The following is a 55,944-nucleotide window of genomic DNA, read 5'->3' on the forward strand; positions in this document are numbered from 1 at the left end:
CGTCCTCCACGAGGCGCACGCGCACGCGATACTCGGTGAAGGCACCGAAGCCCATCGCTCATACGAGACCGCCCTCACCCTGCTGGGCCGTGCGGACGTCGACGGAGTCTGGGGCTCGTGGCTCGATGAGGCGTACATCAGGACTGCCCGTGCCCGTTCCCTTGCCGCACTGGGGGACTACGAGCGGGCCGCCGTCGGCTTCGACAGCGCGATCGCGGCGCTGCCGGCGATGTATCGGCGCGACCGAGGAGTCTACCTGGCCCGGGCAGCGCGTGCCCACGCGGGCACCGGAAACATGACGCTGGCAGCCAGGATCGGTACGCAGGCTGTTGGGATCGCGGCCGAAACCGGGTCCGCCCGGATCATCGGTCAGCTGGGTCGGCTGGACCTGGCGCTTGCCCCTGCGGCGGGTGACGAAGGCGTTGCCGAGTTCCGGGCCGCGCTCGACCGCATCGTGCTACACCCTGCTTGATCTGTTCACCCTTGGAGTTCTCCGTGTCTCGCCCTTACGTCCTTCTGTCCGCTGCGGTCTCCATCGACGGCTTCCTAGACACCCGCCCCGGTGAAGACCGGCTCATGCTGTCCAACCCGGAGGACTTCGACCGCGTCGACTCCGTCCGCGCCTCCGTTGACGCGATCCTCGTCGGCGCCGGCACCCTCCGCACCGACAACCCCCGCCTCCTCGTGAACTCCGAGGAGCGCCGCGCGGCTCGGGTCGCCGCCGGCCGGCCGGAGTACCCGTTGAAGGTCACGATCACCGGCTCCGGGGACCTGGACCCGAACTGGAAGTTCTGGCATCACGGAGGAGGGAAGCTCGTACTCGCCGTCGGCCAGGAAGCCGGCAGGAAGGCGCGGGCGGCGCTCGGTGACTTGGCCGAGATCGTCGTCGTCCCCACCGAGCACACCTGGCCTGTCGCGTTGGACGTACTCGGTGGGTCCCACGGGATCCACCGCCTCATGGTCGAGGGCGGCGGCACCATCCACACCCAACTCCTCGAGCAAGCACTCGCCGACGAGCTCCATCTCGTCATCGCCCCGCTCCTCGTCGGCCAGTCCGACGCCGTACGGATGCTTGGCCCCGCGCACTACCTCGGCGGCCCCACCGCCCGCCTCCGGCTCCTGGAGACCCGCCAGATCGGCGACGTGGTACTCCTGAGGTACGCACCCAAGGACATCTCGACGGAGCCTCGATGAGCAACACCCCCTTCTCCGCCGGCGCCCCGGGCCCCGGCCGCGAACCCAACGCCGCGGACCGGGCCTGGCTCGCCCTTGCCTGCGAACTAGCCGCTCTCTGCCCGCCCTCGACGACCGCCTTCAGCGTAGGCGCGGTCATCGTCGCCGCCGACGGGGCCGAACTGACCCGCGGCTACTCCCGCGAGAACGACCCCCACGACCACGCCGAGGAAGCCGCCCTCGCCAAGCTCCCCGCCGACGATCCCCGACTCGCCACCGCCACGATCTACAGCTCCCTCGAACCCTGCGCCACACGCGCCTCCCGGCCCCACCCATGCGCCCAGCTCATCCGCGATGCCGGCGTCCGCCGCGTCGTCACAGCCTGGCGCGAGCCCGACACCTTCGTTCCCGGCGCCGACGGCACCGAGCTCCTCGAGGATGCCGGCGTCACTGTCGTCGAGCTTCCGGAGCTAGCCGAATCCGCTCAAGCGCCCAACCGGCACCTGCTCTGAAGAACGGCCATGAACCCGTGGTGTACCGGCGCTGCGAGCGCCGTACACCGAGCAGCGCTGGGCGATGACGCCGCGGCCATCAACGACGAGCAGATCCGCATTCCAAGCTGGTCTGGGACTGCCCGAGCCATTGCCGAACGCCTTCGATGACCACTTCCTCGCGTCAGGGAACTCGTGAGAAGGCCGGTCACGAGGCATCCTCGTCGTACTCCTCTTCAAGACCCAGCTCGGCATCGGTGAACGGCTCGCCCAGGTTGGGCATGGAGAAGAGTCCGCCGCCGGTGCTTTCGACGAATCTGACGATCCGGTCGACGGGCCTGAGCAGCTGCTCCCTTTCGAGAGTGGTGCGGCAGGCGCGGCAGCGCCACGGCCGTCGGAGCGTAGTCCACTGTGCTCGGGCGCATCCGGGGCAGGTCACGAAGTAGGTCGACGGCCCGAAGGACGTTTCCCAATTTGCGTAGCCCCGTCTGGGGCGGTGGCCGGTCTCAGTCCAGGGGGAGGCCAGGGCCTGCCTGCCGATCAGGACGAACTCGCCGCCAGACCACCGGCAAGTGCAGGTGCCCCATCGACAGGCACGCGTCCGAGCCAGCTCCTCCGTTCTCTCGGTGCGCGGTATCCCGGGACCCTTGACCTCGATCCAGGTGCCGAGTTCCGGCAGCCAGAAGTCGGGGAGATACAGCGTGCCGGACTCGAGGGTGATGGTCTCGGGCTCGTACTGCCACGCGATGCCGTTGCCGTCGAGGGTGGCAGCCCAGTCGGCTTCGAGCCGCGATCGGAACGTGGTGTCGCCATAGCGGGTCGGTACCGCGTCGATGGAAGGACCGGGGCTATCTGCTTCGTTGATCACAGCGGCTCCTGTTCAGATATGGGCGACCGGCGCCAATGCTGCGGGCTCCACGAAGAGTCGCGGGGCGGTGGCTTGCCGGGTCCGCCACGTGTCGTCTCAGCGATCGCCGTAGGGGCGCGCGCCTCAAGGTCCGAGATGATGCTGGACCAGTTGTCTGTCGCCTGGCTTGGGATCTTCGCCGTCGCGGTCCTCATGGCTTTGGTGATCTCTGCCTGGTTCTATTGGAGCATCAGCGACCAGGACGCTGCTGCGAGCACGCTGGAGATCTACATGAGGACGCGCTCGGGTGCGGAGTGGTGTTGCAGCAGTTCTGCTGCGCAGTCTGCGCTGACAGGAGCGTAGGAATGTGCCTGGCCGTCCGCGTTGATGAACAACCCCTGCACCACGCCTTCCCCGTATGCGTCCGCCCAGCGGTTCGAGACCACTGTTGTGAACCGGGTGGGCGAAGGAGAGCGGTACGAGACCTGGTCGGCCGTCACCGCGAGTCTGGCGACACCCTCATCCGGGACGTTCCGCTCCGGTCACCGCGCTCCGGAGACGGCATCGCCGTTCCAGCCACCGGCGCGCGTACTGCTTCTCGCTGGCGAGCAACCACAACGGCGCGCGCAGACTACCCGTGGTCTTCTGCGAGGACGGTCACGCGCGCGAGGCGGTCCGCCGCGAGACGTACGCGGACCTGCTCCGCCGCGACACGCGGGAAATCCACCCCCGCGCCCTTCCCTTTCTGCAGTCCCGCCGTTAACGGCGTGCGGTGTTCACAGGAGGAAGCCGGGGCGGCCGTCGGCGGCGGTGAAATTGTAGGTGGTGGCTTCGGAGAGGACCCCGAGCGGGGGATCACCGTTCTCGATGATCACAGCCTGGCCGGGGAAGGCCAGCATGTCCTCGTAGAAGCGCTCCACAACCGTCGATGTGATCCGCGCGTCGGGTACATCGGGATCCTGCGGGGTGTACTTCACCGGCTGGCGGTAGGTGACCACGGGAGAGTCCAGGACGACGAAGCCGAGATGGGGAAGGTCGCGTTCGATACAGAAGCGGGCCAAGGAGGTGGTGAAGGCCGAATGCAATACGGATCGAACGCCCTTGCCGCGACCGGCGCGCGGGCGGCCTCCGGCCCGGATCTCGGCGTTGTACTGGTCGTACCCGGAGTTGTCGACTGCCGGTACCTCCCAGCTGCCCAGCGTGTGCCGCAGGACTGAGTCGAAGTCGTTGACGACCCGGGCGGCGATGTACTCCGTGGGCCGGGCAGCGGGTACCGCTCCCTCCCCGTCGATGCGAGAGCGCTTGTCCTCAAGTTCTGTGATCCGCGCATGCAGTTCCAGCCCTCGCTCGACTGCGGAGCGAGCGTCCAGGAGCTCTTGGAGGCCCTCCCTGAGCGGCACCAGCTGGCCCTCGACTTCGGAGATGCGCGCGTCCAGGGTCTCCAGATCGGCCTTGGCAGCTTGCCACGTTCGGGTGATTTCCTGTTGCTCCTGCGCGAGGTCTGCGATGGTCGGCAGGAGGTCGGTGAGGAGGGCGGTCGTCTTCTCGGCCTCTGCCTGCACCGCGATGTGCAGCTGAGTGGCCTCCTGCTGCCTGTGACCGGGGTGCTGGTGCTCGGGATGTGCTCCGCAGAAGACGCAGGTTCCGACGCGAAAGTAGCCGAGGATGCTGCCAGCCTCATTGACCATGACCAAACGCTCCAGGTCGGAACGATACTGGTCCTCCAGCAGACGGAACCGCCCCAACAGGTCGCTGACCTCGGCCAGCCGTTCGTCCAGCCCAGCGAGTCGGCGGGCGTGTGCCATGCGCTCGCGCACCGCTTCGCGGTGACTCTCGTCGGCCACCCGCAAGGCGGTGGTCTGCGCGCTGATCGCGGTCTTGACGCGCACCAGGCGGTCCTTGAGTTCACGCTCGTTCTCGTCCGACTCGAGTTTCGCGTGCAAGTCGATGACGAGCTGGTCCAGGAGATTGATCTGCCCCCGGTTGACACGCCGCTGTCCCGGGTTGGGGCCCGTGTCGATGTCGGGGTCTCCCTCCCCTGTCAGGAGGAAGCGCATGACCGACGTCTCCGCGGTGCGGGTGGAGGCGGTGCCGGTGCGTAGGACAGGGGAGGACATCGCGATCATGCGGTCCTCTGTCACTACTGACAGGTGCACCAGATCTGTCAGCGTCAGGGAGCGCGTGCCGCCGGCTTCGTTCTTGCGGATGAGGACCTCGTCGAGTCCCATGGCGCGCATCAGGTGGATCGAGAGGCTGTTCTTGCTGCGGGCGTTGTGCACCGAGTTCACGATGGCGTCCGCTGGGCGGTGAACAAGGTCGCGGAGGTCCTCACGATGCAGATGCGTGGAGTTGGTGCCGGGACGGCGGACGAGCGTCAGCGGGCTGCCATCGGGCAGCAGCAGCCCGAGAAGGATCTGGGTATATCCCTCGGCCTCCGGGACCATGGGCAGTTGAGACCCGCCGAGCATGTACTCGACGGACCTGACGATGAAGGTCTTCCCGGTATCCGAGGCACCGTAGATCGTGGTGAGTTCGGGTCCGAAGACGATCTGGGCCGTTGGCTTGCCCGAACCCGCGTAGGTGAGGTGGACCAGCTGGAGGCTACCCACGATGGCCGCCGAACGGGCGGGTGGCCGTGTCGGCGGTGGGCGTCGTCAGTAGGGACCGGGTGGTGGCGCGCACGTCGGTGTCCGGAGCCCACTGATGGACGGCCCACTCCGCGCGCTCGCGAAGGCGACGGACGTACGGGGCCTCCAGGATCTCCACGAAGGCCGGGCCGCGTTCGGTGGCTCGGTAGACCAGGCCGGTCCCCTCAGCTTCGAGTTCGGCCAGGCCTGCGCGGATGAGTACCAGCAGCGCTTGCTCGAGTCGTGTGCGCTTCAGGCCGAGCTCTCCTGACCGGGCCGGCAGGTCCGGGTGCAGGCTGGGAGGACCATCGAACTCCCCGCTGTGCAGGACGGCATGGTCCAACAGGACGAGCTGGGCCAGGTCCAGAGCATCCGGGTGGCTCTCGGAGAGCAGCACCAGGGCCCGTACGCCGATCTCCAGCGGGCTGTTCAGCGGCTTCATGTCCCTTCTCCCTCACACCACGTGAGCTCGTCCTCGTTTGCCAGGTGATGACATACCCCGGTGCGATCCAGGGGTCTCACGTGCTGAGCGAAAATCGTCTGCGTCAGCCCGGCGCTGATCGCCTGCGAGGTGACGGCCTGCAAACGCCTCCACCCCGTGGGGTGGTCATCCCTCGCTACATTGATCACTGCGTCGTATATGTCCTTGACAATGGCCTCGAAATGACCAGGCGGGTAGGCCTCCTCCCCGAAGCGGCGCAGGGACTCGGCGCTGAAGAACGCCTCACGCTGGTGGCGCAAGTGAGGGCCGGCAGTTGGATGCTGAGCAGCCTGGGGAACGGTTGTGGCAGCACTTGGCCAGCGCTCCGTGTAGACCTGGATGAGTTGCTGCACGTAACGCGCCTCGCGCGGCTCCGGTTGCTCAGGCGGCTCCATGACAGCTGGGCGAGGCGGGGACTCAGGGGGGAACCTCTTAACCCAGAAGTCAGTGGTCTTGTGCTGTTCCAGCATCTGTTTCATGTTGACGGTCTGAAAGATCTCGAACGGCGTATCCGCCGCCAACTCCTCGACCTCGCGCCTCAACCGTGGTCCGAGGTCGGTGATCACCTTGTCTGTGGTCTCGCGCAGCGCCTCCATGAAGTTCTTGCGAGTGCTGACCGGGCGTTGCAGTGCCTGATGCAGACTCGGGCCTATGGAGGGGGCGACGAAAACGTACCGCTCTGGCACCGTGAACTCACCGGTGACCACGCCCGCCAGCATCTTTCTGATCTCGCCTGCCGCGGTGCTCCAGGCCAGCGTCCCCTTGTAGCGCTTGCACTGATAGTTGTGCCAGGGGCCTTCCAGGCCCTGGGGGGTGAGGAATGCGGCGACGTCGATGCCGTGGTCGCCGGCCCCTCCCTGACGCACGACCTGTACGTACAGGTCGTCCAGCGCCGGTACCCACTCTTCGACGAACTTCTCGAACTCGTTGGGATCGTAGCCAAAGACGATCTTCTCAGGCGACGGCATGGCCGGAAACTGCATCGCCGTTGGATAGTTGAGGATGAGCGAGGGGGGACCTGCCTGGCCCACGACCGCTTGCAAGCCCTGACTCGGATCCAACGTCTCCCCCTGAACGCCGCTCACCACTGCCCATGGTTGATCCACTAGACGTACCACCGGCAGGTCATTCGCGAAAAGACCACAACTGAGCCAACCAGAGGTCGATGTTGCCCTGCGTTTCCCGGGTGGCTGGTGAGTGAGGCAACGCGGGAAGAGGCGATACACGCTCGCGCCCGTACCGCCTCTTCCCGTACGCCCACAGCAGCTTCGACAGGAACGCCTTCGTCCGGTCGTGCTGCGGGGTCGTCAGGACATCCCGCGGGTTGCCCGACTCGATCACCACGCCGCCGTCCATGAAGACCAGCGAGTCGTCGACCTCCCGGGCGATGCCCCTCTCGTGCGTGACGACGATCACCGTCATGCCCGACTCGGCCAGGTCATCACCACACAAGTCACAGAGCGGTCCCTCGACGTCGAGGGACCCTGCCCCGTTCGCACTCCTCGGACAGCGCGCCAGCCGCGGCCACCGCCACCAAGGCCGGCCCCGCTCTCCGTACGCCCAGGAGCCGACCCTGCACGTCCTCCCCCCCCAGTCACCAGGAAGAGCCAGCCGACGGTTCCCCTGTACTGGGGGAAGGTCTAGGGCAGCAGCCTCCTGCGCCGCACCCACGAGCACTCGTCGCCCTTGACAGGTCCCATCGCGGTCCCCGAGGACCCGCAGCACCACGTCGACGCCGTCTACAGCGACACCTACAGAGCAGCAGACGACACCCGCCGCCAACCGACGAGAACGCCCACCAAGCGCCGACCTCGTCGCCATCCGACAACACCGCACTGGCATCAAACTGCACCCCCTGATGAACTCGACCTGCAGCAGCGAACTCGTCACCACCCGCCTTGGCGATCCCAGCACCCGCGTCCTGCCCGTTTGGACTGACGCCAACGGCCGACACCAGCTCCACCCCACGCAGCACACCCCATGCATCCGGCTCCCTCGCAGGGCCAATCCAGATGACCGAAAGACAATCCGCCGCCCCATGCGCCGAACCACCCCCATCCCCCAGAAATGGATCTCCACAGGCCGACCCGGCGACCTCACCACCGACTGCGCCCCCACACCCCGGGCGGCAACTGGGCAAAGACACCCGCACTCTGCGACTTCGCGTCCTGCCCCATATCTGGGCTACAGGCGGATGCATCAGCGGAGATAGGACCGTCAAACTAGAACTGAGTACTGGACTCTCCAGGAAGTGGCTGGTCCCGACACAGGTGGGGCTCGGCCCCATCAGTACGGCAGAACGGCACACGCCAATACGGGATGGACGCAGCCTCGCCACCGCTGGCCAGAACCTCAATGACGGCACCCAGACCCGCCTTGGTCGACGGCGTCCCGCCGTCCACCGGACGCCCAGCTATCGGTCGCGAACTGTGCGCAAGGTGATCCTCCCGGTCATCTCTCGCAGGGCCGCCCGAAGATCGAGGGGCGGGGCGAGCTCTGTTCCACCAGTTCAAACACCTCTCTGTCCGATGGGAACGCCGCACCGAGCATTCAAAATTCAATTAACGCGCCGTCACCAAATTCCGATCTTGGGATCCAAATTGTGATCCGTCACACTTGGGTGAGTTTCACAACATGACCGTCCTGCATGGATCACGCTTTCCTTCTTGTATGATTAGGTGTAGACGGCGTGTCGGTCGACCACCGCGCACCTCAAGCACAAGCTCCTGGCTACTAGCGCCTCGCGGGCTGGCAGTGAACACCTCAGTGGCATTTCGATGGAGCGATGATGCGTTGGCGTAGAGACCCTTCCCGGCACGCCCTCGTGAAAGAATGTCAGATACTGCTTGCTGATCTCCCTATCCCCGCTCCGTTCAGCGTCGAGGCGCTGGTGTGGAATATGGAGGGTGCGTTGGGGCGCCAGATTCGGCTGGTGCCACTGGATGACACCGCTGGTGGTCTGGGTACGGCGTGTGGCCTGCGGGTCAAAGCGCCGGAGTCCACGATAATTCTCTATCGCCGCCGTTCAAGTCGCAATCAAACCGAGCACATCATTCTCCATGAGCTCGCGCACGAGTGGCTGAACCACGGGACCTCCCTGACCGATGCGGAGATCGAGCGATACGTCCCTGAGCGAATTCGTCAGGAAGTCCTTCGGCGTTTCCCGTCGGCCCTGATCCAAGGGCGCGTTGATTTTGGCAGCACTGAGGAAAAGCAGGCCGAGCTTTCGGCTTCATTGATCAAGCGGCTGGCGCGGCGTCAGTCGTTCACCGGAGATGACATGGTCAGCCTCCTGGAGCATTCACTTGCCCACCCAGTCGCTGCTCCGCCGCGGCGACGACTCTAACCGCGATCTACTGGCGACCACTGAGGCACGGCTCCCGGCCTCACGACTTCCGCCTCATCGCGCAGTCCACATATTCGAAATTAAGGCTGCGTCCGACTGGCCTTCCGGGCTGGCGAAATGTGCAGCCGCCGCAGATACCCACTGGTTCCGTGTTCGACTACATCAAATACCTTACTGCGGCTGTGATGACCCTCATCGCCGTATGGCGGTTCCCTGCAGTTCGGTACGCTGACGCTCACCGCCGGGCACTCTGGGGCGGCTATGCGGGATTCGCAGTAGCGCTCTGGCTCTACACGCCAGCGGCAATGGACGCGGTGGATCGCATTCCAGTAGTGGACCTGAGCGCCCTGCTCAGGCACTTTGCCAGTACTGCGGCGATCATCGCGGCCCTGACCTACGTCGCCACCAGCTACGGGAAGAGCTCGGAGACGGTCGTACCCCGGCACGTAGCGGTCTCCCGCCGGATCGCACGCGCGTCCTACGGGACGGGAGCGATAGGCGTTATTCTGCTCACGGTCCTGTTTTTCACCGTGGTGGACCGCGACAAGCCGAGCCAGAACTTCCTCATCGACCACGCTGGGCAATGGGGGGTCGCGGTCTACATGACCGTGTTCTACTTCTTTCCGCTCATCACGACCGCGGTCTGCGGCTACCAGTGGACGAGGGCGGCGCGACGGGTCGAGAACACGAGCATGCGTGTTGGGCTGGGTTTGATGGGGATCTCAATGTGGATGGGGCTGACCCACACATTGGCGCGTATCGCCATCCTCTGGGCTGCGGTCGCTTTCCCTCTCAGCTCCTCCACGATCCGGCTCCTTGTAGACGCCACGGCGATATGGATGAACCTGCTCTTCCTGATCGTTGCCGTTGGTGCGAGCATTCCCACCACCCGCGCGGCGGCGGCCCGGTGGAGAACCTGGCGCACGCTGTACAGGACTTACCCACTCTGGTTTGACCTGGTGGATCCGTTTCCCGGGACAAGCCTGTATCCACCAGGGCGGCGCCTCGCGGAACTGAGGCACATACGCATCCCCATCGATGTTCGCCTGGACCGATGGACTCAGGACATTGCTGACGCTTGCGAGAAGCTGCGCTATTACGCTCCACGAGACTTGATGTTCGCCGCCGAGGACATCACCACATCGCACCCCGACCCTGAGTCGGCCGCGGAAGCGTACTGGATTTAGGCCGCGCTCCAGGCCGCTGACACCTCGCAAGCCAACCCGTACGCCACTGCCCCTTTGAGAGACAAGCCGTTCGTTGACACCGACAGTGAAGCTGCGTGGCTTGCGCGAGTCAGCACGGCCTACTCGCACATCACCACGGATCGAGCTCGGGAGCTTCTCCTGCACTCTATGGAGGTGGAATCCTAAACGGGTCGCTAGCCCGTAATTAGCTTCACAGTCTGATTTCTTGGTTCAGACCCTATTTCCCGACGAACGAAACCAGGCTGAGTAGTGATCTTGCATGGCGGGCCGGTGAGTGAGATTTGGCACCGTCCGCCACATGAACTGGGCTGGTACCGTGGGTCATGCGGACTGATAGGTCTTGCTCCGCCTCGTAAGTGCACCCCGGCCTGCGACGCACTTCTACTCCCGTCGCCACATGTAGCCGGGCAGTGACGCTATCCGGTCTGGATGGGCGTCCGAAATCTCAGCAATCTGGAGTTCTCGCATGTCCAACCGCCGCACGGGCCTCATCCTCGATTTCGGAGGCGTTCTCACCACTCCGCTGCTGCCCGCAGTGCTCGCGTTCGAGCAGCGCGAGGGCCTCCCGCAGGGCGCCTGCCTCACGGCCCTGTACAAGGACGAGGAGGGTGTCCGGATCACCAGCGACCTCGAGCGCGGAACGGTTTCCCAGGCTGAGTGGAACGAGTTCGCCGGCAAGATGCTGGGCGTGCCGGCTGACAACTTGATGGGCCGCGTCTTCGGCGCACTTCGCCCCGAGCCGCTGATGATCAATGCGGCTGCCGCAGCGAGGCGGGCCGGGATCAAGGTGGGCATCCTGTCCAACAGCGTGGGGCTCGCCCCTTGGGACCTGTACGACGGCTACGAGCTTGAGCGGCTGTACGACGTCGTGGTGATCTCCGAACAGCACCTGCTGCGCAAGCCTGATCCCGAGCTCTTCGAGATCACGCTCAAGCTCATGGATCTGCCGGCCGAGGAGTGCGTCTTCGTCGACGACACCGAAGCGTACGTCCAGGCAGCAGAACAGCTCGGCCTCGCGGGGGTGCACAACCAGGACCCCCGGCAGACGGTGGCCACTCTCTCCGAGATGCTGGGCGTGGACCTCACGGCGTCTTAGCACGCCGCCAGCTTCTCACCCACACCAACAGCGAAGGGACTACGGCGATGCCCCAATAAGGGGCATCGCCGTAGTCCCTTCGCTGTTGTCGACCACTGACGCCTGCCGGAATAGCTCGTACTGGCCCCGGTGCACGCAGGGGCGACGATCCGCGTCAGACGCTAAGCCAGCCGAGCGGAAACGCCTCAGACAACCCCGAGGAGCACTCGCCGACGGTGTCACTGCCCGTCCTGCACCTCTGGCAGCTTGTGCTTCAGCTCTCCGACGAGCTCGTTGATCTTGGCCATCATCTCGGCAGACAGGCCCCCGCCGTTGCCGCGAGCAGCCAAGCCGAGGATCTGCCCCCTGTGAATCGAGCCGAGGAAGCGGAGCGCCTCAAGGAATTCGCGGGCCGCGGGGTCGACCTCGGCATCGTCCTGGAAGAGGGCCGCGTCGACCTGAAGCGCCTCAGCTAGGCCAGCACGCACCTCATCAGAAGCCTCGGTTGCGGCACCCGCGCGAAGGGCAGCGATGCCGTCTGCGGTGACGGCCGCCGCGCCCGCATGCTCGTTGACGATCCGTGCAATTTCCTCATCGGAGGGCGCTTCCTGACCAACGTACCCGTGCTGCAGGAGATAGTTGATCTTCTCTCCCACTGTGCGGGGTGCGGATGCATGCTCGTCACGCGATGCTCTGGGGCGAAGCCCGAACGAGCAGTCCTGGGCATCCAGCAACTCCTCTTCGGTCACCCCGTACGCCTCTGCGAGCGGCTGCAGGTAAGCATCACTTAGCCGGCGTCGGCCGGATTCGGCGTTGCTCACCGGCACGCGGCTCGCGCCGATGATCGCAGCGGCCTGCGCGACGCTGAGGCCAGCGTCACAGCGCAGGAGCTGCAGGTCCGGCGGACCGTCGTGAGGGAAAAGGGCATCAAGCGACTGACCGAGCGCCGCTGCGATTGCGGGGAGCTTCTCACCCTTGGGGAAATCCTGTCCGCTCTCCCATCGCGCGACCGTGGGGGCGCTGACGCCCACCATCTCGGCCAGTTCCTTCTGATGGAGGTCCTTGCCCCGCCGGACAGCCCGCACGCGGCTGCCGTCGAACTGACGTGGCACATGGACTCCTGCGGGGTGGCGATCGGGCCGGTGGTGGCGGCCTCTAGGGCAACTGTAGCCCAGGCTTGATACATTTCTGCAACTGGCGTACGTTTTCGTATCGCACCTGCTGGCCGGGCTCTGGCTCTCTATGGTGCCAGCCCTGGGGACCCCTGTGCATGTGGCGTTGTTGTGACCACTCGCGCAACGCGCTGTCGGATTCGGTGCAGTCGTTGCCGACCGGTGCTGGGGGCGCTTCCCCGACACCGGCCGTCGCGAGCCCTGTGCGACCTGTAGCGAGCCAGGGATGGACTTGCCGCAGGTGTCTACATATGTTCGTCGTCCCCCGCCGGGCGGTGACCCGGGGAGGGACGCAACGAGCAGAAGAAGGGCACGAACCGATCAGGCCGCAAGACGCCGGGACGCGCACCACTGACTGCGGGAGTCGCGCCGTATGCCTGAGGAGAGACGGACGGGAAGGGAGGTGAGGCGAATGCGGACGCATGGTCCGTGAAACGGCTCGGCAACGAAAACCGGCGCCCGGGAGCTACCAACTCCCAAGCGCCGGGTCAGCACCCCGAGAGGTGCCCATACACATCACGCGGGCGGCGGGGCTTTTGCACGAGAACCGCCGCACCGCGTTCCTACGAAAAACGGAGTATCGCATGCTCGCCATGCCGACCGAAACCCTGGCCTGCCCAAACGCTGGCCGCCAGCGCCGCCTCGACGTCCAGCTCGCGGACATGATCGCGGGCGCGGCCACCATGCGGGTCATCCTCAACGACCCGAAGCAGACGTGGCCCCACCTGCACGCCGTCGTCGTCGACGAAGAGGCCGGGCAGACCTTGGGCCGCGCCACCGCCAGGGGCGCGGGCCGCTGGATCCTGAGGGCCTGGCCGGAGGCGGACTCGACGCGACCGGACACCTGCCACCTCGCCGACGCCACCCTCACGCGCAGCGACCTGATCGCCGCCGTTCGGGGCCGCTGACATGGCGCGGATACGAACCATCAAGCCGGAGGCATTCGTCTCCGAGTCGCTCGCCGAAGTGCGCGTCGAGGCGGAGCGGACCTTCTTCGGGCTGCTCACCCAGGCTGACGACCACGGTCGCCACCGCGACAACGCCGCGATCATCGCCGGGCTCCTCTGGCCCCTCCGCGCCGAGCACACCTCGGTCCACGTCGAAGACGATCTCCACCAGCTCGCGACCGCCGGCCTGATCTGCCGGTACACCGGCTGCGACGGCCGCCGGTACCTCCACATCGTGACCTGGTCAAACCACCAGAAGATCGACAAGCCGAGCCAGTCGCGTCTGCCCTCCTGCCCGCAGCACCAGGCTGCCGACCGGTGTGCGCCCTGCAAGGGCTCCTGCACCAAGCGGACCGAGGGTTCGTCCACCGCTCCCCGAGGACTCGCCGAGACCTCGCCGAACGCTTCCCGAGCCCTCGACCTGCCCGCCAAGACCACCTCGACGCTCTCCGGATACGCGGGTGGTGCCTCTGCCGACCGGCAGGAAGCCGCCGACAATGGGGGCGGTGCCCTTGGACCGGCCGGAACGAAGAGCGCAGGTCAGGAGGCATTCTCCGAGCCCTCCCCGAACCTTTCCCGAAGCCTCGGAGAGAGCTCGGCGCCTGGATCTAGGATCTTGGATCCTGGATCTCTTGTCCCTACGGGGCGCACGGCGCCCGCAGACGGCGTCTCGGCCAACCAGCTCGTCGGCGAGTACGTCGCCGCCTGCGACGAGCGCCCGCCCAGCGACGTGATCGGACACCTCGGCCGGATCACCAAGAAGCTGCTGGGTGAGGGCATCGCGCCGGAGCACATCCGCGCCGGGCTGGCGAATTTCGCGGCCAACCCCAAGCACCCGAGCGTGCTGACCAGCATGGTCAACGAGGCCATGAACGCGCGCTCCGGCGGTTTGGCGCGGCTGGGAATCTGGCCTAACGTGCCCGCCCATCAGGCGTGGACCAACCCGTCCAACGCTGCCGCCGCCTACGCCGAGGAGCTGTGATGCGCACCCGTCACCGCGAACCGCAGATCCTCGGCGAAGGCACCCTGGACCGAATGGCCCGGATCCTGGCCGCCCGCAAGATCGCCCCCGCCACCGGCGCCGCACCGGCCCAGGAGCCCGAGCCCTTCTCCCCACTGGAGGCCCTGTCGGCCGGGCTGCCCCCGCGCTACCGGGCCGCCGTCGCCGATCACCCCCAGGTCCTGGACTGGGTCCGGACCGTCGCCGAAGCCGCCGTCTCTCCCAACCAGGGAGCCCGGCGGCAGGTCACCACCGGCCCCAGCCTGCTGATGGCCGGCGTCGTCGGCGCAGGCAAGACGCACCAGGCGTACGGCGCGGTCCGGCGATTGGTGCAGAGCGGAGTCGGCGTGCGCTGGCGCGCGACCACCGCCGCCGACCTGTACGCCGACCTGCGGCCCCGGCCCGGAGCCGACAGCGAGCGGGAGCTGGCCACCGTCAGTCGCTGCCCGCTGCTGATCATCGACGACCTCGGCGCGGCCAAGGCCAGCGAGTGGGTCGAGGAAGTGACGTACCGGCTGATCAACCGCCGGTACAACTACGAGTTTCCGACCCTGATCACCACCAACCTGGCGATTAGGGATCTCCGGGCCTACGTCGGCGACCGGGTCGCCTCCCGGCTCGCACAGATGACCACCCGGGTCGAGTTTGAGCAGGTCGACCGCAGACGCCCCCGTCTCGCTGCCTGACCCGCTCCAGGCCGCCACGCGGGGCCGCGCCTTCTGCGCGCCGCCCGAGCCCTTCCCCGACCCAGCGCACCTCTCCGCCGACGCCCCTGCGCGCGGAGAGCGATCGGAGCACCCGCATGACCAGCACGACGCACAGCCCTGTCCGCCACCGGTCGCTCGGCGACCACACCTGGCGGGACCAGGCCTTCTGCCAGAGCACCGAGTACAACCCGGTGGACCCCGAGATCTTCTTCCCGGACCCCGATGAGACCGACAAGATCACCGCAGCGAAGGCGCTGTGCGGCCAGTGCCCGGTCCGCCGCGTCTGCCTGGACGCCGCCCTGGAAGCCGGCGACACCGACGGCATCCGAGGCGGACTGACCGAGGAGGAGCGCGGACCTCTGCACGAGAAGATCGCCCACCGCCTCGACTACAGCCGCGTCAACGACACCATCGCCGGTCGCGACGTCCACCTCACCAAGGCCGAGCGCCGGGCGGTCATCCGCGCCGCCTACCGCCACGGGGTGACCGAGCAGCGCCTGGCCTGGCTCCTGAAGATCACCGAGGAACACGCCCAGAAGCGGTACCGCGAACTCCGCCGCGCCCTGCGCAACCGAGATCTGAACCAGCCCGAGACGACCACCGCCTCGTCCGAGGCCGGCGGCGAGCGCCTGGGCCGCGACGACTTCGGGACGGCGGCGTGACCGCCATGACCGCGCCGAAGACGGCGCACATATCCGGCTGGGACCGTGCGGTCGTCATCGCCCTCGGCGGCGCGGGATGCGCGCTGTCGTACGACGCGCTGCAGCAGATGGCCGTCGCCATCCACATCCGAGGCTTCCTCACCTACCTCTTCCCCCTGGTGATCGACGGGTTCATCGCCTACGGGATCCGAGCCCTCCTGGTCCTCCGCGACGCACCCCTGCGCGCCCGGCTCTATGTCTGGACGCTCTTCGGCACGGCCACCGCCGCCAGCATCTGGGCCAACGCGCTCCACGCGGTGCGGCTCAACGAGGACGCGGTCGCCGGCACCGGCCTCCGGCTCGGGGACGCGGTGGTCGCGGTGCTGTCCACCATCGCCCCGCTCGCCCTGGCCGGAGCGGTCCACCTCTACATCCTCATCGCCCGGGGGCCGGTCAAGGGCAGTGACCGCGAGGACCCCGGTCACCTCGGTCACTCCGGTCAGGGTGACGGGCGCGACGCCGTGGAGGTCACCCGGACTGACCGGGTCGGTCAGAACCGGTCGGCGGTCGGTCAGGTCAAGGCCGGTCAGCCGGTCACCGCCCTCACCGGCCGGCCGCCGCTGTCCCTGGGAATGCAGGCTCCTGCCTCCCGGTCACTGACCGGGGACCGGGCCCCGGTGGGCAGCAGCAACCCGGTCACCGATGACCGAGGCCAGTCGCACGGGGCTGCTGACCTGCCCGGACAGCCGGTCTCGGCTCGGCCGGTCACTGACCGCCCCGACGACACCGCCCCGGTCACCGGAGACCAGGACAGGCCGGCGGCGGTCACCACCTCGCCGGTCACGCCGCCGCCGGTCACTGACCGAGAGGCCCGGACACCCGGTGACCGGCGGCCTGACCCGGACACCGAGGAACTGCTGAAGATCGCCCGGTCAGCGGTCAGGGCCGAGGACAAGCTGACCCGCAAGGTGGTCGCCCAGGCGATCCGCGGTCAGCAGATCCCGCTCTCCAGCGACACTCTGACCGCCCTGATGGCCCAGCTCCGCGCCCAGCACGGACAGCCGGTCACCTCCACTCGGAACTGACCGGACACCACGGAGCGGGTGACCGAGCCGGTCACCCCAGCCGGTCACCCGCTCCTGACATCCGCCCCGCACCCCTCCAGAGCAACAGCGGAGAACACCCGATGCGCACCCACCCGGCCACTCCTGCCGAAGTCGACTCCTGGCTGACCGTCCTTCACCAGCGTGGCCACCTCCACCGCGCCCAGTCCGGCCCCGACACCACCTGGATCGTGCAACGAGAGCAGCACGATCGCCCCTGGACCCTGCATCACCCGGTCCTGGCCATGGACTGGATCGAGGAACTCGTCCGCGAAATCCAGCAGCAGGACCCGGAAACGAGCCGATGACCACCGACGACTCAGAAATGGCCACCGCCGGACAGCAGCGTGACCCCACGACGGCTCCTGGCGGAGCAAGCTATCGCGTACGACGGTCCTACGGCCCGTCGTACGCACTTGCCCCCGCCCAGGAGGGCGGGGGAAGCCCGGCTGGTTCCCGAGCGAGGGCGCTCGGGGACCAGCCGGGCAACCGGCACCAGGGGGCGCCGGTCACCGGGGGAGAAGCAGACGACCCCGCCGACCGCGAGCAGCCGAGCCCGAGCACGTCCGCCTTCCCCGACCGCAAGCCGCGCCGCCGCAGCCGCAACCCGAGCGAGCGCGCCCGCAAGACGACAACCCGCCTCTCCGACACCGAGAAAGCCGAGATCGTTGCCGCAGCCGCGCAGCGCGGCGTCACCGTCGCCCGATTCCTCGCCGCCGCCGGTCTCGCAGCCGCCCGCGGTTCGACCGCCCTGCACACCAACGAACGACTCGACACGGCCATCGACGAACTCGCCGCCCTGCGTACTGCCCTGGCCCGGATCGGCAACAACATCAACCAGATCGCCTACGTCCACAACGCCGGCGGGCAGCCCCGCCCCGGCGAACTCGAACATGCACTGAGCGTTCTGACCCGGTCCCTCGGCTGCCTCGACAACGCGGCGAACGACCTGGTGACCAGGCGGCTGTGATGGTTCCCGACATCGGACGCGGCTCGCGCACCCACGGACTCCTCGTCTACCTCTACGGCCCCGGTAGGCGTGAGGAGCACACCGACGCGCACCTCGTCGGCTCCTGGGACGGCTTCGCCCCCGACCCCGGCCGCGACACCGACCCGCACGTCACCCTCGCCCGCCTCACCGCAGCCCTCGACCTCAGGGTCAAGCAGGCCGGTGACCGCGCGCCTGCCAAGCACGTGTGGCACTGCTCGGTCCGGACCGCCCCCGGCGACCGGCGGCTCGCCGACGAGGAGTGGAACGCCGTCGCCCAGCGCATCGTCCACGCCACTGGCATCGCCCCGGACGGTGATCCCGACGGTTGCCGGTGGATCGCCGTCCGCCATGCAGAGGACCACATCCACATCGTCGCCACCCTGGTCCGCGGTGACCTGCGCAATCCCCGCCTCAACTACGACTTCAACAAGGCCCAGGCCGTCTGCCGACGCATCGAGGAGGAGATGGGCCTGCGCCGCCTCGACGCTGGCGACGGCACCGCGGCGAAGAACCCCACCAGCGCCGAGAAGTTCAAGGCCGAACGTACAGGCCGCCCCGAGACCTCCCGCGAGACGCTCCGCGAAGCCGTCCGCCAGGCCGTCGCGGGAGCGGACGACGAGAAGGAGTTCTTCACCCGGCTCCGCGAGGCGGGCCTGCGCGTGAAGGTGCGCCACGCCCCGTCCGGCGACGCGCTCGGCTACAACGTGGCCCTGCCCGGCGACCGCAACCGCCACGGTGAACCGGTCTGGTACCCCGGCTCCAAGCTCGCTCCCGACCTGTCCCTACCGAAGATCCGCCTTCGCCTCGCCGACGGTACCGCCGAGCGGGCAGCGGCTGCTGCCGCCGCCGGCCGGGCGGACTGGTCCCCGCCGGCCCGAGAGCGACGGAGTGCCACCGGGATCGCCGAGCGTGCCGCCGTCCTGCTCGACGGCGACGACGATGAAGCTGCCGCCCAGCTCGTCGGCGTCGGAGAGCTCCTGGACGCGGTTGCCCAGACCTCCCCGGTCGCCACCCGCGCCGAGCTGGCTGCTGCTGCCCGAGCCTTCGAGCGGGCGACCCGCAGCCATATTCGAGCAGAGCGCGCCGACACCCGGGCCCTCCGCTCGGCCGCCCGGGGCATCGTCCAGGCCGGCGGCGCGCTCGGCCGGGGCGAGGACGGCGGCACCACCGCCATGCTCGTCTCCACCCTGGTCCTGGTGACTCTCGCCGCCGCCCGGTGGCACTCCGCCCGCGGTCACGCCCAGCAGGCCCATGCCGCCCGACAGGCCGCCGAGCACCTGCGCACCGCGTACCACCAGGCCGCCGCCACCCCGATGCGGGTGCTGCACGACCAAGGCCGTGCTCTCCCCGAGGCCCAACGCCGGACGCATGAGGCCACCCTCCGCGCGGCTTTGCCGGAGCACGGCGTACGAGCAGATTGCGTGCCGACGAAGACCGACGCTCTGGTCGCCACCCTCGCCCAGGCCGAGCAGGCAGGCCACGACCCCGAGGTCCTCCTGCAGCAGGCCATCGACATGCGCGAACTCGACACCGCCGCGGACGTGAACGACGTCCTGGTCTGGCGCCTGCGCCGCCTCGCCCAGCTCCCCGCCCACCCGGGCGAAGCTCTCCGTCGCCCGCAGACCGGCATCCGCCCGACCAAGACCTCGGCCAACCGCACCAGCGAACGGAACGCACCCACAGCGGCGCCGCGCCCTGCCCACTCTGACCCGCGCAGCCGCCCACCGCGCCGCTGATCAGCGCGTCCGGAAGGCCGGCCACCGACCGACCGGACTCCACGAAATGCATGGACAGCCGGTTCCAGCGGCTGTACGGATGGAAACAGGAAGCCCTCGACCGGGAGATGACGCTCGTGCTCAGAACCACCGACCGCACCACGGAGCCGGCACCCGCGCTGCCCGTCCTCCCCACTGGCACCGACCCCCTGCTGCAACTCCGGTACGAGACACAGCCGGCCGACGGCCCGGGCGCGACGCGTTGCGTCAGCCACCCACACGAACTCGCCCTCGGTGGCATCCCTGTGACGTGCTCGGCCTGCCGGGCCCGACGCGACTGGCTGCTCATCAACCACGGCCGCAACGTCTGGATCCGCTGCCGGTGCAACAACCAGTGGCTCGAACCCGAGATCAGCCGCGCCGACTTCGACGCCCTGATCGCCAGCCCGTACGGCACGACCTACCCCACCGTCGAGCAGGGCCTCGCCGCGCTCGGCTTCGACGGCATTTTCGCCGGCACCTACCTGGATTGAGAGTTGCCAGGGGCAGGCCGCAGGACGTGAAACCCGGCCTGGTGTGTCGAAGTCTTCGACACTGAACTACTCCACCAGACGCGAGAGTTCGCCTCGTCTACCTGCACGACGAAGACTCGACTTCCATCGAGCAGGAGCACCGGTGCGCCCTCGTACACCCACGTTGGCCGGGGTACATGACGCTGTCGTCGCTGCGTGGCGCGTGGTCCTAGAGGAGAGTGCGCAGGTATCAGGAGCGCTGTGCGACGAGTTCCCGAGGACGCGGCTTCCGGTCCGGGGGAAGGCTTCCGCCTACGCTGGGCAGGAACGATGGTGGTCGTTCCCTCGCGCTCGTCGGCCACCAGTTCCCACCTTCTGGGGAGGAGAAGGCGCATCGGGAACGGGGAACCCACGCCGAGTGGCATGTCTGCTGGGCCGACAGCCTGCCACGCCCAAGCCCCTTCTTCCCGCTTCCAGCTGCGAGCGAAGGTGTTGACGAGCTGAGTGTTTTGCGGAAGGTCAAGGCCAGCTTTTCTCAGGCGGTCGAGCATCCGCACAGCAGTGAGCGTCGTCACGGATCGTCTTCCCCTATCTGCTGCCTCGCTCCTGGTTGAACGTCATGGTCTCAGCCTATGGGCGGGCATGAGCGCTGGTTAGTCAGACGGAGAGGTCTGTGTGGAAAGAGGCCGCGTAGATCGCTGCGGACTCCTCGGCCGACGGGCTTCCAGTCCGGAACGTGGCCGGCTTCCACCGGGCCGGTCCGGCACGGTGGTGTCGTCGGGAGCGGGCAGGCTGCCCCGGCTCTTGCGGCTGCGGGCGGCCTGGACGCTGATGCCTAGGTGGGCGGCGACCTCCGGGTATCCCCAGAGCGGCTGGTCGTCGGCCAAGGTGTCCTCCTCGTTCGTCGGGGATGAGCGTGCGCACGTGCGGCCTGGCGTACGGCAAAGCCGCCCCTGCCTGATCGGCGAGGGGCGGCCTTCTGAGGTTCTCGGTCAGACCTCGGCGAGGCGGTTCGAGAGGTCTAGGGCGTAGGTCGCGAACGCTAGGGCGGCACACAGGCCGGTCACTTCGTGAGGGTCGGGCGGACCAGGCGCGGCCAGTCGTCCGGGGCGGCGGGCCAGGAGACGAGGTGTACCTCGGTGGTGGCCAGGCTCAGGTGGGCGGTGACGTTCCAGCGGGCGCGAGAGGCGGGCTCCCAGTGGAGGCGAATGCGGCCGAGGGGGAGCTTCGGAGTTCTGGCGGCGAGCCACGTTACGTCGAGTGGGCCGTCGTGCCGGGTGGAGACGCGCTGGACCAGCGCGCCGCGTACGCCGTCCGGCATGGGATGTACGGCGAGGCTGTGCAGCGGAAGGGTGTGCGACGAGATAGAAGCCTCCGGATAAGGGGGAAGGGTCAGGACCAGGTGAGGGCGTCGCGTACCGACGTGGGGAGGTAGTCCTCCTGGCCGTCGTCGGGGATGAACGCCTTGCCGTCCTGGACGACGACCTCGGTTCCCATGTAGTGGGTGAAGGGGAAGTCGGGGTTGATGGCGAGGCGGATCGGCAGGGCGGGGTCGAGGTCCTGGAGCTGGCGGAGCAGGTGACCGACGGTCAGGTACTGGGGCAAGGGAGCCTCCGAAAGCGGTACGGGCGGGCGGGGTCGGAGCGTCAGGGAGCGTCGAGACGGAGCAGGTCCCGGAGGGCGACCTTCGGCCCCTGGGCGTGCCCGGCGAGGTGCCGTTTGCGGCACTCGTTGACGTATCCCTTGCCGCGTTGCTTCATCTCCCAGCTGCCGCACGAGCAGACGGCCTGGGTGTACGAGCGCCCTGGGCAGTCGGCGTGGAGCGGCTTGCCGGAGCTGGTGTGCTTGTGGTCCGCCGGGCAAAGCGTGCCGTCGGCGTGGTGGTTGGTGAGCGGGGCGTGGAAAGGCACGGTGAGTTCCTCGTGTGGGGGAGGAGCCCCTGGACGGTCGGGGCGGTGGACGTCAGGGCGCTCGGTCATTCGGACAGGCCGCGGCTGCCACTGGCGTCGTTCGGCTCGGCGGCGAAGAGGCTTGGCGTGGCGGCCGTACTGACCAGACAGGTAGTAGCAGGTGCAGCGGCGGGCGAGGGCGCACTTACGGCGGTAGCCGGGACGGGTGGCCAGGATCATGCGTGCGATCGGAGCCTCCTGTTGGGCCGGTGAGCGGGGCGGGCCGGTGGTGCAGTCTGCTCACCGATTCAGTTGGGGGAGTGGGCGACGAGGGCGGCGACGAATCCGGCCACGGCCTCGGCGGGGGTGTGGGTACCGAACTCCTGGACCCACGTGTCGCCGTCGGTTGGCTGCACCTGGACCCGCCAGGCGATGTCGCGCGTCCAGGCGGCGGGGTCCTCGGGGAGCCAGCCGACGTAGACGCGGCCGTCTGGGCTCGTCGCGTGGACGTTGGCCTCCGGGGTGTCGACGATCGTCCAGCCGAGGGCGTGGAGGAGGTCGAGCACCGGGCTCGCGCAGTGGTCCGAGGAGAGCCAGTGGCGGTCTTCCACGGCGGGGCGGACGACGGCTGGCAGGAGGGTGGCAGAGGCGTTCACGGTTGGACGATCCCTTCGTTGACCTGCGGTTTCTCCGGACACCTGTACGTTGACATGGGGTGTGCCGAAGCCCGTAGTCGTTTCCGGGGGATGCCCGTCTGCCGTGGGCGAACTGATCACGGGCAGACGTCCAGAACGCTGGCGGCAAGGGAATGGAACGACGGCCGGGGTTGTCGTACAGGGCCCGAAGGGGGAGCAGGGATGACAGAGTCGGGCAGACATTGGGACTGGGCCGGGCTGGAGCGCAAGATCCGCTGTGCCGGGCGGCCGTGGACCGTCGGTGACATCACGATGGTTGCCGAGGGCCAGTGGGGCGTCGGCGTGCAGTCCGACAGATGGCCGGACGAGGACACGGTGGTGGAGCACCGGGTCGCGGAAAGCCGGCACGTCGAGCTGACAGTGGAGGAGTTGGCCCGCGTGGTGGGTGCCCGCACCGAGGACGCCCACCACGACGAAGACCTTGCCTGACCGTTCAGCGGCGCGGCCCCGGTGAGGGCGCCAACGGCCCGACGGCAGCCGCAGGAACAGGCTGGTCGGGCACCTGGCCCGGGGCATGTGAAGCGAGCCCCGAGCGGGCGACAGCGGCCCGGGACAGGTTCGCTGCCGGCCCCCGGTCCGCGGTCGAGGCGGCTTCGCGTGCTTCGACCACACGCCGGACCGCCTGCACGTACGCACCGCTCTCCGCGAGCGCGACGCGAAGGTCGGACGCCGAGCTGACGATCCGGTCCAGCTCGTAGAAGGCCGGCACATACCCGGGCCGGGTCAGGGCGTGCAGACGATCCTGGTGAACGGACACCGCGTCGTCGGTGATGGCCAGGGCCGTACGGATGTGCATGGCCGAGCGCAGGAGCGGGTGGTCGCAGGGGCGACGGACCGCGAGGACTTCCAGGACCTCGATGGGCTGGCCCCAGGCCTTCTCGATCATGGAAGTGGCCTGGTCGAGCGCGGTGGTGTCGGGCATCAAGGGACTCCTGTTGTCCGGAGAGGCGGAGGGGTGTCCGGGATTGTCGGGGCGGGGGTCAGCGGCTGTGTCGGGGAGCCGACGAAGCGGCTGGCGGCCGGGCTGCGGCTGTGGGCGCGAGGATGCTCGACCGCTTCTGCGCCGGGGGCGTGGTGCGGCTCTGGGCCGCCATCACGCGGAGGTCGGCTGCTGTCCGCGGAGCGCGCGCGGCACGGCGTACGGCCTCGGTGACAGCGGTGCGGCGTACGTCGAGCGGAGTCGGAGAGCGAGAGATCCGGGGATCGGCAGCCGGGCCGACCGGCGTCAGCGTGACCAGCGGCTCCATCTCGCGGTGGATCATGTGCCGTTCACGGACCACCGGGGCCGAACTCGCCATGACGGCCGCCGTCGCAGCGATCAGATGGGACGGAGTGCGGGCCGTGAACACCGCCTCCGCCCGCGTACCCCAGCCCCGGGGACCGGCCCACAGCATGACGGCCTCAGCGTCTCGTCCGCCGCGAAGGGTATCGATCTCGGCACCGGCCAGCCCGTCGGGAGCGGTGATCTCGACGGTTCCGTACGTGGCTGCCCGGCGCCAGCCGGCATCGAGCAGCGGCTGGACGGCATCAGCCCAGTACAGCGACGGGTCCGCCAGGAAGCGTCCGTTGTTCTCGTACGGGTCGGATTCGGCGTAGTCGCGGGCCAGGGCGGTGGTGAGGCCAGCGACGATCTCGGCCGGGGTGACGTGGTTGAAGGTCGCCGTCCAGCGGGGCGTGGCGACGGCCTCCTCGGCCGCGGTGATCCTCCACAGCTCGAAGTCGTCGCCGAACCAGCCGATCCGGATCCGCTGGTCTGGAGAGGTGACGAGGAGCTGGCAGGGGCCGTCGTCGAGGTAGTGGTGCGGCCAGTGGGCCACGGGGGCGAAGCCGGCGTCTCCGGTCCCGTTGGAGCCGGCGAGATACAAAGGGCTGACCAGTACCTCTTCGTAGCGGGACGGGTCGGGGAGGGCGGGCATGGTGGAAGCTCCAGGCGCGTGTGGGAGGAGGGGATGCCCGCGTGCGCCGCGCGGTGATGGGTCGGAGCGCACGCGGACGCCGTGGCGGTGGCGGGGTGCCTCTGGTTCTCGGCGGCACCCGGATCACCTGCCCCGTCCCGGGGCCGACTGGGCGGCTACGGCCGTCGGCACCCGCGGTTGTGTCTGGGAGGCATGGCTGAACAGGGTGCTCGGTACGGCAGCGCTCCGGCGCAGTGCCGCTGCGGTCCGGGCGCCGTCCGACCCCAACGGGATACCGGAGTGGGTCCGCTGGCCCGTCGCGACGGGGACAGGGGGCGATGGGGTCCATCGCGTGGCCAAGGGGGCGCTCCAGTGCTCGACGGTCGCGTAGACGGGGCCTAGCTCCCGGCCGGCGTCGGTCAGCACGTAGGGGTCGCCGTGGCGCGGGCCCGTGCGGGTGACCAGGCCGTCGGCCTGAAGCCGGATGAGGCGATGCTGGGTGAGGCTGACGTCCAGGCCGACGCCTTCGGCGATGTGGACGAACCGCATCGGGCCGCCCGCGTCGAGGACTTGGATCATGGCGGTGGAGTGCCGCAGCCGCAGACGCTGTACGGCGTCCTCGACACGTTCGGCTTCGGCCATCGCGCCGGGCGACAGGTAGTTCCGAGACCATTCGGCCAAGGTGCGGTGCACGTGCGTCAGGGACTCGCCGAGGGCGCTGAGCCGGTACGGAGCCCCGTGGCGCTTGTCGGTTCGGTTGACCAGTCCGTCGGCGTGCATGGCGGCCAGCCGCTTGCTGGCCAGCTGCTCGCTGGCGAAGGGGAGCCTGGCGGCGACATCCCGCACCCGCATGGGACGGCCTTCCTGGGCCATGGTCATCACCGACCAGGTGGTCCACTTGGGCCCCATCAGGGAAAACGCGTCCTCGATGCGCTGAGTGTCGAACGAACCGATGGGTAAGAAGGCGGGCCGGTCGGGCGTATCGCGCGGGTTCACTCGGCCGCCTCCATCCGGGCGAGCAGCGAACGGACCAGAGTGGGCAGTCCCCCGGGTTCGCCGCCGGTCCAGATCTGGTCGGCCGCCTCGTCGAGCAGGTAGGCGGCGTCTTCGATCAGGCCGCTGGAGATCTCCATGCAGGCGTCGGTGATCCGGGAGGCCGCGAGCAGCGACTGGGAGAGCACGTCGACGTAGTCGCCCGGCGGGAGCCCGGCGGCCTGGGCGGCGGTGCGGATCGCCGCCAGCTCCAGCGCGCTGAAGGCGAAGTCGAACCCGTCTTCCTCCTCGGCGTCTTCGGTCGCGGCGAGGGCCAGGTCCCCGGGTTCCGTGGGGATGCCGACGCGCGTGCAGATCTGGTCGACGGCGGTGGTCAGCTCGGCGAGGGATTCGGTGAGCCAGCCCAGCGCGGAGGCGTAGGAGGCCAGGGTGAACAGACCCGCTGGCGTGGCGGGACGCGGCTCGGCGGCCATGAACTCTTCGAGCCGGTCAGTCAGTTCGCCAACCACGTGCGGGCCGGCGGACAGCGCGCCCAGTACGGGATGCAGGTAGGAGCGGCTGGCGGCCGTCGGGTATTCGGCGGCGAGGATTCCGGAGACGCTCTGCGCGGCCCCGGTGAGGAGACCGGCCAGGTCGGTACGGGACAGCGGGGCGCGGTCGGTGGTCATCGCTGGGGGACCTTTCGGGAAGTGGCGGCCGTGGAGTGGGCCACTGTGGGAGGAGCTGCCAGGGCGGCGGCCGTAGGGCGGCCTGCGGTGAGGGAGGAACGGGACCGGGCGGCCTGGACGCGGGCCTCGGCGGCGGAGGTCGTCTCGGTGATCTGCTGAGGGGCGGTGCGCAGGTGGGCCGAGCGGTAGACCGCGTAGTCCTTCCGGCTTCCGGCGGCGACGAGGTAGACCTCGCGCTTGTGGTTTGAGGTCGGCGGGGCTGGGCGGAACTGGATGACCAGCCGGTAGGAGACGGAGGGGTCGACGTAGACCTTGTGGAAGCCGGCGAGGCGGCCTTTCAACGGCAGGCAGTCGTCGCTTCCGTGGACAAGGTTCTGAAGTTCCAGCAGTGCCAAGTCGCGGATTTCATCGGGCAGTTCCCGAAGGTCGGCGATGGCGTCAGGGTGTGCGGCGAAGGCGAAGCGGGCGCGGCTCACATCAGCCTTCCCTGTCCCGGACGCTGGGCCGGTGCCGCCGGAGGCGTACTGGGGACGTCGTGGCCCGCCTTCGGTGCCGCGGAGGCACCGGTCGACCGGGCGAGGGCGATGCGGGCGACGCGGGCCCGGACGACGGCGCCGTTGTCATCGCTGTACTCCGGTGGCTCGGGCAACGGGCCGCTGCGGTCGTCCAACCAGGTGCGGGCGGCGCCGACGTCGGCGAAAGCGCCCTCGCGCATCGTGTACGTGCCGGCGTCGTTGTCCCACTCTTCGTGGAAGACCCGAATTGGTGCCTCGGCGGCGCGGGAGTCGCGCGTCAGCGTCCACGTCTTGCACGGGTCGGAGTCCGAGGTGTGGTTGTCGAGGACCTCGTACCGAATGCCCGACTCCCGGATCTGCCGTTCGACCCACACCGTGAGGTCGTCGGCGGGCTTCAAGGAGCCGCCGTGGATCTTGGCGATCTTCTCGGGCGGGCAGCCGCGCTCGACCAGCCACGCCTGGGCGAAGGACACCGTGGCGTGGTGGCTCGTCTCCAGGGTGTACGTGAACCGGGTGAGATCCCGGGCGACGGCGATCGCCATCACCTGAGGAGCGCCGGGTATTCCCCACGTGGCCGACTGGTCGTGGGCGATGACGAAGCTGTGGGAGCCGTTGGGCGTGGTGTGGTGCTGGGACAGCGCCGTCAGGTCACCGGACCAGAACCTCTCCAGCGCCTCCTCGGACGCGGCGTCGGCGGGGGCGAGTTCGTCGAGATCGAAATCGAAGGCGAAGTCGAAGCCGTCGTTCATGCCGCCACCCCCGACTGCACAGGGGCGGGAGTGGTCAGCACCCGGTGGTTGGGGCGGGTCGGGCTCGTCGTGCACGCGGCGAAGGGACCGTCCGGGGCGCGGAGGTGCACCAGCGCCTGGTCCAGGTGGTCGCGGTGCCAGGTCGACGGACCGGCCAGGCCGGCTTCGGTGTCGGTGAGTTGCTGCCACGCGAGCCAGAGGGCGTGCAGCCGGGCGACGGCTTCCGGGTGCTCGTGCCACTGCGCGCACCAGGGGCGCGTTGTGCTGATCTCCCGGCCGTACACCGGCAGGAGGAGGTGGTTCACCCAGTTACTGAGGGCGGCGAGTTCGACGGCGTACGCCTCGCCGCCCAGGGCGAGGATGAACACCGAGGTGGGGCCGTCGGTCTTCTCGGGGCCGGCCGCCCCGGCTTCCGCAGCGCCGTCCGTCTGCTGATCGGCAGGGGGTACGGGATCGGGCTCGGAGCCGAGGCGGTCGAGGATGACGCCGTGGCGCCTGACCTCCGCGATGGTCTTGGCGAGGGCGCTGGCGAGGTCGTCGAGGCTTTCGTCGGAGACCCGGAACGGGTCAGGGCCGGGGGCGGTCGGGCTGGTGTCGGACATGAGAGCGTGCTCCATCTGTGAGACGGCGACATGCCCGTGAGGATGCGGAGAATCCGTGGTTTGGCCTGGCCGGGAAAACCCTGTAGGGAGCCGCTACCCGGCCGCGCAGCGCTGACAGTGCGGGAACGGTGGCGCCAGCAACTGCAGGGCCCGAGCAGCCTGTTGGGGGACGACGCCGTTGCCGAGCGCGGTGAGTTGCGCCGGGCGTCCGAGTCCCGGGGTGGCGGTGACCCAGCCGTCGTCGAGGCCCTGCATCCACTCGACGAAGTCGGCGCGGAGCCGACCGGCCGCGTCCGTGGGCGTCGGCGCGGGGCGGGTGAGCGTCTCCCATCGGGTGATGGCGGCTGCGTACGGTCCCCATCGCCGCTCGACTCCTCGGCTTCCGGGGACGGCTCCGCCCACAGCGGCAGGACCACCGCCGACAGGGGAGGGCGCCACCCCTTGCCGGGGCGGCGGCCCGAGGTGCCCGTGTCGCTGGCCCGGGGTGTGGGCAACAGCGACGCCGCCGCACTGGGCAGGGTCATGTCCCCATTGCCGTGCCGCTGGTTGGGCGAGCCCTTGATCCCATCCGACGCCTTCGGGGTCGGCAGCAGGAGCCACTCGACCTCGTCGGCCAGATTCGGACCGTGGCCCCCGCTCTTCCTCTTGGCCGGGTGCTGCGAGCCGCCGTTCTTGCCGATGTTGCTGGTCGGCGTCTTGAGCAGGGTCTCCGGCGGGCCAGGCCGTGAGGAAGGTCCGCTCGCGCCGGTGCGGGGCTCCGACGTCAGAGGCGCGAAGCACGAGCCACTTCGCGTCGTACCGGAGGTCGGCCAGGGATCCGAGTACGGCACCGAGTGCCCGCAGAGGAGGCTGACCTGCGGTGTCTCCCAGACACCACGGGCAGGGTTCCACGTCGCCAGGGGAACCGGCGGGGGAGGTGAGGAGGCCGCGGACATTCTCGATCACTACCAAGCAGGGTCGGAGGGCCTCGACCGCACGGGCGACGTGCAGCCACAGCCCCGATCGGGTCTGGGAGTTGAGTCCGGCCCGGCGGCCGGCGACCGAGACGTCTTTGACAGGGGAAGCCGGCCGTCAGGACGCACACCCGGGGGACGGTGGACCAGTTGACGGTCGTGATGTTGCCCAGATTGGGGACGCCGGGCCAGTGGCGGGCCAGGATGCGCGAGGCGTTCGGATCGACCTCTGCGTGCCAGGCAAGCGTGCCGCCGAGAGCGGACTGCACGCCCAGGTCGAAGCCGCCGTACCCGGAGCAGAGTGACCCGATCAGCGGAGGGTGGGAGACGGTGGCGGGCATGTCACCGGGCCCGTACGGTCCGGGGCGCAACCGTCGACGACGCCGGTGCCGCGGGGGCAGCCGGTGCGGCCTCGTACACGGGGGTGGTGGTCCGGCCGATGGCGGCCCGGAGCCGGGACGATGGCGGCGAGACCGCCGTCGAGGCGGCGTGCAGGGAGTCGGCCGCCTCCCGCAGGGCCGTGTCCGCCGTCCCGAGCGCCTCGTCGATCACCCGTCCCGCCGCTTCCCGGGCATCCCGGGTGTCGGGCCGGTCGTGCAGGTGCTCGGTCCGTTCCAGGAACGCGAGCTGCTGGGCCACTTCCCCGAGCGCGGCTGCCGCCTCACCGGCGGGCCGTACGGCGGCGGAGAAGCTGGACACGGCCAGGGAAGTGCGAGAGCCGTGTTCCCTGTTGATGGTGCGGAACAGGACCTCGTCGCCAAGCTCGGTGAGCAGTTTGCCGAGTTCGGAGATCTGCTGGGCGACGGCGACACTGCCGGGGAGGCGGTGAGGGTCGCCGGGGACCGGGAGCTTGCCGCGCTGGGCGTCGAAGGACGAGGCCGTGGCACGTATGGCCAGAGCGTCGGCGAGAGGGTTCGTGGTCACGATGAATTCCTGTACATGAGGACGAGCGGTGGATAAGGGCGTGTCAGCTGTGGTTGCGCGAGGGCGGACGTGCGGCGGTCGAGGTGGGCCCGGGGCCGAGTCGGCCTGGTGGAGACGGAGCGGGGCGCGGCGTACTGCGGGTGAGGGCCGCGTGCACCCGCGCCGCCGGCGGCCCGCTTGGGGGAGTAGCGGTGGCTGGCGCCCGTGAAGCCGGCCGGCCGTTCGCGGTCTGCCAGCGGGCGCGGACCTCGTCGAGCGGGCCGAGCGCGTGCAGGGCGTGGTTGATGAGCCGCCCAGGGGCCAGGACCTCGTCCTCGGCAAGGGCGCGGACCGCGCGGGCGGAGGCGGCTGCGGTGCGCGTGAGGGAGGAACGCATCACCTGCTTGCCGAGCCACTCGGCGTCACCGGCCCCCACGCCGTCACAGATGGCGGCGAACCGGTCTTCCGACAGCGTGCCGTCGGCCAGCAGGCCGCGCCGCTGGGCCTCCCAGAGCAGGGTGATCCGGTCGATGGGCTCGCCCCGGTGGTGCAACGCCCCGAGGCACCGGTAGAGCTGCCCGTGGACCGGGTCGGCGAAGTCCCCCGGACGCAGCCAGTCCACCACCTCGCCCATGGCCCCCGGCCGCTCGACGAGGACGGCCAGAAGGAACTCCTCGTCCTCGGCAACCCGATCGGCCTGAGCCAGCGGAAGGGCAGGTGGGTCGAGGGCCTGCGATGTCGCGGGCGCGACCGGTCGCGGTTCGGTGCCCCACCGCCGTGCGAGATCGGTGAGCACCCCCGTCAGGACGTCCGCGTAGTGCAGCGCTCCTTCGACCTCGCCTCGCAGGGCGCCCGCGCGAGCCTCCTGGTGAAGCCGGATCGCGTGCTGGGTGACGGTGCGGTGGATCGCCCCCTCCAGCACCATGCGGCCGTACACCCGCGCGTGCGCCGGACGCGGACAGGCCGAGACCAGGAGATGGCCGTACGACGCGGTCAGCCCACTGACATGGAGGCCGGCCTCGTCGACCGCGTCGGTCACCCACGACAGCGGCACCGGCCCCTCGCCCTCCACCGTGGGGTGGCCGTCGTCTCGGAGCTTACGCAGCGCGGCGAACAGCGCCTGGTGGACCGGCCGGTAGAAGTGATTCGGCGCGAGCCACTCCAGGTGCGAGAGCTGGCCCGGGTCGAGCAGCACCGCGCCGAGTACCGCCTGCTCGGCATTCAACAGCGGGTTCATCGACGACCTCGCGTGCTGGAAGCGGACGGCTCACTCGGCCGGGCACGCAGATCGGCGACCGCACGGTCGGCGGCGGCCACCGCCTCGGCGAAGCCGTCCAGCAGGGTGGCGAACGCGGGATCGGCGACGGGAACCGCCCCGGCATCGCCGACCAGCCACCACCGGCCCTCGTGCAGGACGGCCGGCGACTGCGCCAGCCGTGCGGAACGCGGCGTGGGCGCGCTCATGCCGACAGCCCGAAGTCGTCGTGGCCGACGGTCTTCGCAAGGGCCCGCTCGGTGATCGCCTTCGTGGCGCGGGCGGAGGCCGGCCCGACCACCTTGGCGGAGGGCTCCTTGTACCAGGGCCGGATACTGAGCATGGCGATCCGCAGGCCGGTGGCCAGGAGCAGCACCTTGCCCTTGGGTAGGGCGCGGATCGCGTCGGGAGGCAGGATCCGCTCGGTGCGCATGCTCACTGAGGTGGACTTGCCGCCCTCGCTCGTCGACACCGAGACGGTCTGGACGTCGTGGTCACCGACCTGCCGGCTGAGGCGGTCGGCGAAGTCCGCGTCGTCGATGCCCGATCCGACGATCTTGACGGTGGCGGCGGACCAGAGGGCGTCCATCCCGGCCTCGCCCCAACACCGCTGGCCCTGCCCGTAGCTCTGCAGGATCGTCATCGGGATGACGCCCCGGCTGCCCAGGTGGGAGTACAGGTCCGGGAGGTCCGAGATCCGGCAGACGTTGGCGGCCTCGTCGAGAACGCACAGGGCGGGCGGGTCGAGCCGGCCGCCGGAGCGCTCGGCGACGATCACGGCCGCGCGCATCACGGCGTCGGCCGCAGCCGCGATGATCGCGGACGCGCTCCCACCGCCGTCCTTGCTCAGCAGGTACAGCGTGTCGCGGGAGGTGGCGAAGGCGAGGGGCTTGAACTCGGGGAGGTCCTCGCTCGGGGTGACCCAGGCGGCGACGTCCGGGTCGAGCAGGCAGCTCGCGTACTGCCTCGCCGTCTCATAGATGCCGTCGCGGGTTTCGGTCGCACCGGAGACGGTGCCCTGGAGCTGTGCGGCGACCGCGTCGTGGCCGGCGTCGGTGAGCAGGTCGACCGGTGTCCGGTCGGCGGGGGAGGCGAGCCAGGCCAGCACGTCGGTGATCGGTCGCCGGTGGCTGGCGGCGGCCAGGAACAGGGCGCCGAGCGTGTTGGACGCGGCGGTGGACCAGAAGTCGGAGCCGCTCGACTCGTCCACGCTCGCCGCGACGAAGTGCCCGGCCAGCCGCTTCGCCCCGGCGAGGTCGCGGGCGTCGGCCAGGATGTCCCACCACATTTCGCGCGGGTGGTGGGCGATCTGCTGGGGGTCGAGCGTCCAGACCGTGCCGACCTCGGCGCGGGCGTCCACCGTGGCGGTGAACGCGTCGTTTGCGGCCTTGTTGGAGGTGAGCAGGACCGGGCCGGGAGCTGCGAGGATCGCGGGGATCGCCAGGCCAGAGGTCTTCCCGCTGCGTGGGGCCATGATCGCGACGATCACGTCCTCCCAGGACGCGCGGACTTCGGCGCGACCGGGGTCGAGGGTGCCTAGCAGGATGCCACGGTCATCAGCGGCGACCTCTTTTACCCTCCCGGTCGCTCAGGGAGGGCCGCAGGCTCTTCGCCTTGGCGGTGATCTCCTTGTCCAGCAGCGGCGCCAGGTCGCTCTTGCGGGCGAGACCGGTCTTGGCGCCGCAGCGCCAGCGGATCCACAGCACCAGGCCGGTGGTGATCAGTGCCAGGGTGAGCAGGCCGGGGACGACGCGGACGCCGACGAGCAGCGCGGTGGTGCTCAGTGCTGGCCACAGCGCGCCGGGGTGCAGCAGGGCATCGGTGGCGCGGAACGGGGTCCACGGGCCGCTTCCGACGAGGGAGTTGGTGAGGTTGCCGGTCAGCCAGGCGAGGGAGCCGAAGGCCATGGTGGCGCCGAGGGCGCCGAACAGGAGATAAAGGAGTGCGTCGGAGCCGGTGGTGGTCGACGGCGCACTGGTGCGCGGGGAAGGCACGGGTGGGAAGTTCCTTGGGGTGCGAGCGGGCGGGGCGGGGCGCGCTCGGCTCTCGTACAGCTCACGGGCCTAGTCCCTGCGGATCGAACGGAAGGCTTCATCGGGGTCGGGTGGTGGGGTGTGCCACGGACGGGGGCGGCGTCGTGGACGGCGGGGCACTGGTGCCGGTGTTGCTCTCAGCCGCCACGGGGGAGACCTGGCGGGCAGCAGCCAGCCGTCGTGCCTCGTGACCGACGGTCTCGCCGACGTAGCCAGCGGCCAGGGACGGGTCGATCGCGACGCGGTACCCCAGGTCGGCCAGCATGCTCGCGGCAGAGGAAGAGGCGAGCTGCCGGTCCGGGCCGACGATGTGCGACGCGAGGCTGTAGGAGGCGGGATCGTCCGGGTCGCCTGGGGCGGCGAACCCACAGGAGCGCCGGATGCGGTGGGCGGATTCGGGCAGGCCGGTCCGGCAGTCGGCCCAGACCAAGTCGTCGGCCCAGGGGAAGATTTCGACGTCGGTGCCGTAGGCGGCGGCGAGGTTGGCCATGGAGGGCCCTTCTGGAGAGCGGAGCGGTGGGGTACGCGCCGGGACTTCTTCGGTGCCGGACGGCGACGACGGTTGTCGGGGGCCGGTCTGCGGCGTGGAAGCACGGTCGGCACGACGGCGGTCGGCGTCCGGATCGCGGGCGGGAGGCTCTGCGGCGACCAGGCCGGTGCCGAGGACGTCGTCGAGCAGTTCCCGGATCCGCAGGACGTTGACTCTCTCGTGGTACCGGGGGTCGGTCCGCTCGGCAGGGCACGCGGCGATCCCGTCCTCAGCGGTTGCCAGCTGCTCCTGAACGTCCTGGAGCATGACGTGGGCGGCGGCCAGTCGCGTCCAGGTCTCGAAGACGGGGTTGTGGTGCGGGTCGTCGAACGCCAGACGGACACGGGTCCAGCCGGCGGCAGGGGCGACGAGTTCGGTCAGTTGAGGCAGAGCCCCGACCAGCGCACCGTTGGCCTCCTCGATGATCCCCGCCACCTCTTTGGGCGTTGCGTCCTCGGTGAGACGGGCGAGCATCCCGGGGACGGAGTACGGGTCGGCGGAAGCGCTGGGCAGGCGTCGGACCCGCGGCGGCTTGTCGGAGCCGGGTGCCACGCTGCGGTGTGCGAGCCGGATGCTGTGCTGCATCGCGGCGCCGATGGCCTCGCCGATGCTGGAGAAGAACTCGGGCACGGTTCCTCCCTGAGTTGGTGGTGCTGGCTGGCCAGGGCGGGTGGAGCACATGGCACACGTGCTCCACCCGCAGGAACGGTCCTGGGTCTGGTGCCGGAAGACAGAGGCGGCGGAGTCACGGCGTCACAGGCAGGGGAAGGCTGTCGGCGAGGCACGAGAGCCGTTCGCGGACGGCGGGGCTGCCGACGGTGGCGCTGCAGGAAACACGTACGCGACAGGCCGGCGGTGAAGCGGACGAGGAGAACACCCGATCACCGCCGAGGACCGGAGGTACGCGGGGGGCGTGCGGCCGCACGGGCATCCGTGAACTCGATATCGACGACCGAGACGATCTCGGCCTTGGCCGCTGCGGGCGACACGGCCAACGCCGCGCTTTGGGAAGCAGGCAGATCCGAGGACCGCGTCCGCGCCTCGGCCCGGGACGGGCCGCCGACACGATGCAGCTCGTCCTCCGAGTCGATGACCTCCGACTGCGCCGAGCTGACGAACTCCGCCGCGAAGCCGAACCGGTCAGCCAACGCGTACGCCTCGTCGTCGAGGTCGGTGATGTGTTTGCTCGCCGCCTCCAGCGCTTCCCGGACACGTTCCAAGGCCCCATGCTCGGGGTGAAGGAGCTGGTCGACCGCTTGCCGAAGGTCCGCCCCGTTCTCGGCCGACCTGATGCGGTCCGTGATCTGAAGGAGCGCGGCTCCGGCGGCGTAGGGCCCAAGGGGATTCGTCGGAGTACTCATCCGGGCCACGTCTAGGGAAGGAGCGAGATCGACGCCGTAACGGGCGGCACGGAGCATCTCGGCCGCGTGGCTGGCGATGGCGACCCGGTCGGCGACCGCAGTGGTGGTGGGAAGCCGGTGTCGCCGGCCGTGCCAGTCCTCGATCTGCCGGAAGCCGGCGTGCTTGAGGATCATCGCGGAAAGGTCATCATTGGCGCCCTTCGCCACGACACTGCCGCTGGCCTCGGAGGAGATGGTGATGGGAGGGGCAGGCACAGCAGTCTCCTGGGCACGGGGAGTCGGATGGAATGCGGTGGGCAGGTGCCCCAGCTCGGCCGCGATGCGGCGGCACTCGGTCTGGAGGCGGAAGGCGTCGCGATAGCCCTGGTGCAGGCCGCCGTCCTCACGGGCGAGGGTGGCCACGACGTGCACCTGACGGGGCTGGTTGCGCAGGGCGATCCACCGGCAGGCATCCGGATCGCCTTCCGGGGCGATCCCGACGGCGGACACCAACCGGCGGGCGACGACGGCCCACTGCGCGTCGGTGAGGTCCGGCCGGTGAGGATCGGAACGGACCGAGCAGACCCACGTCGGCCGGACGGGAGCAGGGGCCCCGAGCCGCTCGACCGGAGCGTCGAGAGCATGGGCCAGGTAGGGCAGCGAGCCCGGCTCGGCGAGCAGCTCGATCGGCGCCCCGTGACCATCGCCTGCGATCAGCCACAGGCTGACGTGGGTACCGCGTTCACCCGGCCCGTACAGGTACGCGAGCAGGCCGGCGGTGTCGCTGGCGCGCTGCAGGTGGGCGATCACGGCGGCAACCTCAAAAGAGAAGGAAGGAAGAGGGCCCGGGAGACAGGACCAACAGGGAGAGAATCCGCAGGATTTGAGACTTGGCCCGGCCGGGGATCCCTGATAAAAGCCCTGCTCACCCAGCCCCTGGCCTTGGCGGGAGAGGATGCACCGGTGCCCCGCTGCTGCGGGGCACCGGACGGCTAGAAGTAGGGGTTCTCGCTGGGTCGGTCGGCGTCAGTGGCGGCCTGGAGCAGCTCGGTGAGGTCGTCGGGTTCGGAGGAGCGCTGGTCGATCCACCATCCGGCCCGGGTGATGGTGCGAGCGGCCTCCTCGATCTCCTCCCACTCCGCCTCGCTGGTTTCGCCCTCGACGACCAGCGCGGTGTAGGCGGCGGCCAGGATCTGGTGGCGGCAGCGCACACCCCAGGGGACGGCGCGCTCGGTTCCCTCCAGCGGAGGCATCCGGTACTGCTGCGACCAGGCTTCGGACTCGGCCTGCTCTTCGGCACGTTTGGCCTTCACCCAGGCGGCCTTGTCCTGCTCGCTGTTCTCCTTGGAAGCGCGCCAGCACTCGCTGCACTCCTGGCTGGCGAGCCACTCGGCGAAGCCCGCGCGGCGGTCGGCCGGCCGATTGGACAGGTCACGGTCGTCCTTGTGGCCGCATGAGTGATTGATCGGCCAGATGGTCTTCACGGCCATGGGAGTTATTCCTTACGGGAGTTGGGTCAGCGGTTGCGGGTGAACGCGATGCGCGGGTCGACCGGCCGGGCCGCCGCGACGGAGGTGGCGGGAGCCGACGCCGGCGCCTTGCCCGGGAGACTGGCGAGGGCCGGGCTGGCGGTGAGCGCGGCGGCCACGATCGGAGAACTACGGCCAGCGCCCTGGATACGGTCGCGGGACGAGGCAGGCGCGGGGCGGTGGCGGGCCGCTACGTCCTGGGCGAGGCGGGGCTGCACCGCGACCTGGACTCCGGAACGGTGCAGGGCCAGCGTGGCGTCGGCGACCTTCACCAGGGCCTCGTCGCAGCTGGTGGCGGCGGGCAGTGTGTAGATGTCCAGGCGCGGATCGTGCCGCCAGCCGTGTTCGACCAGGGCGAGTCCAGTGAGTCCGGAGGCGCGGCTGTCGATGGCTGCGATGATGCCGAGCCTTGGATGCTCGGCGAACGCGACATCGGGCTCGGCGTGCGGAGCCTGGGACGATCCGGGCCCCGCGCTCTGTACCGGGGAGGGGTTGAACACGGCGTCCGTGTCGACCCGGAAGCCGGCGTTGCGTAGCAGCGCGACGGCCCGGGTGGCGCGGCCCTGCCCGTCACGCTGGTGGTCGGTCAGGGCGTACAGGGTCGGCTCGCCCAGGATGGGGCGGAAGTCGAGCCGTTCCAGCATCCAGGTGCCGGCGGCGAGGTTCTTGGGGTTCGCGGCGACGATGCCGTAGTCGGGGTGGCGGCCGACGGTGACGTCGGCAAGCAGTTCTTCGGCGGAGGTGGGCAACACGGCTGATCCATCCGGTGCGGGCTCGATGACGAGGGAAGTCGAGGGCCGGAACGGCTCTGCTGCTGAGAGGCATACGGCGTACTCCGAGACGGGAAGAGATCAGCGACCAGGGGTGGTGGAGGGACGTGCGGGTGGAAGCACGGGACGTGGGGGAGGGTCCGTCGCCAGGCGCGTGCGGACCGTGCGCGGTCCGGCCGACGGCGAGGGCGCGAGAGCAGCGCTCACCCGTGGCTGAGCAGAGGCCGGCAGGGTGGTCCGGTCCATCGGACTTCGGCCCTTGGACGTGAGCAGCGCCGAGTCGCACAGGACGGTGAACCCCTCCTCCTGCAGCGCGGCGAAAGCCTGGGTCACCGCCCGGCGTTGCTCGGTCGGATCGGTCATGGTCGTGGGCAGTCGGTGGTAGCGCTCCCCGTCGAATGAGACGGCGGCGATGAAACCCGCATGGTGGAGCACGGCGTCGGCGGCGTGCTCCTGCGAGGAGCGCTGCTGCTCGGGGCGTGGCGGCACGCCGAGCTGGTCCAGGCGCGTGTCGACGGCGGCGAGCAGACTTGGGACGCTGCCGCCGTACCGGGCGTCAGGGCCGCCGGGTTCCGAGTCGTAGATCTCTTCGTACACCGAGGGCCCGGTGTCCCGGTGGCGGATCGCCGTCCAGCTGTCGGGGAACTCGGGGGCGTCGCTGGGTGGTTCCTGCGGCGGCGAGATGATCAGCGAGCTGCCGTCGGGGAGGGCGGCGTGGACGATGTAGTCGCTCAAGCCGTACTCGACGGTGACTTCCAGGCCGCGTTGGCGGAGGGGAGCGGTGAGGTGGCCGTACCCGTGATCCTCTTTCGGATCCTCGGAGACAACAGGCGAGGAGGAGGTGCTGGTCCACGCGGTGATGTGTGGTCCCTCTCGCTCGAAGGTGATCAGGGGGTCGTCCTGGTGCATGGGTCTTCTCTCCGTGGTGGGGTGTTCCAGCGGTCGGTGGTGCGGCTGCGGGCACGTGGTGCTGGGCGGGCGGTGGTCCACGAGGATCTGGCGATTGGAAGGTTTGGTCCCGCCGGGACTCGGTCTACGGGCGTCAGCGGGAACGGCCCGGCACCGGTGGGCCGGGTGCTGGTGGCGCCGGGGGAGAAGCGGGCAGGGGCCCGCGCCGGTCGGAGGGGGACCGGGCCAGGGCCACGCGTGCCTGTTGGGTCCGTGAGGACTGTTCGCGGTCCGCTCGGCCGACCAGGTAGTCGGCGGCCCGTACGAGGGCCGGGCCGCTGATGGACAGCTCGTCGGCGTAGTGCCAGCCGTCGGAGTTGCGGTTCTCCTCCGCCTCGCTCTCGTAGAGCTTCCGCGAGCCGGGGAGCGAGGCGTCCATGAGGGCCATGATCTGATCCCACTCGCGCTGGAGCTGTCCCGCCCGTTCCAGGGTGGTGTCGATCCCGCGCAGCCGGCGGAGGTCTTCGCTGACCGGCTCCTCGACGTAGTCGGCACTACGGGCGGCGGCGCGGACGCCGGCCAGGACCTCGGGACCGTGGGCGAGGAAGACCTCCACGTGTTTCCACGCCTCGGCGTCGCGTTTCACCTTGCCGTCCTGGTATCCCTGCTCGTCGATGGGCCAGCCGTCGCCGTCGCAGAAGGAGTCCGAGACCGCGTCCCAGGCGTCGGACGCCTGCCTGATCCCGGCGGTGGCGGAGGCCAGCGCCGGGATGTGCCTCCGCCACGCCAGGCGGTCGGTGGCTGCCGGCGGCCGATTCTCGGCCAGGCCGGGAGAACTGGGAGAAGCAGACATGATCGATCCTCCGGGCAGGCCCTATGCCGACATGCGGGCGTCGGTGTCGAACAGTTCGCGTTCGGCCGGGTGGAGGATGTGTTGCGTGATGAAGGATCGGCCGGCGACTTTCCACAGGCCCCGGCCCTTGGTCAGGCCGGACACCGCCTGGGTCTCGACGCCGGTCAGGCCGAGCAGGGAAGCGGCGGCGTCGAGTTGGTCGGGCTCCTGGCGGTAGATGATGCGGGTGGAGCAGTCGGCCAGGAGGCCCTCGGCCAGCACCCGGCCGCGAGAACCGGCATCACCTGCCGAGAGCAGGTCGCTGAGCCGGTGGATGACCATGAGGTTTGCGATGCCGAGACCGCGGGAGAGCTTCCACTGGGACTGCATGCGCTCCAGCAGACCCACGTGCCGCATCAGTCGCCACGCCTCGTCGTAGATCACCCAGCGTCGGCCGCCGCCGGGGTCGGCGAGGGCGGACTCCATCCACGCGCTCGCGCAGGTCATGGCCAACACCAGCGCGGTGTCGTCTCCGGCACCGCCGAGGCGGGAGAGGTCGATGGACAGCATCGGCGCGGTCGGATCGAACGTCACCGTCGAGGGGGCATCGAACATGCCACTCAGGTCACCGTGCACCAGGCGGCGCAGGGCGTGCGCGAGGTCCTGGGCGGCCGACCCGAGGTGTCCGGCCTGGTGTCCGAGGGCTCGGTCGAGGCGTTCGGGCGAGCCGAGGGCGTGCGCGATCTCGCCGAGCAGCGGCACCGTGCCCCGGGCGGCGGCCTCGGCGACGACCAGGTCCAGGGCGAGGTCGAGGGCGGTGTGCTCCATCGGCAGCAGGTCGCGCTTGAGGACGGTGCGCGCCAGGCCGGCCAGGAGCAGCAGGCGGCGCTTTCGGACCTCGGTCGCCCAGTCGCCCTCGCTGACGGAGGCGGGCCGGGCCGGGGCATCCAGTGGGTTCAGCCGGCCCGGGAGGCCGGGGCCCAGGGCGATGCTGTAGCCGCCGAGGGCCTGCGCGACGCCGGTCCACTCGCCCTTCGGGTCGCAGGGAATGTAGATCCGGTAGCCGTGGGCGATCGACCGGGTGGCGATGGACTTCGCCAACGCCGACTTGCCCATGCCGATGATCCCGGCGAGGACCACGTTGGGGTTCGTGAAGCCCTCGATCCGGCCGCTGCTGTACAGCGAGAAGGGATCGAAGCAGAAGGCGGCTTCGGCGTGGACGTCGCGGCCGATGAAGATGCCCTCCGCCCCCAGGCCGCCTTCGGCCACGAAGGGGTAGGCCCCCGAAGCGGTGGCGGTGGTCATCCGGTGGGCGGGCAGGCTGAGCTTGCCGCCCCGGGCCGAGGCCGGACCTGGACGACCGGTTGGCGGGTAGGTCGGCCGCAGCTCCGGGTCGAGGGTTTCCTCGGCGCGGTGCTTGGGCGGTGTTCCGGCGAGGCGCGCCTGGCGGCGGGCCTCGGCGAATCCGGCTCGGGCGGCCCGCTGCTGGGCCCGCGAAGCCTTGTGCGGCACGTACAGGCGAGAGGCGCTGGCGCGGGTACGGGGCATGAACGTTTCTCCAGGCAGGTGATGGGGTCAGCGGCGGACGAGGCCGGTGAACGGCGTGTGCAGCTCGGCCGGGGTGGTACGGCGGCGGACCAGGTGCGCGGCGCGCTGGTGGCGCTGGCAGATGGTCAGCTCCGGTGCCCCTTCGGGCAGGCCGGCCTGGCATGCCTCGGGTTCGGGTATCTCGCCCGAATCCCGCCGGGGCGCCGCGTGGTAGGCGGCGTGGAGGTGGTCGGCGGCCTGCCAGATGCGGGTGCGGGCGGCGCGAAGCTGGTCGCCTTCGATCGGCACGAGGCGACCGGTACGGGAGCCATGGGCGTCGAGCAGCCGGTGCACCGAGACGAGATGCGCGTGCAGAGCGTCCAGCTCGGCCCGGCTGGTGACGAGCGGGCCGCCCGGGAGGTTGAGCGCGCGGTGGAAGTCGAGCGCGGCGGTGGCGAAGGGCACGAAGTCCTGCGCGGTCGGGCTGGCGGTGCGGGACATGAGGGTGCTCTTTCGAAGGGAGGGGAGGGCAGGCGTCAGGCGGCGAGCGCGAGCGGCAGGGCTGCGGCGGTGAACGCTTCGGCCTGCTGCCAGGTCAGCGGCCGGACGTCGAGCTGGGCGCCGACGGCGGCGGTCTCCACGACCGCGCAGGCGGAGCGGAGTTCGTCCTCGGAGTCGGCCGAGACGGTCAGCAGGCCGGTCAGGGCGACGTCGGCGTGGCCCGCGATGAGCTGGCGCTCGCGGGACTTGATGTCCTGGTACTCGATCGAGTCCGCCTCGGAGTCGACCTGGCCGCGCCGGGCCCGCTCGGCGGCGTCGGCGATCACGCTGGCCTTTTTGCGCTGGACGTCGCGCAGTGCGGCGTCCAGTCCCTTCGGCTCGTAGGAGAGCGACAGCGTGCGCCGGACGCCGCCGGTGAACAGGAGCTGGTGCAGGAAACCGGCCGACGTTTCGGTCCTCGGCCAGTTCTCCACCCAGTACGTGGCGTGGACGGCCGAGTCGGTCGCGATGTGGTCCGCCTTCTCGACGACCACGACGGGTCCGGCGGCCGCAGGCTCGGCCTCGGGACGGCCGGCGGTGGACCACCGGTCCAGCGCCGTGAGGGCCTTGGGGTCATAGGCCGTCCGCACGACGGCGGCGATCTCGCGGGCGGTGAGCCAGCCAGTGGGGTTGAGCCCGGCGGTCCGCGCGGCCTGATCGAAGGTGGAGGTCAGCTGCGCCAGGACGCTGAAGGAGCCGGTCAAGCCACCGCCGGCCTGGTTGATCAGCCGTCGCGCGGCCTTGGTATCCAGCGCCACCGCGACGTATGCCTCGTGGGGTGCCGCCGCCGGGCCCGCGCTCTGGATCAGCTCGCTGTAGATCACGCCGGCCATGGGGGCGTGGGGTCGGCCGTGCTCGTCCCAGTAGCGGCGAAGCGCGTCGCCGGAGTCCGGGACGGTGCGCTCAATCACCTGGATGCGGGCGATCTGCCCGGTACGGGCAAGCGCGGCCAGCGCGCGTCCCCAGCCGTTGACGTTGGCCTGCTGGGTGCCCGGGTCGAGCAGCGCGTAGGCGCGGGAGGAGACCTTGACCACGGCGGTCAGCGTGCCGCTGTGGGGATCGTGCACCGCACCGTACCTACCGTCGGGGGCGGTGACCACGCGCAGGCTGGCAGCGGTGCCGGGAAGATGGAGGAGTCCTTCGCGGGTCGGCCGACGGGAGGGCCGGGTGAGCCAGACGAGCTGGCCGCGCATCCGGCGCAGGACGTACCGGGTGACGATCGGGGCCCAGTCCGCCAGGGCACGGCCACGGTGGCGGACGAAGACGAACAGGGAGATGACGGCCCACAGCGGGATGAGCTGGAGGGCGCCGACCACGCCGCGGCTGAGGACGACGGCGAGAAGAAGAAGGCCGGTGAGGCCGGCGACGAGCAGCTGCGGGCCGGTCAGGCCGAGCAGGACGCCGCGCCTACTGCGGTGGGGGAACTTCACGGTGGCCGTAGGGGCCTGGTGCTTGCCAGACATGGTGATTCCAGACGGTGGGAGCGGGCGGAGGACGGGGCGCGCGGCGCTCTTCTGGAGGTCATGAGGGACTCCTCTGCTGGTCGGTCAGGGCGGGGCGGGCCGTGGTGTACAGCCCGCCCCGGGTGTGATGGGTCAGGAACCCGACGGCGGCGGGTTGGGGAACACCCAGTTCGTCGGCGTCGGAGAACCGGTGGCCGACGGTCCGGCGGGCGGCGGCGGCGCGGTCGCGGGGCCGACAGGCGGCATGGAGGTCATGCTGCCGCCCGGTGCCGACGCGCCGACGAGATAGCCGGAGCTGCCGGTGACGCCGTGGACGACTACCTCGGACCCTTCCGCTTCGTCCGCGCTGGGACGCGTGATCAGCGGTGGGATCCCGGGCCGCTGGATCAGGGCCCGGCCCCTGTCGCCGGTCGCGTTCGGGTCCTCGCCGTACCGGAAGCGGGTCTGCTGCCTGGGCGACCCGGCGTCGATACCCTCCTTGCTGAGGTTGCCGCCGGCGGGATTGATGCCGGAGGCGACGCCATCGGCGCCCGCACCGGGAACCTGGCTCGGCCCCTGGGGAGCGGGGGCACCTGTGCCGGCCTGCATCGCCAGGGTGCCTGCGGTCTTCGCCGCCCCGGCGGCGACCGCCATGCCGGCGACGCTGGTGCGGTGGAGGTCGTCGTGGCCGCCGCCGTCGCTGGCCCAGTGCACGAACTTGTACGTCGCGTACGGGCAGAGCAGCACGAGGACCATCACGACGATGCCCGCCATCGCGTCGGACAGGGCCGACATCCCGTCGGTGGCGTCGGTCTTGCCCATGGCAGAGACACCGATCAGGAAGACCACGGTCATCAACAGCTTGGAGACGACCAGGGTGGCGGTGGCCTCAATCCAGCCGCGCCGCCACCGCTTGGCGACCTCCCAGCCACCGCCGGCACCGGCGAACACGGCGAGCGAGACCATGATCAGGACGCCGACCTTGCGGGCGACCATGACGCCCCAGTACAGGAAGGCACCGATCGCGCAACCGAGGGCGACCAGGGCTGGGACACCCCAGCCGAGGCCGTACATCGCCCCCAACTGGTTGACCTTCACCACGCGCCGGATCGCGTCGTCGACGGAGGTGTTGGCTGCTTGAAACAGTCCGTCGGAGAGGGCGTCGACCACGGTGATGGCGACAGAGGTGAAGGCGATGGCGGAGAAGCTGAAGAGGACGCCGGTCATGGTGCCGAACGCAGCCTGAGCAAGAGCGCGTTCATCGCGTCGCCAGGCCGCGGTCATGAGTTGGATGCAGAAGATGCCGACGGTCAGGGCGAGCCCGATGGGCAGCAGGAGCTCGTAGTTGTCCCGGAACCAGCCGGCGTTGAGGTCGATGGCGGTCGTCTCGTTGACGGCCTTGGCAGCGAGGTCGGCGGCGCTGGCCGCCAGTTCACCCATCGACTTCGCGATCCATGCGCCGATGCCGTCGGTGACGGTTCCGGCGGGGTTGGTGGCGAAGTCGACGGCGCCGCACACCTTGTCCATCAGCGGGAAGTCGCAGACTCCCATGGCGATACCTCCTTTCTCGAATGGGGATCAGGGCGCGACGGACGGCATGACGCCGACCAAGGCGCAGGGACGGTCGGGCCGGCACTGGACCGCGAGCGTGGTGGAACGGCTTTCCGCGCCGCCGGCGGGTGAGCCCTTCCAGGCGATCGACTGCTTGCCGGAGACCGTGACGGCGTAGACGTACGCCTGGGTGATCGCCCCGGGGTCTTCCTGCAGGGCCCGGGTGAACGCGTTCGGGAAGTGCCCCTCGTACACCTTGGCGGTGGCGAACTGGCCGTTGGCGGCCATCTCCTTCCACAGCACCGTCGAGGGAACGACCTTGTCGACCGAGGCCGGGTCGGCGTACTTCGCATCCGTGGTCAGCCACCTACGCAGAGCCTTCCGCAGCTCGGGCTGCGAGTACGCACGGGTGTCGTAGGACCACAGCGCTGCCGCGGCTGCCTTCCCGTACGCGATCGGGTCATGGGTGTTCGGCGGGATGGGAAGGGTACGAGGGCGGGTGTACGGGGTGGACGACCCGGACGCCGAAGGGGCCGAAGAGGTGACCGAGGGCGAACTCGGTGGTGGAGCAGGGGTTCCGGATGAGCCCCTGCCGTCGCGGGTGAGGTACGCGGCCAGACCGGCGAGAGCGACGAGCACCACCAGGACGACGGTGCCGAACAGCGCCCGGCGGCGCACGCGAGATGCGCCGCCGGGGTGTGTGGAGTGCTGAGCCATCAGTGGACCTGCGTCCCCAGCGTGCTGAAGAAGGCCACCACGCCGTTCGCCGCGCCGAGCAGAAGGGCCGCGCCGGCGCTCACCAGCACGCCCTTCTTGCCGTTGGCCTCCGCCTGGTGGCCGCCGGAGTGGTGGCCCCAGGCCCAGACGCCCGCGCTGACGGCGAGGGCGCCGACCACGGCGATGAGCCCGAAGAGGTTGATCGAGCCCATCACCTGCTTGAGGACGGACAGGCCCGGCAGACCGCCCTCGTTCGGCTTGATCCCGGGGTCGTAGGCGAGCTGTATGACCTGGTCGGCGAGATACATTCAGAACTCCAGTTCGATTACGTGCATGCCAAGGCCCGCTGGGGCGAAGCGGCGGTGCGAGGAAAGGGGGAGAGGGGAAGAAGCGCCGGTCAGACGACTCGGCGGGCGGAGAGAATCCGCGGTTTCCAGGAGGCGAGGGTCGTGATGCGGACCACGTCGCTGGTGCGCGGGGCGTGCACGATCAGGCCCTGCCCGATGGCCATCCCGACGTGCTCGGGTACGGCGGCCGTCCCCTCGGTGAAGAGCAGGTCACCCGGCTGAAGGGCATCCACCGACACCGCCCTGCCCTCCTTGACCTGCGTGTACGTCGTCCGCGTCAGGGTGACCCCGGCGGCCTTGTACGCCTGCTGCATCAGGGAGGAGCAGTCGCACCGGCCCATGGCGTCCTTGCCGTGGGAGTTCGTGCAGGTCCCGCCCCACTGGTACGGCGTGCCGAGCTGCCCGAGCGCCCACCGGATCGCCGTCTGGACCTCTCGCGGAGCGTTGGCGGGGATCTTGTACTCGGCCGGCAGCGCGCCGGGCGGGATGGTGCCGAAGTCGGTCCCGTCCCCCTCGGCGCTGCAACCGCCCTCGATACCGGGCGCAGGGCTGCCGGTGCCGGCCGAGCCGGACGGCGAAGGGTCCGGTGACGCGCCACCGGCCTTCGGCAGCAGGGGCTCGATGGCCTTCTGCAGAGCGGTGGCCAATGGTTCCCACTTGGCGTACGCGTCCGGGAAGCCCGACCGTTGCACGGCCTGGGCGGCCTGGGTGATCGACAGGGACTCCCAGCCCGAGACCTTCCGCAGCCCCTCATAGAACTTGGTCGAGGCGTACACCGGGTCGAGGATCTGGTTCGCCGTGCCCCAGCCCTGCGACGGCCGCTGCTGGAAGAGACCCAAGCTGTCGCGGTCGCCGTAGGTCAGGTTCCGAAGGCCGCTCTCCTGCAGGGCGGTCGCCAGGGCCACGACCTGCCCGCGGGCCGGGATGTTCATCGCGACGCCGGTGGCCTGGATCGTCTTGGCGTTGGGCACCTGCTCGGCCCCGTCGTCCAGGCCCGGCACGGAGACCGAGCCCGTGTCGCCGCCGCCCAGGATGGCCTTTACCTGGGTGGCGACGGCGGCGGTATCCACATCCCGTGCCCCGCCGGTCGAGCAGGCGGCCGAGGCGGTCCCGGCCCCGACGGCGAGAATCGGAACGGCCATCAGCAGCGGAGCGGTTGCGCAGAGACCGACGACGGCTCCGGTGGTCTTCTTCATCGCCGCCGCCGTTCACCGAGGCGGCGGTGCCGGCCGGGTGACGGCGTCGGGTCGGGGCGCGGAGGTATCAGGACATGCTGCATCGCAGCGTCTCCTCGGTGTTCGTAGGAGGCGCGGTGCCGACTTCTCGTGCAAAGCCGCCGGCACCGCGCCGATGTGCATCCGCCTCTCGGGCGGGCCCGGGTCAGAGGAGTTGGTAGCTCCCGGACACCGGTCTCAGGTCACGCGCGGCAGCCAGCCGCGCTCGTAATCTCAGGCAGTACACCGGGGCTCCTGACGGTGTGCGGGAAGGAGAGGGCAATGTGCCTCCGATACCGCTCGACTGAACGAGACAGCACGGATAAGCACAGGTCAGCGGGGGTGGAGCGAGGCTCCTGCCCGGTGACACGGCGAGACAGTAGACAGGGATTCCGGCCGCACCAAACGACTCCCGGACCAGGGTCCGCAGCACGGCCCGCCTCGTTAAGTACGGCCGGAGATCGCCGCTAACCTCCAGCACAACCCCGCCCCGGAAGAACGCCGTTGAGCGCTGCCTGGAGCGGGCCCAGCCCCGCCATGCCCTGAAAGAGGCCCTTCCCGTGAGCTACACGCTGCACCGAGGCGACGCCCTGACCGTGCTGAAGTCCCTTCCGGACGAGAGCGTCAACGCCGTGATCACCGACCCGCCGTACAACTCCGGCGGCCGTACGAGCTCGGAACGCACCGGACGGACCGCGCGTGCCAAGTACGTCACCAGCAACAGCGCCCACGACCTCGCCAACTTCCCTGGCGAGAACCGCGACCAGCGCTCCTACCGCTCCTGGCTGACCGAACTGCTCACCGAGGCGTACCGGGCCTCGACCGAGCACGCGGTGGCCATGGTCTTCTCCGACTGGCGCCAGGAACCGACAACGTCCGACGCCCTGCAGATGGCCGGGTGGACCTGGAGCGGCACCATCCCGTGGATCAAGCCCGCCAGCCGGCCCCGCAAGGGCGGGCCGAAGCAGGACTCCGAGTTCATCATCTGGGGAGTCAAGGGATCCCTCGACAACACCCGCGACCTCTACCTGCCCGGCCACTACATCGCCTCCCAGCCCCGCAAGGACCGGGTCCACATCACCCAGAAGCCCGTCGAGATCATGCAGCAGCTCGTACAGGTCTGCCCCGAAGGCGGCACCGTCCTCGACCCGTTCACCGGCAGCGGCTCCACAGGTGTCGCGGCCCTTCGCAAGGGACGTCGCTTCGTGGGCGTCGAGCTGTCCTCGCACTACGCCGACGTGGCCGAGCAGCGGCTCCGCGCCGAGCTGACCAAGGACGACTTCGACCTGGCCGGACCGGAGGCATGATCATGAGAGCGGAGAGAGCCCGGGGCCGGCTGGCCGCAGACGCCGAAGGGCGGCTGGTGCATCGAGAATCCGATGCACCAGCCGCCCTTCTCGTTGCGTCACGCCGCCTCGAACGCCCGCCGGATCAACGGCGCCGCCTTCTCCAGATCGGCCGCCGAGGCGAGACGTACCTCCAGGTCCCCGGTCCCCAGGTGCCCGACGCCGCGCATGTCCCGAGTGAAGCCCTCCTCCAGAGCGACCGAGTCCGGGTCGAGTCTGAGATAGACCAGGATCGCCTCGTGCTTCGGACGGAAGATCACCGACGCGACGTTCACCAGCCGCCGGTAGGCGATGTAGTGCCGCAGCAGCGCCACCTCGACCTCCCCCCACGCCGTGAGCGCCTCGTCCAGCTCCGCGTACAGATCCCGCAAGGACTCCGGCACGAGCCCGGCACCTGTCGGCGCAGGAGTCGCCGGGGCCGCCGGCGCGCTGTCACCCACCGCGTCCCGCTCACGGCTCCGCCGAGACGAAGCGGCGCTCGGAGATCCGGGCGAGGAATCGACGAGCAGCAGGCTCAGCAGGCCGCCCTCGAAGACCCGGTAGCGCACCAGGTCGATGCGCTCGGGCAGCCACTGCACGGCCACACGGTCATGGTGGGAGAAGCCGGCCGCGATGCAGACCATCCGCGGCCGACGCCAGTCGATCGACTCGGCGGCCTCCGCCCCCAGCACCTTCCTGACGAGCGCCTCGAACTCGTGCTGTGCCGAGCGCAGCCAGGACAGATACGAGACGGCCTGCGACAGCACCCCGCTGTCGGAGCCCCTCTTGAACTCGATCACGACCGGGCTGCCGTTCTCGTCCAGCCCCAGCGTGTCGATCCGCCCCCGGTGCCACGGACCAGTCGCATACTCCGACGCCACGAACCGGATGCCGAGCATCTGCTCCAGACCGGCCTCGACCCGCCGCTGCAGCTCCACCTCCAGCGCCACCGTCGAACCGGACAGCTCCACATCGCGACCGTCCGCGTCCCGCCGGAACAGCATCAGCTCGGCCACCAGCGTCCCCTCCCGTGATCTCCGCAAGAAGACCAATCAACGGGAGGCTCGGGGTATTCCCCCGTTGGGTAACGGGAAGGGCGGCTTGCCCAGTTCTTCGTGCTGTCGACCGTTCGGATCAAGGGATGGCCTCGCATGCTCATTAGGGGTGGCCGCGTTTGCTCCGTACCATCGGGCCCGAAATTCTGATGAGAGGGGTGGTGCCCTATGAGCAGTCAGTTCCTTGGGATCGCTGAAGCGGCCGAGTATCTGGGTATGTCTCAGCGGTGGATGTATCGCGATTCGCGGAGGCATGGCCTTCCTCGCTACTACTTCGGGGGGCGGCTAAAGTTCAAGGTCGAGGACCTCGAACGATGGGCGCAGCAACAGAAGGGTGCATGAAGAAGGGGCCGGGTGGCAACCCGGCCCCTAGTGTTTTCGCGTTAGAGACCGGCCTCAAGGACCTTGGCTGCGCGGCCGATTGATGCTGGCATCAGGTGGCGATAGATGCGGTACGTCATGTTGATGTTGGAGTGCCCCATCCACTCGGCTACATCGGTGATGGGGATTCCCTTGGACAGGCAGTTCGAGGCGAAGAAGTGGCGCAGCGAGTACGGGTTCAGCTTCCGTGTGATGCCGGCCCGCTTCCTGGCCGCGCTCCACTGGTAGTCGAGCGTCGTGTATGCCCAGTAGGGGCTGCGCTGAGTACGTAGCAAGAAGCCGTTCTGGTCCGCGCCGACGTCGTGCGCGTACCTGAGGAGGGACTCCCGGACCGTTGCCGGCATAGGGACTTCGCGGAAGTCGCCAGCCTTGCGGTGCTTGAGCGGGGCGCGCTGGCGGGTCCTCCCTTCGATCTGCTCGGTGATGCGGTACACGTCGTCCGCGACCAATCCTTCGAGGTTGGCTGCGAACGCTTCACCGTTCCGGTGCCCGCACCCGGACATCAGGTCGATGATGACGACGAGGGCCTTGGATGCGACCCCCTTGAGGGCATGGATCTCCTCCACGGTGGGGATAGTGATCCGATTGGGGATGTACTCCGGTGGGACAACTCCTTGGAAGGGGTCGTCGGCTATCCCGCCCCTGCGGTGGGCGTCCCGGAGGATCTTCTTGAGGGTGTCGAAGGCATTCTGCTGTGTGGCCAGCCCGACCTTGCGTTCCTCCATCGACATGATGAAGTCGTCGACGACGGTCGGCGAGAAGCTGTTGATCCGACGTGACTCGATGGCGGGGAGTATCTGGCGGTCGAGCAATTGCTTGACCGTGCGTACCGTGCCGGGTGCGAAGTGGCGCTGACGCGGCAGCCAGGCGCCTGCGTACTCCCCGAAACGCTGCTTGCCCAGCGTTCGTTTGATCTCGGACTGCTGCACGGGAGTGCTGCGCTTCTCCCTGTAGACCTGTGTGAGACGGTCGAGGGCGTCGTCTTGCGTCGGGTAGCCCGACTCTTCACACTGCCGCCCCGTTCCGTCGCGGAAACGGATAGCGTAGGGGTGCGCGCATCCACCCTGCCGTTTGCAGCTGCAGGTCTTGAAGAAACTGCCCATCCCGCGGATGAGTTTGGTCGCCACCGACACCGCTCCTGACTCATGCTGGGAGTTTGCTGACCAACGGCTCCGCAGCATGGCCCTGACCTGCGGCCGCACCAAACTAAGGCACGTTGATCAGCATCCTCACGGGTATCTCCTCATGAATCTAGCAGGCAAGCCGTTGGGCAGGGTTTTTGCAGGTCAGGGTAGGTGAGAAGAGTTGTGGATCTTGGCGGTTCTTGGCCTGGAACGGTGCTCCTGTGCGGTACTGATGCCGAGTTCATGCTGACGTTTCTGACGATAGATCAGTTCAGGTTCGCTTCGATGGGCTTTGCGCGTGCGCAGCAAGGCGAAATTATCGACGCCCGACCGCGTACCCGCACAGGTCGGAAGTGGTCAGGAGCGTCGGCGTCCAGTGACACGGTGGGCTGGAGGGCCATCCGTGTCCGGATGGTGTATCCGCTTGCTGACCCTCGACCTGCGATGCGGCGCCTGAGCATGATTCCTGGGCTGGAACGGATGGATCACCGCTGGCCCGACAGCTCGCCCGCGCCATGGGTTCCTTCTTCAAGGACTGCGGCTGCGCGAAGCCCACCCGCTGCCCACACCCGTACGCGACGCGCTCGGCAAGCAACGTGAGGAGTCCGTTTACGGCACGCAGGCCGACGCGATCGAACGCCTCACCCAGCTGTAGGCGGAGCACAGCATCAGACGAAGGCCGCTCCTCATGTCTGGAGAACAGCCGAAAACCCCGGCAAGTTCGAGGTCACGTCCGAGCGCAGACGATAGACGCCAAGCCAAGTGCTGCTCAGCACCGTTGTCGACTGGTATGCGGGCGTGATCGCGCATCATGCGGTCGTAACGCCCAGGAAGCGCAGCACCGCTAGGACGCGGCGGTGGTCGGCGTCCGCCTTGGGCAGGTCGAGCTTGGTGAAGATGCTGTTGATGTGCTTGGCGACCGCGCTCTCGCTCACGACCAGCTCGGCAGCGACGCCGGAGTTGGACCGGCCGCCCGCCATCAGCTCCAGCACCTCCCGCTCGCGCGGTGTCAGCCGGTCGAGCGGATCGCTGTGCCGGCGCACCAGCAACTGCGCGACGACCTGCGGGTCGAGCGCGGTGCCGCCGGCCGCTACCCGGCGTACCGCCTCGGCGAACTCCTCGACGTCGGCGACCCGTTGCTTGAGCAGATAGCCGACGCCCGAGGTGTTGGCGGCGAGCAGATCGGTCGCGTACCGCTCTTCCACGTACTGCGACAGCAGGAGCACGGCGGTACGCGGGTACTGGTGGCGGATCACCAGCGCGGCGCGCACTCCCTCGTCGGTGAAGCCGGGCGGCATGCGCACGTCGACCACGGCGATGTCGGGCCGGTGCTCCTCGACGGCCGCCAGCAGCCCCTCCGCGTCGGCGACTTGCGCGCACATCTCGAAGCCGGCCGCCTCCAGTACCTTGACCACGCCGATGCGCAGCAAGAGGGAATCCTCGGCGATCACGGCGCGCACGGCAGCTCCACGGTGATGACGGTCGGGCCCCCGGCGGGGCTGCGGCAGGAGAACGTGCCGTCGACGGACGCGACGCGCTTGGCGAGCCCGGCGAGCCCGGTGCCGCCGCCGGCCGCTGCGAAATCCGCGCCGCCCGCGCCGTCGTCCGTGACGACCACCAGCAGTGTCTCCCCGATCCGCTCCACGGTCACATCCGCCCGGGTCGCCCGGGCGTGTTTGACCACGTTCGTCAGGGCTTCGGAGACCACGAAGTACGCGACGGCCTCGACCGTGGGTGAGGGGCGCTGCGGCATGTCCACCGCCACGTGCACCGGGATCGGGAGGCGGGCGGCGAGCCCGGACAGCGCGGCGTCGAGGCCGCGGTCCTCAAGGACGGCCGGATGCAGACCGCGCACCAGGTTGTTCAGCTCGGCGATCGCCTCCTTCGCCTCGCGGTGCGCCTCGTCGATCACCTTGCGGGCGTCCTCCGGCAGGTCGCCGAGGGCGGACCTGGCCAGGCCCAGGTTGACGGCGAGTGAGACGAGGCGCTGCTGCGCGCCGTCGTGCAGGTCGCGCTCGATCCGCCGCCGCTCGGCGTCGGCGGCGTCGAGCGCGCCGGCTCGGCTCTCGGCGAGGTCGGCTACCCGGCGGGCCAGCTTCTCCGTGCGGCTGGGGCCGAGCAGGACCTCGGCCGCCCGGGTGTCCAGCCGCACCAGAGCGCTGGTCAGCCGGGGCCCGAGGAACAGCAGGGCGAGGCCGCCGGCGGTGATGTACGCGGCCTGCGTGGTGTACCCGAGGTCGGTGACCCGCCACTGCGGGGGCAGCGCCCAGATCCACACGTAGATGGAGGCGGCCACGAGAGCGGTGGCCCAGACGGCGAGGACGGCGAGGTCCAGGACGGCGAGCAGCGGACCCGCCACGGCGTGGTAGCAGACCTGCCGCCACAAGGCCTGGCCGGTCAGCCGGCGTACCGCCGACTTCCAGTTGCGTCCGGGCCCGGGTGCGGCGGGGCGCGGGAGGTCCTTGCCGACGAGTGCCCGGTAGCGCCGCCGCTGCCCGACGGTCAGCAGGGGTGTCACCACGAGCGTGAGCAGCACGGGCAGCGGAGTCAAAGCCGGCACCAACGCCGCCATCGTGCCGAGCAGCCAGAGCCACAGTGGCACCACGGCGAGGTGGAGCGGCAGGCCGGCGGCAACGAGCGCGGTCCGGTGTCCCGCCCTGCGGAACGGCCGGACCAGCACCAGCTGCAGCCACGTCGTGAGTTGCATGCGTCAAACGGTAAAGCCGCAGGCCATCCCCGTGCCATGACGCTCCCTCCCTGTTCGGGGGTGTACTTTTCTCCACCCCGGGTCGGAACCCTGCGTGACTGACGGCGCCCTGGTGTGCAGCGGAGGGTGGAGCACGTGAAGGGGAGAGCCGGCGGGGAGCGGGGGAAGACGATGCGTCAACAGGTCTTGTGCGATGAGGAAATGGCCGGTGCCGAGGGCTTCGACCGCGCCGAGGTCATCCCGCTCCGCGAAGAGGCGGAGGAGCTGCGCCCGGCGCGGGGCATGCGGCGGGCCGGGTGGCTGCTGGTCGCCTGCGGGCTCGCCCTGCTGCCGTGGCTGTACGTGCTGGCCACCGGCCTGCCGGCCACCGCGACCGCGGCGCACTGGCCGGTCGCCTGGGTCGGGCTCGACGCGCTGGAGGCGCTCGGCCTGATCGCCACCGGCCTCCTCGCCGCCCGCGGCGACCGGCGGCACGCCCTGGCAGCCGCCGCGACCGCGACTCTGCTGGTGGTGGACGCATGGTTCGACACCACGACCGCGGCCCCGGGCGGCGACTTCGCCACCGCGGTCGCCCTGGCGCTCGGCGCCGAGCTGCCGCTCGCCGCGCTGTGCGGCCGGCTGGCGCTGCGGACGCTGAGCCGGCCCGCGTGACGCCGACCGCCCGACTACGTACCACGGACCGAATCGATCCACCGGAGAACACCATGCACCGCATCACCACCGCCCCCGTCGCCCCGCTCCCGGCCCGGACCCGCTGGGCGGTCGCCTCCGGCGCGGGCGCCGCGTCGGTCACCGCCTGGTGGCTGGGCGACACAGCGCCCTATCCGTACGCACAACGCAGCCTGCTCGACGTTCTGTTGTCGTTCCTGACCGCTGGCCGGATGAACGCCGTACTGCGGCCGCGGCCAAGGGAGCGGTTGCTGGACATGGTTGGGAGAGGTCCATGGCGTGTCGCCGCGTGACATCGCCGAGCAGCCGCCTTGGGCTTCTCCTCGGCCCCAGGGCGGCCGCGAGAGAGAGGCCCTTCTTGATGCCACCGGAGATACTGCTTCTTGGGCAGCGGATTCGCCGTTTCGGCAAGGCTGATTCCGAGAGAGTGCTTTCCTGCCGGACCCGGCGGCTGACAGGCGGCCTCGGCCGTCAAGGCGAGATGCCGCCAGACCGCCTGTACGTCTCGGCGTCGCAACCTGGTGGCCGACCACTGGTACGGCCTCGCCGCAGGCGGTGACGGACTTGGCCCTCGACCCGCTCCTTCGTCCACTCCCGTCTCTTCGCGTGACCTCTGAGACGTCATCTCAATTGGCGCCAGGTCTCCCTTTTCAGCTGCTGCCACGTGCGGCCCGACGTGGCCACGAAGACGATCGCCGCCGGCACCTCCCGGTCGCCATGCCGGCGCCGACCACCGCCCTCAGGCCGCGACGGCGCTTCCGGCACCACTCGCCGGAACGAGCGCGGCCGCCGCTGCAAGCTGCCGCCTCACCAGCGTGCCTCGTGGGCCTGGTCGCGGCGGTGGCTCGGTGCCGTTCGGGGTCGAGGTCCTTCGGGTATCCGAGGTGGGTGTCAATGACGGTCGGGTGCAGGGGATTGTGTATGGAGGTGGTGGGTGAGGGTGTCACCGAGGGCGGGGGTGGGGGCACCGGTGTGGGCGATGCCGAGCTGGGTGGCGAGGGTGGTGAGGTGGAGCCGGACGGTGGCTTCGAGGAGTTGGGCGTAGGTGTCGGTGCTTGTGCGAATCTGCCGCCAGCTGGTCACCGCGATCCCTGCGGAGAGAGGGAGGGCAGGCCACCACCAGTAGGTCAGGGGGAAGTAGAGGATGGCCCAGGCGGTGAGGGTCGTGGCTTTGATGAGGGCGGTGCGGGCGGTGGTCAGGTTGGTGCGTGTGGGTTCGGGCAGGACCGTCCAGAGATAGGGCCACACGATCGGCAGGTGAAGGTGCAAGTCACGGTTCACGCGCACCGTGACGGCATGGAGCCGGTCGCCGCTCCAGGTGGGCCGGTCGGGTTCCTCCAGCCCGATGCGGGTCCGTTTCTGGTTGGCGGCATACCGCTTGTTCCGAGCGGTGAGTTCGTCCTCGGTGCGCGGGCGGTGGGCGCCGTCTGCGAAGCGGGCTGCTTCCGCGGCGGCGAGGAGCTCGTGATAGGTCGCGTGAGCTTCGGTCCATGCCTGGCGGCGTCGGTCGGTCTGCCGTTCGGCGACTCGACGCAGGGGACGTGGCCAGTTCCGCCAGTCGGGAGCGAGAGTCACGCGCTCCACCACGGAGGCGAGCGCCTGGGCAGCCAGGCCGACGGCAGCGGCAGCCGTGAGGATCGCGGCGAGCAGGACGATCTGTCCGCCGATGGTGGTTGCAAGGGGGTTCTCGGTCCAGGTGGTGATCGCACGGACGAGTCGGGGAACATCCAGGGCGTGCGCCCACCCGAGGGTGTGGGCGGTAGCGCCGGTGGCGAGAAAGAAGACGCCGGGCAGCACCAGCAGGGTGAGCCAGCGTTCGGCGAGCTTTCCTGCGAGTCCGGACCAGAACCCGATCACCTGGGCGTCTCCGATGCGATCACAGGATCGTCCGTTCCAGTTGCCGGCCGGTGAGCGCGCAGATCAGCGGGAACACGGTGGTCTGGTCGGGGCGGCGTCCCGCGCATCGAGCCAGCGGACACACATAGATCGGCTCGAAGGGAGTGTCAACGGAAACACCGGGCAGATGGAGGCCCCGCTGTGTGGATGCCTGCCACACGCCTGCCTGATCACCTGCGGCTTGGACTGCTCGGTGCAGTGCTTGCAGGAGACCCTGGAGTTCACTCACGCCGGGTCGCCGGGCAGCGGTGACAGCGGCGGTGAGGGCTTGCAGCTCGGGCGGGTCGCCTCCGGTGCCCTGGGCCGGGCCGAGAAGGCCGCGCAGGTAGTCCAACCGCCGGCATACGTAGGCCAGCGCCGGGCCGATGCGGTCGT

Annotated in this window: 57 protein-coding genes and 5 pseudogenes (2 of these 62 only partly in view); 19 read left to right on the plus strand and 43 right to left on the minus strand. The window is 69.7% G+C overall.

Going from position 1 to position 55,944, the window contains the following annotated elements; translation table 11 throughout:
* On the plus strand, positions 1–472 hold the final stretch of the coding sequence (locus IE237_RS32565) for a helix-turn-helix domain-containing protein (protein WP_189805756.1). The gene continues 956 nt to the left of window position 1, outside the view; 472 of the gene's 1,428 nt are visible here — the last part of the coding sequence; its start codon lies off the left edge, out of view; the stop codon is at positions 470–472.
* 23 nt (positions 473–495) lie between these two features.
* Positions 496–1,685, plus strand: a pseudogene (locus tag IE237_RS32570) (dihydrofolate reductase family protein).
* Between the two features lie 187 nt (positions 1,686–1,872).
* Here the strand turns inward: IE237_RS32570 and IE237_RS32575 are convergent.
* The 5 genes and pseudogenes from IE237_RS32575 to IE237_RS32595 form a co-directional block, all read right to left on the minus strand.
* Positions 1,873–2,532, minus strand: coding sequence for a PDDEXK family nuclease (locus IE237_RS32575; protein ID WP_189805757.1), 660 nt, complete (start codon positions 2,530–2,532; stop codon positions 1,873–1,875).
* A gap of 755 nt (positions 2,533–3,287) precedes the next feature.
* A complete protein-coding gene (locus tag IE237_RS32580) occupies positions 3,288–5,120 on the minus strand; it encodes a hypothetical protein (protein WP_189805758.1) in 1,833 nt (610 codons plus the stop codon).
* The gene (locus IE237_RS32585; protein WP_189805759.1) at positions 5,113–5,580 is read right to left on the minus strand and encodes an ABC-three component system middle component 2; all 468 of its coding nucleotides are present in this window, start codon (positions 5,578–5,580) and stop codon (positions 5,113–5,115) included. Before IE237_RS32585 ends, IE237_RS32580 begins: the two co-directional genes overlap by 8 nt.
* Positions 5,577–6,704 (minus strand): ABC-three component system protein, encoded by a 1,128-nt coding sequence (locus IE237_RS32590; RefSeq protein WP_229843047.1) that lies wholly within the window; start codon positions 6,702–6,704, stop codon positions 5,577–5,579. Before IE237_RS32590 ends, IE237_RS32585 begins: the two co-directional genes overlap by 4 nt.
* A 175-nt stretch (positions 6,705–6,879) precedes the next feature.
* A pseudogene (locus tag IE237_RS32595) lies at positions 6,880–7,059 on the minus strand (ectoine/hydroxyectoine ABC transporter ATP-binding protein EhuA); the annotation flags it as partial.
* Between the two features lie 1,345 nt (positions 7,060–8,404).
* On the opposite strand from IE237_RS32595, the gene IE237_RS32600 reads away from it, so the two are divergent.
* The 3 genes from IE237_RS32600 (at position 8,405) to IE237_RS32610 (ending at position 11,269) form a co-directional block, all read left to right on the plus strand.
* Complete coding sequence (locus IE237_RS32600) at positions 8,405–8,965, plus strand: hypothetical protein (protein WP_229843086.1); 561 nt, start codon at positions 8,405–8,407, stop codon at positions 8,963–8,965.
* Positions 8,966–9,114: 149 nt separating this feature from the next.
* Positions 9,115–10,152 (plus strand): MAB_1171c family putative transporter, encoded by a 1,038-nt coding sequence (locus IE237_RS32605; RefSeq protein ID WP_229843110.1) that lies wholly within the window; start codon positions 9,115–9,117, stop codon positions 10,150–10,152.
* A gap of 487 nt (positions 10,153–10,639) precedes the next feature.
* A complete protein-coding gene (locus tag IE237_RS32610; protein ID WP_189805760.1) occupies positions 10,640–11,269 on the plus strand; it encodes an HAD-IA family hydrolase in 630 nt (209 codons plus the stop codon).
* Between the two features lie 218 nt (positions 11,270–11,487).
* On the opposite strand, the gene IE237_RS32615 is transcribed toward IE237_RS32610, so the two are convergent.
* Entirely contained in the window at positions 11,488–12,360 is an 873-nt protein-coding gene (locus IE237_RS32615; protein ID WP_189805761.1) for a helix-turn-helix domain-containing protein, read from the minus strand.
* A gap of 653 nt (positions 12,361–13,013) precedes the next feature.
* Here IE237_RS32615 and IE237_RS32620 point away from each other — a divergent pair.
* The 9 genes from IE237_RS32620 (at position 13,014) to IE237_RS32660 (ending at position 20,057) form a co-directional block, all read left to right on the plus strand.
* Positions 13,014–13,328 carry a transcriptional regulator gene (locus IE237_RS32620; protein WP_308433142.1) on the plus strand — a complete coding sequence of 105 codons (315 nt, stop codon included), beginning with the start codon at positions 13,014–13,016 and terminating at the stop codon, positions 13,326–13,328.
* 1 nt (position 13,329) lies between these two features.
* On the plus strand, positions 13,330–14,349 hold the full coding sequence (locus IE237_RS32625) for a hypothetical protein (protein WP_189805763.1): 1,020 nt from the start codon (positions 13,330–13,332) through the stop codon (positions 14,347–14,349).
* A complete protein-coding gene (locus IE237_RS32630; protein WP_189805764.1) occupies positions 14,349–15,053 on the plus strand; it encodes an ATP-binding protein in 705 nt (234 codons plus the stop codon). Before IE237_RS32625 ends, IE237_RS32630 begins: the two co-directional genes overlap by 1 nt.
* Before the next feature lie 116 nt (positions 15,054–15,169).
* Complete coding sequence (locus tag IE237_RS32635) at positions 15,170–15,736, plus strand: WhiB family transcriptional regulator (RefSeq protein ID WP_189805765.1); 567 nt, start codon at positions 15,170–15,172, stop codon at positions 15,734–15,736.
* Positions 15,737–15,741: 5 nt separating this feature from the next.
* Entirely contained in the window at positions 15,742–16,800 is a 1,059-nt protein-coding gene (locus IE237_RS32640; RefSeq protein WP_189805821.1) for a DUF2637 domain-containing protein, read from the plus strand.
* A gap of 101 nt (positions 16,801–16,901) precedes the next feature.
* Entirely contained in the window at positions 16,902–17,126 is a 225-nt protein-coding gene (locus IE237_RS32645) for a hypothetical protein (RefSeq protein WP_030195633.1), read from the plus strand.
* The gene (locus IE237_RS32650; protein WP_189805766.1) at positions 17,123–17,788 is read left to right on the plus strand and encodes a plasmid mobilization protein; all 666 of its coding nucleotides are present in this window, start codon (positions 17,123–17,125) and stop codon (positions 17,786–17,788) included. The genes IE237_RS32645 and IE237_RS32650 overlap by 4 nt, the downstream gene beginning before the upstream one ends.
* On the plus strand, positions 17,788–19,545 hold the full coding sequence (locus IE237_RS32655; protein WP_189805767.1) for a relaxase/mobilization nuclease domain-containing protein: 1,758 nt from the start codon (positions 17,788–17,790) through the stop codon (positions 19,543–19,545). Before IE237_RS32650 ends, IE237_RS32655 begins: the two co-directional genes overlap by 1 nt.
* Positions 19,546–19,595: 50 nt before the next feature.
* The gene (locus IE237_RS32660; RefSeq protein WP_370468324.1) at positions 19,596–20,057 is read left to right on the plus strand and encodes a hypothetical protein; all 462 of its coding nucleotides are present in this window, start codon (positions 19,596–19,598) and stop codon (positions 20,055–20,057) included.
* A 1,042-nt stretch (positions 20,058–21,099) separates the two neighbouring features.
* Here the strand turns inward: IE237_RS32660 and IE237_RS32665 are convergent.
* The 4 genes from IE237_RS32665 to IE237_RS32680 all read right to left on the minus strand — a co-directional run bounded on the left by IE237_RS32665 (position 21,100) and on the right by IE237_RS32680 (position 22,581).
* The gene (locus tag IE237_RS32665) at positions 21,100–21,357 is read right to left on the minus strand and encodes an esterase (RefSeq protein ID WP_229843116.1); all 258 of its coding nucleotides are present in this window, start codon (positions 21,355–21,357) and stop codon (positions 21,100–21,102) included.
* A gap of 71 nt (positions 21,358–21,428) precedes the next feature.
* Positions 21,429–21,641 carry a hypothetical protein gene (locus tag IE237_RS32670; protein WP_189805768.1) on the minus strand — a complete coding sequence of 71 codons (213 nt, stop codon included), beginning with the start codon at positions 21,639–21,641 and terminating at the stop codon, positions 21,429–21,431.
* 41 nt (positions 21,642–21,682) lie between these two features.
* Positions 21,683–21,946 carry a hypothetical protein gene (locus IE237_RS32675; RefSeq protein WP_189805769.1) on the minus strand — a complete coding sequence of 88 codons (264 nt, stop codon included), beginning with the start codon at positions 21,944–21,946 and terminating at the stop codon, positions 21,683–21,685.
* Between the two features lie 287 nt (positions 21,947–22,233).
* The gene (locus IE237_RS32680; protein ID WP_189805770.1) at positions 22,234–22,581 is read right to left on the minus strand and encodes an SPDY domain-containing protein; all 348 of its coding nucleotides are present in this window, start codon (positions 22,579–22,581) and stop codon (positions 22,234–22,236) included.
* A 201-nt stretch (positions 22,582–22,782) separates the two neighbouring features.
* On the opposite strand from IE237_RS32680, the gene IE237_RS32685 reads away from it, so the two are divergent.
* A complete protein-coding gene (locus IE237_RS32685) occupies positions 22,783–23,049 on the plus strand; it encodes a hypothetical protein (protein ID WP_189805771.1) in 267 nt (88 codons plus the stop codon).
* 4 nt (positions 23,050–23,053) lie between these two features.
* Here the strand turns inward: IE237_RS32685 and IE237_RS32690 are convergent, their stop codons facing one another.
* The 27 genes and pseudogenes from IE237_RS32690 to IE237_RS32815 form a co-directional block, all read right to left on the minus strand.
* Positions 23,054–23,542 (minus strand): hypothetical protein, encoded by a 489-nt coding sequence (locus IE237_RS32690; RefSeq protein WP_189805772.1) that lies wholly within the window; start codon positions 23,540–23,542, stop codon positions 23,054–23,056.
* 58 nt (positions 23,543–23,600) lie between these two features.
* Positions 23,601–24,536, minus strand: a complete 936-nt coding sequence (locus tag IE237_RS32695; protein WP_189805773.1) for an SPDY domain-containing protein — start codon at positions 24,534–24,536, stop codon at positions 23,601–23,603.
* 123 nt (positions 24,537–24,659) lie between these two features.
* Entirely contained in the window at positions 24,660–25,424 is a 765-nt protein-coding gene (locus IE237_RS32700) for a winged helix-turn-helix transcriptional regulator (protein WP_189805774.1), read from the minus strand.
* Between the two features lie 83 nt (positions 25,425–25,507).
* Positions 25,508–26,176 (minus strand): hypothetical protein, encoded by a 669-nt coding sequence (locus IE237_RS32705; protein ID WP_189805775.1) that lies wholly within the window; start codon positions 26,174–26,176, stop codon positions 25,508–25,510.
* Positions 26,173–26,652: a hypothetical protein gene (locus IE237_RS32710; protein WP_189805776.1), complete on the minus strand. Its 480-nt coding sequence runs from the start codon at positions 26,650–26,652 to the stop codon at positions 26,173–26,175. The genes IE237_RS32705 and IE237_RS32710 overlap by 4 nt, the downstream gene beginning before the upstream one ends.
* Positions 26,649–27,440 (minus strand): glycosyl hydrolase, encoded by a 792-nt coding sequence (locus IE237_RS32715; RefSeq protein WP_189805777.1) that lies wholly within the window; start codon positions 27,438–27,440, stop codon positions 26,649–26,651. Before IE237_RS32715 ends, IE237_RS32710 begins: the two co-directional genes overlap by 4 nt.
* Positions 27,437–28,042 (minus strand): DUF4913 domain-containing protein, encoded by a 606-nt coding sequence (locus IE237_RS32720; RefSeq protein ID WP_189805778.1) that lies wholly within the window; start codon positions 28,040–28,042, stop codon positions 27,437–27,439. Before IE237_RS32720 ends, IE237_RS32715 begins: the two co-directional genes overlap by 4 nt.
* 93 nt (positions 28,043–28,135) lie before the next feature.
* Positions 28,136–28,444, minus strand: a complete 309-nt coding sequence (locus IE237_RS41005; protein WP_229843117.1) for a hypothetical protein — start codon at positions 28,442–28,444, stop codon at positions 28,136–28,138.
* A 360-nt stretch (positions 28,445–28,804) separates the two neighbouring features.
* Positions 28,805–29,038: pseudogene (locus IE237_RS41010) on the minus strand (DNA cytosine methyltransferase); the annotation flags it as partial.
* 115 nt (positions 29,039–29,153) lie between these two features.
* A pseudogene (locus IE237_RS41015) lies at positions 29,154–29,336 on the minus strand (hypothetical protein); the annotation flags it as partial.
* Between the two features lies 1 nt (position 29,337).
* On the minus strand, positions 29,338–29,919 hold the full coding sequence (locus IE237_RS32730) for a hypothetical protein (RefSeq protein WP_189805779.1): 582 nt from the start codon (positions 29,917–29,919) through the stop codon (positions 29,338–29,340).
* A gap of 43 nt (positions 29,920–29,962) precedes the next feature.
* Entirely contained in the window at positions 29,963–31,135 is a 1,173-nt protein-coding gene (locus tag IE237_RS32735; protein WP_189805780.1) for a DnaB-like helicase N-terminal domain-containing protein, read from the minus strand.
* Positions 31,132–31,362 carry a hypothetical protein gene (locus IE237_RS32740; RefSeq protein ID WP_189805781.1) on the minus strand — a complete coding sequence of 77 codons (231 nt, stop codon included), beginning with the start codon at positions 31,360–31,362 and terminating at the stop codon, positions 31,132–31,134. The genes IE237_RS32735 and IE237_RS32740 overlap by 4 nt, the downstream gene beginning before the upstream one ends.
* Positions 31,359–33,147 (minus strand): annotated as a pseudogene (locus IE237_RS32745) (type IV secretory system conjugative DNA transfer family protein). The gene IE237_RS32740 and the pseudogene IE237_RS32745 overlap by 4 nt, the downstream one beginning before the upstream one ends.
* A gap of 97 nt (positions 33,148–33,244) precedes the next feature.
* The gene (locus IE237_RS32755; RefSeq protein WP_189805784.1) at positions 33,245–34,345 is read right to left on the minus strand and encodes a hypothetical protein; all 1,101 of its coding nucleotides are present in this window, start codon (positions 34,343–34,345) and stop codon (positions 33,245–33,247) included.
* Positions 34,346–34,596: 251 nt separating this feature from the next.
* Positions 34,597–35,865, minus strand: coding sequence for a hypothetical protein (locus IE237_RS41020; protein WP_229843118.1), 1,269 nt, complete (start codon positions 35,863–35,865; stop codon positions 34,597–34,599).
* A gap of 182 nt (positions 35,866–36,047) precedes the next feature.
* Positions 36,048–36,545 carry a hypothetical protein gene (locus IE237_RS32765; RefSeq protein WP_189805785.1) on the minus strand — a complete coding sequence of 166 codons (498 nt, stop codon included), beginning with the start codon at positions 36,543–36,545 and terminating at the stop codon, positions 36,048–36,050.
* A 26-nt stretch (positions 36,546–36,571) separates the two neighbouring features.
* Positions 36,572–37,336 (minus strand): hypothetical protein, encoded by a 765-nt coding sequence (locus IE237_RS32770; RefSeq protein ID WP_229843119.1) that lies wholly within the window; start codon positions 37,334–37,336, stop codon positions 36,572–36,574.
* A gap of 99 nt (positions 37,337–37,435) precedes the next feature.
* Entirely contained in the window at positions 37,436–38,263 is an 828-nt protein-coding gene (locus IE237_RS41025; protein ID WP_229843120.1) for a hypothetical protein, read from the minus strand.
* Between the two features lie 133 nt (positions 38,264–38,396).
* Complete coding sequence (locus IE237_RS32780; protein WP_189805786.1) at positions 38,397–39,095, minus strand: hypothetical protein; 699 nt, start codon at positions 39,093–39,095, stop codon at positions 38,397–38,399.
* A gap of 21 nt (positions 39,096–39,116) precedes the next feature.
* Positions 39,117–40,622, minus strand: coding sequence for a putative type IV secretion/conjugal transfer ATPase (locus tag IE237_RS32785; RefSeq protein WP_189805787.1), 1,506 nt, complete (start codon positions 40,620–40,622; stop codon positions 39,117–39,119).
* A gap of 27 nt (positions 40,623–40,649) precedes the next feature.
* Positions 40,650–41,102, minus strand: a complete 453-nt coding sequence (locus IE237_RS32790; protein ID WP_189805788.1) for a DUF6238 family protein — start codon at positions 41,100–41,102, stop codon at positions 40,650–40,652.
* Positions 41,103–41,137: 35 nt separating this feature from the next.
* Complete coding sequence (locus IE237_RS32795; protein ID WP_189805789.1) at positions 41,138–42,604, minus strand: SCO6880 family protein; 1,467 nt, start codon at positions 42,602–42,604, stop codon at positions 41,138–41,140.
* 132 nt (positions 42,605–42,736) lie between these two features.
* Positions 42,737–44,134, minus strand: a complete 1,398-nt coding sequence (locus IE237_RS32800) for an SCO6881 family protein (RefSeq protein WP_189805790.1) — start codon at positions 44,132–44,134, stop codon at positions 42,737–42,739.
* Between the two features lie 27 nt (positions 44,135–44,161).
* Positions 44,162–44,851: a hypothetical protein gene (locus tag IE237_RS32805; RefSeq protein ID WP_189805791.1), complete on the minus strand. Its 690-nt coding sequence runs from the start codon at positions 44,849–44,851 to the stop codon at positions 44,162–44,164.
* Complete coding sequence (locus IE237_RS32810) at positions 44,851–45,159, minus strand: DUF6112 family protein (RefSeq protein ID WP_030195549.1); 309 nt, start codon at positions 45,157–45,159, stop codon at positions 44,851–44,853. Before IE237_RS32810 ends, IE237_RS32805 begins: the two co-directional genes overlap by 1 nt.
* Positions 45,160–45,248: 89 nt before the next feature.
* Entirely contained in the window at positions 45,249–46,394 is a 1,146-nt protein-coding gene (locus IE237_RS32815; RefSeq protein WP_189805792.1) for a C40 family peptidase, read from the minus strand.
* Between the two features lie 578 nt (positions 46,395–46,972).
* On the opposite strand from IE237_RS32815, the gene IE237_RS32820 reads away from it, so the two are divergent.
* Positions 46,973–47,719: a DNA-methyltransferase gene (locus IE237_RS32820; protein WP_189805793.1), complete on the plus strand. Its 747-nt coding sequence runs from the start codon at positions 46,973–46,975 to the stop codon at positions 47,717–47,719.
* A gap of 98 nt (positions 47,720–47,817) precedes the next feature.
* Here the strand turns inward: IE237_RS32820 and IE237_RS32825 are convergent, their stop codons facing one another.
* Positions 47,818–48,753: a DUF5655 domain-containing protein gene (locus IE237_RS32825; protein WP_189805794.1), complete on the minus strand. Its 936-nt coding sequence runs from the start codon at positions 48,751–48,753 to the stop codon at positions 47,818–47,820.
* Between the two features lie 207 nt (positions 48,754–48,960).
* Here IE237_RS32825 and IE237_RS41650 point away from each other — a divergent pair, with 207 nt between their 5' ends.
* A complete protein-coding gene (locus IE237_RS41650; protein WP_189805795.1) occupies positions 48,961–49,134 on the plus strand; it encodes a helix-turn-helix domain-containing protein in 174 nt (57 codons plus the stop codon).
* Between the two features lie 41 nt (positions 49,135–49,175).
* Here the strand turns inward: IE237_RS41650 and IE237_RS32835 are convergent, their stop codons facing one another.
* The 3 genes from IE237_RS32835 to IE237_RS32845 all read right to left on the minus strand — a co-directional run bounded on the left by IE237_RS32835 (position 49,176) and on the right by IE237_RS32845 (position 53,004).
* The gene (locus IE237_RS32835) at positions 49,176–50,300 is read right to left on the minus strand and encodes a tyrosine-type recombinase/integrase (protein ID WP_229843123.1); all 1,125 of its coding nucleotides are present in this window, start codon (positions 50,298–50,300) and stop codon (positions 49,176–49,178) included.
* 806 nt (positions 50,301–51,106) lie between these two features.
* Positions 51,107–51,757 carry a response regulator transcription factor gene (locus IE237_RS32840; protein ID WP_189805796.1) on the minus strand — a complete coding sequence of 217 codons (651 nt, stop codon included), beginning with the start codon at positions 51,755–51,757 and terminating at the stop codon, positions 51,107–51,109.
* On the minus strand, positions 51,745–53,004 hold the full coding sequence (locus tag IE237_RS32845) for a sensor histidine kinase (RefSeq protein WP_189805797.1): 1,260 nt from the start codon (positions 53,002–53,004) through the stop codon (positions 51,745–51,747). The genes IE237_RS32840 and IE237_RS32845 overlap by 13 nt, the downstream gene beginning before the upstream one ends.
* Before the next feature lie 135 nt (positions 53,005–53,139).
* Between IE237_RS32845 and IE237_RS32850 the strand changes: the two genes are divergently transcribed.
* Both IE237_RS32850 and IE237_RS32855 read left to right on the plus strand, forming a co-directional pair.
* Positions 53,140–53,655 carry a hypothetical protein gene (locus tag IE237_RS32850; protein ID WP_189805798.1) on the plus strand — a complete coding sequence of 172 codons (516 nt, stop codon included), beginning with the start codon at positions 53,140–53,142 and terminating at the stop codon, positions 53,653–53,655.
* 53 nt (positions 53,656–53,708) lie between these two features.
* Positions 53,709–53,966: a hypothetical protein gene (locus tag IE237_RS32855; protein WP_189805799.1), complete on the plus strand. Its 258-nt coding sequence runs from the start codon at positions 53,709–53,711 to the stop codon at positions 53,964–53,966.
* A 598-nt stretch (positions 53,967–54,564) separates the two neighbouring features.
* Here IE237_RS32855 and IE237_RS32860 read toward each other — a convergent pair.
* Positions 54,565–55,530, minus strand: a complete 966-nt coding sequence (locus IE237_RS32860; RefSeq protein ID WP_189805800.1) for a hypothetical protein — start codon at positions 55,528–55,530, stop codon at positions 54,565–54,567.
* Between the two features lie 19 nt (positions 55,531–55,549).
* Positions 55,550–55,944, minus strand: the 3' portion of a protein-coding gene (locus tag IE237_RS32865) for a hypothetical protein (protein WP_189805801.1). It continues 25 nt past the right edge of the window; only the last 395 of its 420 coding nucleotides appear in the window; its start codon lies off the right edge, out of view; the stop codon is at positions 55,550–55,552.

Origin of the sequence: Streptomyces tanashiensis, assembly GCF_014648895.1 — a bacterium.
In the GTDB taxonomy this organism is placed as follows: Bacteria; Actinomycetota; Actinomycetes; order Streptomycetales; family Streptomycetaceae; genus Streptomyces; species Streptomyces tanashiensis.

Excerpts from the sequence above, each read along its gene's own strand:
- IE237_RS32585 (WP_189805759.1), bottom strand. The coding sequence starts at position 5,580 with ATGAAGCCGCTGAACAGCCCGCTGGAGATCGGCGTACGGGCCCTGGTG.
- IE237_RS32600 (WP_229843086.1), top strand. The coding sequence starts at position 8,405 with ATGATGCGTTGGCGTAGAGACCCTTCCCGGCACGCCCTCGTGAAAGAA.
- IE237_RS32610 (WP_189805760.1), top strand. The coding sequence starts at position 10,640 with ATGTCCAACCGCCGCACGGGCCTCATCCTCGATTTCGGAGGCGTTCTC.
- IE237_RS32620 (WP_308433142.1), top strand. The coding sequence starts at position 13,014 with ATGCCGACCGAAACCCTGGCCTGCCCAAACGCTGGCCGCCAGCGCCGC.
- IE237_RS32625 (WP_189805763.1), top strand. The coding sequence starts at position 13,330 with ATGGCGCGGATACGAACCATCAAGCCGGAGGCATTCGTCTCCGAGTCG.
- IE237_RS32630 (WP_189805764.1), top strand. The coding sequence starts at position 14,349 with ATGCGCACCCGTCACCGCGAACCGCAGATCCTCGGCGAAGGCACCCTG.
- IE237_RS32635 (WP_189805765.1), top strand. The coding sequence starts at position 15,170 with ATGACCAGCACGACGCACAGCCCTGTCCGCCACCGGTCGCTCGGCGAC.
- IE237_RS32640 (WP_189805821.1), top strand. The coding sequence starts at position 15,742 with ATGACCGCGCCGAAGACGGCGCACATATCCGGCTGGGACCGTGCGGTC.
- IE237_RS32645 (WP_030195633.1), top strand. The coding sequence starts at position 16,902 with ATGCGCACCCACCCGGCCACTCCTGCCGAAGTCGACTCCTGGCTGACC.
- IE237_RS32650 (WP_189805766.1), top strand. The coding sequence starts at position 17,123 with ATGACCACCGACGACTCAGAAATGGCCACCGCCGGACAGCAGCGTGAC.
- IE237_RS32655 (WP_189805767.1), top strand. The coding sequence starts at position 17,788 with ATGGTTCCCGACATCGGACGCGGCTCGCGCACCCACGGACTCCTCGTC.
- IE237_RS32660 (WP_370468324.1), top strand. The coding sequence starts at position 19,596 with ATGGACAGCCGGTTCCAGCGGCTGTACGGATGGAAACAGGAAGCCCTC.
- IE237_RS32665 (WP_229843116.1), bottom strand. The coding sequence starts at position 21,357 with ATGCCGGACGGCGTACGCGGCGCGCTGGTCCAGCGCGTCTCCACCCGG.
- IE237_RS32685 (WP_189805771.1), top strand. The coding sequence starts at position 22,783 with ATGACAGAGTCGGGCAGACATTGGGACTGGGCCGGGCTGGAGCGCAAG.
- IE237_RS32690 (WP_189805772.1), bottom strand. The coding sequence starts at position 23,542 with ATGCCCGACACCACCGCGCTCGACCAGGCCACTTCCATGATCGAGAAG.
- IE237_RS32695 (WP_189805773.1), bottom strand. The coding sequence starts at position 24,536 with ATGCCCGCCCTCCCCGACCCGTCCCGCTACGAAGAGGTACTGGTCAGC.
- IE237_RS32700 (WP_189805774.1), bottom strand. The coding sequence starts at position 25,424 with ATGGGGCCCAAGTGGACCACCTGGTCGGTGATGACCATGGCCCAGGAA.
- IE237_RS32705 (WP_189805775.1), bottom strand. The coding sequence starts at position 26,176 with ATGACCACCGACCGCGCCCCGCTGTCCCGTACCGACCTGGCCGGTCTC.
- IE237_RS32715 (WP_189805777.1), bottom strand. The coding sequence starts at position 27,440 with ATGAACGACGGCTTCGACTTCGCCTTCGATTTCGATCTCGACGAACTC.
- IE237_RS32720 (WP_189805778.1), bottom strand. The coding sequence starts at position 28,042 with ATGTCCGACACCAGCCCGACCGCCCCCGGCCCTGACCCGTTCCGGGTC.
- IE237_RS32735 (WP_189805780.1), bottom strand. The coding sequence starts at position 31,135 with ATGAACCCGCTGTTGAATGCCGAGCAGGCGGTACTCGGCGCGGTGCTG.
- IE237_RS32740 (WP_189805781.1), bottom strand. The coding sequence starts at position 31,362 with ATGAGCGCGCCCACGCCGCGTTCCGCACGGCTGGCGCAGTCGCCGGCC.
- IE237_RS32765 (WP_189805785.1), bottom strand. The coding sequence starts at position 36,545 with ATGGCCGTGAAGACCATCTGGCCGATCAATCACTCATGCGGCCACAAG.
- IE237_RS41025 (WP_229843120.1), bottom strand. The coding sequence starts at position 38,263 with ATGCACCAGGACGACCCCCTGATCACCTTCGAGCGAGAGGGACCACAC.
- IE237_RS32780 (WP_189805786.1), bottom strand. The coding sequence starts at position 39,095 with ATGTCTGCTTCTCCCAGTTCTCCCGGCCTGGCCGAGAATCGGCCGCCG.
- IE237_RS32785 (WP_189805787.1), bottom strand. The coding sequence starts at position 40,622 with ATGCCCCGTACCCGCGCCAGCGCCTCTCGCCTGTACGTGCCGCACAAG.
- IE237_RS32790 (WP_189805788.1), bottom strand. The coding sequence starts at position 41,102 with ATGTCCCGCACCGCCAGCCCGACCGCGCAGGACTTCGTGCCCTTCGCC.
- IE237_RS32795 (WP_189805789.1), bottom strand. The coding sequence starts at position 42,604 with ATGTCTGGCAAGCACCAGGCCCCTACGGCCACCGTGAAGTTCCCCCAC.
- IE237_RS32800 (WP_189805790.1), bottom strand. The coding sequence starts at position 44,134 with ATGGGAGTCTGCGACTTCCCGCTGATGGACAAGGTGTGCGGCGCCGTC.
- IE237_RS32805 (WP_189805791.1), bottom strand. The coding sequence starts at position 44,851 with ATGGCTCAGCACTCCACACACCCCGGCGGCGCATCTCGCGTGCGCCGC.
- IE237_RS32810 (WP_030195549.1), bottom strand. The coding sequence starts at position 45,159 with ATGTATCTCGCCGACCAGGTCATACAGCTCGCCTACGACCCCGGGATC.
- IE237_RS32815 (WP_189805792.1), bottom strand. The coding sequence starts at position 46,394 with ATGAAGAAGACCACCGGAGCCGTCGTCGGTCTCTGCGCAACCGCTCCG.
- IE237_RS41650 (WP_189805795.1), top strand. The coding sequence starts at position 48,961 with ATGAGCAGTCAGTTCCTTGGGATCGCTGAAGCGGCCGAGTATCTGGGT.
- IE237_RS32845 (WP_189805797.1), bottom strand. The coding sequence starts at position 53,004 with ATGCAACTCACGACGTGGCTGCAGCTGGTGCTGGTCCGGCCGTTCCGC.
- IE237_RS32855 (WP_189805799.1), top strand. The coding sequence starts at position 53,709 with ATGCACCGCATCACCACCGCCCCCGTCGCCCCGCTCCCGGCCCGGACC.